This is a genomic window from Streptomyces sp. AK010 (assembly GCF_014207295.1).
GTDB classification, from domain to species: domain Bacteria; phylum Actinomycetota; class Actinomycetes; order Streptomycetales; family Streptomycetaceae; genus Streptomyces; species Streptomyces massasporeus.
Genome location: NZ_JACHCX010000004.1, coordinates 157298 through 212955 on the forward strand (window position 1 = coordinate 157298; position 55658 = coordinate 212955).

The following is a 55658-nucleotide window of genomic DNA, read 5'->3' on the forward strand; positions in this document are numbered from 1 at the left end:
TGGGGTGCCCACTTTCGGGACCCCCCGCGGGGCCCCCCGCGCCCGGGGGGGGGGGGGGGGGGCCGGGGGGGGGGGGGGGGGCCGGGGGCGGGGGGGGGGGGGCGGGGGGGGGGGGGGCGGGCCCCGCCCACCCCGGGACATGACTACTTCGCCTCGGAGTCGCCGTCGGTCTTCTTCGGCTCTGCGTCCGTCTTCGCCTCGGCGGCCTCGTCGGCCGGCTCGTCGGCCGCGTCCTTCTTGCCGAGGTCGACGGCCTTGTCGTCACCGGGGGCGTCGGCGGCGGACTCGTCGGTCGCGGTGAGGGAGGAGGCGTCGTCCGGGACGATGTCGGCGTCGGACTTCAGGTCGTGCTCGATGCCGTGAACGATGCGGTTGTACTCGTCGTCGGTGAGGACGGCGCCGATGGCGTTCTTGGCGAAGAGGAGATCGACGCCGGGGCCGGCGTCGACGAGGACGGTGTCCTCGTTCACTTCCTTGACCGTGGCGTACATGCCCCCGATGGTGCGGACACCGCTGCCGGGCTGCATCTGGTTCCGCATGTCGGCGGCCTGCTGCTGCTTCTTCTTGGCCGACCGGGTCATCAGGAACATGGCCCCGATGAGCACGATGAACGGGAGGAGGGTCAGGAGACTCACGGGTCGGTACTTCCTTCACACGACCGCGCTGTGAGCGGCCAGCTGGTTGGGGGTATGTACGCCGCCGACAAAGGCGGCATCGGCGGAGTCTAAGCGAGTCCGCGCGCATGGAACAACGCTCAGCATGGCACCGGGGTTCCCCTTGCGGCCACTGACCTCGCCGCCTCGCAGGCGTGACGGAGGCCTCACGCCCCGAACAGGTCCCCTTGTCCGTTTCCGGCGCTCTGGGAGCGTGGCGGGGTGAGGCCGAGATGCGCCCATGCGGCGGGTGTGGCGACCCGGCCGCGGGGGGTCCGGGCCAGCAGGCCCTCCCTGACGAGGAAGGGCTCGGCGACCTCCTCCACGGTCTCACGTTCCTCCCCCACCGCGACAGCGAGCGTGGAGAGGCCGACCGGACCGCCGCCGAACAGCTTGAGCAGGGCTTCCAGCACTCCCCGGTCGAGGCGGTCGAGGCCGCGCGCGTCCACCTCGTACACGGCGAGGGCCGCCGCGGCGATGTCCCTGGTGATCAGGCCGTCGGCCTTGACCTGCGCGTAGTCGCGGACGCGGCGCAGCAGGCGGTTGGCGATGCGGGGCGTGCCGCGGGAGCGCCCGGCGATCTCGGCGGCGCCCTCCGGCTCGATCTCGACTTCGAGGAGGTTCGCCGAGCGGTGGATGACCCGCTCCAGTTCGGCCGGTTCGTAGAACTCCATGTGCGCGGTGAAGCCGAAGCGGTCGCGCAGCGGGGGCGGCAGCAGGCCGGCCCGGGTGGTGGCGCCGACCAGGGTGAAGGGGGGCAGCTCCAGCGGGATGGCCGTGGCGCCCGGGCCCTTGCCGACGATGACGTCGACGCGGAAGTCCTCCATCGCCATGTACAGCATCTCCTCGGCGGGCCGGGACATGCGGTGGATCTCGTCGAGGAAGAGGACCTCGCCCTCCTGGAGGGAGGAGAGGATGGCGGCGAGGTCGCCGGCGTGCTGGATGGCGGGGCCCGAGGTGATGCGGATGGGGGCGCCCATCTCGGCCGCGATGATCATCGACAGGGTGGTCTTGCCGAGGCCGGGGGCGCCGGAGAGCAGCACGTGGTCGGCGGTGGCCCCACGCGCGCGTGCGGCGCGCAGCACGAGGTCGAGCTGCTCGCGGACCTTCTCCTGGCCGATGAACTCGTCCAGGTCCTTGGGGCGCAGGGCGGCCTCGACGGCCTGGTCCTCACGGTCGGCGACGGAGCCCACCAGCCGCTCGGCGGCGTCGGCGTCGGTGGTGTCGTCCCAGTTCATGGAGTGTGCCTCGGAATCTCGGTACGGGGGTGCGGACGGCTCGGACTAGCGGGCGCGGTTCAGCGTCTGCAGGGCCGCCTTCAGTAGCTGGCCCACCTGGGGTGTGCCCTCGGCGGCCTCGGCCTGCGGGGTCACGGCGGTCACGGCCTCGTCGGCCTCCCGGGTCGCGTACCCGAGGCCGATCAGGGCGGCGTGCAGCTGGTCACGCCAGCCGCTGCTGACCGGTGCGCCGACGGCGGGTGCACCGACCGGGGCGCCGAGGCGGTCCTTCAGCTCCAGGAGCAGTTTCTGCGCGCCCTTCTTGCCGATGCCGGGGACGGCGGTGAGGGCCTTCTCGTCCGCGGTCGCGACGGCCCGGCGCAGGGCGTCCGGGCTGTGCACGGCGAGCATGGCCTGGGCCAGCCGGGGGCCGACGCCGCTGGCCGTCTGGAGCAGCTCGAAGACCTGCCGTTCGTCGTCGTCCGCGAAGCCGTACAGGGTGAGGGAGTCCTCGCGGACGACGAGGGAGGTGTGCAGCTTGGCCGGCTGGCCCATGCGGAGCGTGGACAGCGTGTTCGGCGTGCACTGGACGGCCATGCCGACGCCGCCGACCTCGACGACGGCGGCGTCCGGAGCGAGTGCGGCCACTGTGCCGCTGACGAAGGCGATCATGCCGTCCGGCCTTTCGGTGCTTTGGCGGTGTGCAGGGCGACGGCCTGCTGGAGTCGGTTCTGCGCGGGGGCGCGCCAGATGTGGCAGATGGCGAGGGCGAGGGCGTCGGCCGCGTCGGCGGGCTTGGGCGGGGCGCTGAGCCGCAGCAGGCGGGTGACCATGGCGCCCACCTGGGCCTTGTCGGCCCGGCCGCTGCCGGTGACGGCGGCCTTGACCTCGCTCGGGGTGTGCAGCGCGACGGGGATGCCACGGCGGGCGGCACAGAGCATGGCCACGGCGCTGGCCTGGGCCGTGGCCATCACCGTACGGACGTTGTGCTGGCTGAAGACGCGCTCGACCGCGACGAACTCGGGCCGGTGCTCGTCGAGCCACTGCTCGATGCCCTGCTCGACGGCGATGAGGCGGTGGGCGAGGTCGGCGTCGGCGGGCGTGCGGACGACGCCGACGCCGATCATCGTGAGCGGCCGCCCGGCGACGCCCTCGACGACGCCGACACCGCACCGGGTCAGTCCCGGGTCCACCCCCAGTACGCGCACACGCCCTCCCTTTCGCTCACCTGTTTGTGCAGGCTATCGGGTGCCACCGACAACGCGACGGGCCGACGGGGTGTGTCCCGTCGGCCCGTTGACTCGGTGGAGTCCGGAATTACGCGTCGACCTTCTCCATGACCTCGTCGCTCACGTCGAAGTTGGCGAAGACGTTCTGCACGTCGTCGCTGTCCTCCAGCGCGTCGATCAGTTTGAAGATCTTCTTCGCGCCCTCCTCGTCCAGCTCGACCTGCATGGTCGGGACGAAGTTGGCGTCGGCGGAGTCGTAGTCGATGCCGGCGTCCTGCAGGGCGGTGCGGACCGCGACCAGGTCGGTGGCCTCGCTGAGGACCTCGAAGCTCTCACCGAGGTCGTTGACCTCTTCGGCGCCCGCGTCGAGCACGGCGGCCAGCACGTCGTCCTCGGACAGCTCGCCCTTGGGGACGATCACGACGCCCTTGCGGTTGAACAGGTACGATACCGAGCCCGGGTCGGCCATGGAGCCGCCGTTGCGGGTCATGGCGACGCGGACCTCGGAGGCGGCGCGGTTGCGGTTGTCGGTGAGGCACTCGATGAGCACCGCGACACCGTTGGGGCCGTAGCCCTCGTACATGATCGTCTCGTAGTCGGCGCCACCGGCCTCGAGGCCGCCGCCGCGCTTGACCGCGGAGTCGATGTTCTTGTTCGGGACCGACTGCTTCTTCGCCTTCTGGATGGCGTCGTAGAGGGTGGGGTTGCCCTCGATGTCGACGCCGCCCATCCGGGCAGCCACCTCGATGTTCTTGATCAGCTTCGCGAAGAGCTTGCCGCGCTTGGCGTCGATCACGGCCTTCTTGTGCTTCGTCGTAGCCCATTTAGAGTGGCCGGACATCTGCCTGTCTCCTTCGCGTAACCCATCTCAGCAACGAACGCAGGAATCCTACAAGGATCCGGCTGTCCGGTTCGCCCGCACCATGTCGACGAACAGGGCGTGGACGCGGTGGTCGCCGGTCAGTTCCGGGTGGAACGACGTGGCCAGCGCGGTGCCCTGGCGGACCGCGACGATGTGGCCGTCGTGCTCCGCGAGCACCTCGGCCCGGGCTCCGACCGACTCCACCCAGGGGGCGCGGATGAAGACGCCCTCCACCGGGTCGCCCTCGATGCCCTGGATGGCGACGGCCGCCTCGAAGGACTCGTTCTGCCGGCCGAAGGCGTTGCGGCGCACGATCATGTCGATGCCGCCGAGGGTCTCCTGGCCCGAGCGCGGGTCGAGGATCTTGTCGGCGAGCATGATCATGCCGGCGCAGGTGCCGTAGACGGGCATGCCGTCCCGCACGCGCGCGCGGAGGGGCTCCATCAGGCCGAACAGGACGGCCAGCTTGGAGATGGTGGTGGACTCGCCGCCGGGGATGACGAGGCCGTCGACCTCGGCGAGTTCTTCGGGGCGCCGCACCGGCCTGGCCACGGCATCGGCCGCGGCCAGGGCGACGAGGTGCTCCCGTACGTCGCCCTGGAGGGCCAGGACGCCTATGACGGGGGTGTCGCTCATGGATTCCTGTGCCTTACCAGCCGCGGTTGGCGTAGCGCTCGGCCTCGGGGAGGGTGTCGCAGTTGATGCCGACCATGGCCTCGCCCAGGTTGCGGGAGGCGTCCGCGATGATCTTCGGGTCGTCGTAGAAGGTGGTGGCCTTCACGATGGCGGCCGCGCGCTTGGCCGGGTCGCCGGACTTGAAGATGCCGGAGCCGACGAAGACGCCCTCGGCGCCGAGCTGGCGCATCAGGGCCGCGTCGGCCGGGGTGGCCACGCCGCCGGCGGAGAACAGCACGACGGGGAGCTTGCCGAGCTCGGAGACTTCCTTGACCAGCTCGTACGGGGCACGCAGCTCCTTGGCGGCGGCGTACAGCTCGTTGTTGTCGTAGCCGCGCAGGCGGGCGATCTCGTTCTTGATCTGGCGCAGGTGGCGGACGGCCTCGACGACATTGCCGGTGCCGGCCTCACCCTTGGAGCGGATCATGGCCGCGCCCTCGGCGATGCGGCGCAGGGCCTCGCCCAGGTTGGTGGCGCCGCAGACGAAGGGGGTGGTGAAGGCGAACTTGTCGCTGTGGTTGACCTCGTCGGCCGGGGTGAGGACCTCGGACTCGTCGATGTAGTCGACGCCGAGGGACTGCAGGACCTGGGCCTCGACGAAGTGGCCGATGCGGGACTTGGCCATGACCGGGATCGAGACGGCGTCGATGATGCCCTCGATCATGTCCGGGTCGGACATGCGGGCGACGCCGCCGTCCTTGCGGATGTCGGCGGGGACCCGCTCCAGGGCCATGACGGCGACGGCGCCCGCGTCCTCGGCGATCTTGGCCTGCTCCGGCGTGACGACGTCCATGATCACGCCGCCCTTGAGCTGCTCGGCCATGCCGCGCTTCACTCGGGCGGTGCCGGTCTCGGGAGCCTGGTTTTCGGAGATGGACACGGGTGACCTCGCTGATGGGAAAGAGGGTTTCTGCAGCACTGAGGAAACGTGAGAGAACCAGGCCACAGCAAGGGCCAATGGGAACGCTGTGGATCCTTTTGCGACGGACGGCCGGGAAACGACAGGTGAACGGGGCTCAGGCGGCCCGGTCCACCAGGGCCGCCGGCGGCTCGTCGTCCATTTCGAAGGCCATCGGGAAGGGCGCATGACCGGCCAGGCGGAACCAGCGCACCTTGCGGTGCCGGCGCAGGGCCCGGGCCGCGCGTACGGCGTCGTTGTGGAAGCGGCGGGCCATCGGCACCCTGCGGACCGCCTCGGTGAGTTCCCGGGCCGCCTCCTCTCCCCCGGGCGCCTCCCGCACCGCCTCCACCTGCGGGGCCTCCCCGAAGACGGCCCGCAGCGCCTGGCTCAGTTCGCTCTCGGCCACCTCCCGCTGCTCCTCCTCGGCCTGCCGGGCGGCGTGCGCGGCCTCGTACAGCACGATCGAGGCGGCCGGGTCGAGGACCCCGGACGTGGCGAGCTCCTGCGCCACCGAGGCGCGCCGCAGCAGCTGGGCGTCCAGGGCCGCGCGGGCGGCGTCGATCCGGGCGTGGAGGCGGTCGAGCCGGCCGGCGGTCCAGCTCAGGTAGAGCCCGATCGCGACCAGGGCGACGGCGATCCAGATGAGAGTGGTGGTCACGGGCGGCAAGGCTAGCGGCACGAGGGTCCCCGCCGTTCGCCCCGCCCCGCCCGTGATCAGCGGTTGCGGTCCTCCGCCAGGGGAGGGATGGAGATCAGTGTCTTGAAGTGCCCCTTGGGGTGGCCCTCGCCGACGAGTTGCCGCTCCGCCTCGACCCAGGCGTGGGCGGCGAAGGGGGGGTGCGCACCCCGGTGCACCAGGTGGGCCAGCACCGCGCATGCGGCAGAGCAGGGCGGTGAGAATGGAGCGCTGGAGGCAGCCCTGCCCGGCGCAGCGCAGGCTGACGGACACGACCTCCTCGCGGGCTCGGAGCGCCTGCGCGGCCGTCGCGGGTGCGGCGCCCCGGCGGGCGAACTCCAGGACGGTGCGCAGCCGGGCGGGTCTGACCTTGGCCGGCAACCGGGCGACGCCCACGGCCAGCAGGGGCAGGACCCGGCGGTGCACAGGGAGACGGCGCCGTTCGGCCAGCACGACCGGCATGCTCACGAGATCACCAGTTCCGAGCCTCGCAGTCGCTCGATCACGGCGCTCACGTCGCGTTCGGCCTGCTGGGAGTCGATCCCGTACCGGCTCGCGAGTGCGGTGGCGATGGCGGCGGGCTGGTGCCCGTCGAGCAGTTCGCGCAGCACGTGGGCGCCGGTGTTGTTCAACTGCCAGTATCGGCCGGTGCGTTCGTTGAGCAGGACCGTGCCGTCGTCGGTGTCGGTGGTGCTCACGTCAGGGTGCAGGCGCACGGGCGTCGAACCTCCGGCAGGGGTGGGGCGGGTGGCGGCGCGCAGCCAGATCTCGCAGCCGATCAAAGGTTCAAGGGCGATCCGCGTGGTTGTCCGGCTGGGGTGCGAGCAGTCGGGTGCGCAGTTCCGCGGGGTCGATCGGGCCTCGGGCGGCCAGGGCCGAGTCGTCGAGCATCTCCAGCATCGCGGGCAGGGTGCGGCGCAGCACGCTGTTGGCCTCGTCGCTGAACTCGCCCTTGGTGGAGCGGCCCGGCACGGGCTGCGGGACGATGCCGCGCATCGCGTCTGCCGGCAGGGGCTTGTAGCGCCACGGGACGAGCGACACGGAAAGATCACGGGTGATCTGCGCCATCGATCATTCGGCACCGTGGCACAGCACGCCGGACCTGCCCTTTTGAGGTGGCCTGAGAGGACCGGGCTGCCCGCCCGTCAGTCGCGGGCGAACCCCAGCCGCCCCCACAGCCCGGTCGTCCGCTCGTCCTCGGCCACCGCCGCCGCCCCGGCCGTCACCGTCTCGTAGACGGACAGGATGTCGGCGCCGACGGTCGACCAGTCGAAGCGCCGCACATGGGCGCTGCCCCGCTCGCGCAGCTCCGCCAGCCGCTCCGGGTCCGCCAGGAGCCTTACGGCCGCTTCGGCGAGGGCGTCGGCGTCCTCGTTGGGGAACAGTTCGCCGGCCGCTCCCCGGTCCAGGACCTGGGCGAACGCGTCCAGGTCGGAGGCGAGGACGGGGGCTCCCGCGGACATGGCCTCGACGAGGATGATGCCGAAGCTCTCGCCGCCGGTGTTGGGCGCGACGTACAGGTCGACGCTGCGCAGGAAGCGGGCCTTGTCCTCGTCGCTGACCATGCCGAGGAACTCGACGCGGGCGCGCAGTTCGACCGGCAGGGACTGGACGGCCTCCACCTCGTCACCGCGCCCGGCGACCAGCAGCCGAGTCTGCGGACGCGCGGCGAGGATCTTCGGCAGGGCCTTCATCAGCACCGGGAGTCCCTTGCGGGGCTCGTCGATACGCCCGATGAAGCCGATCGTGTCGCCCTGCCACTCGGCCTTGGGCTCGGCCTCGGCGAAGAAGTCGACGTCGACGCCGTTGGGGATCACGACCGCGTCGCCGCCGAGGTGCTCCACCAGCGTGCGGCGGGCGTACTCGCTCACCGCGATCCGGGCGCTGATCTTCTCCAGCGCGGCCTGGAGGATCGAGTAGGCGGCGATCATCGCGCGGGAGCGCGGGTTGGACGTGTGGAACGTCGCCACGATCGGCCCCTGGGCGGCCCAGCAGGTCAGCAGGCCCAGCGACGGGGAGGTCGGCTCGTGGATGTGGATCACGTCGAACGCGCCGTCGTGCAGCCAGCGGCGCACCCGGGCGGCGCTCAGGAAGCCGAAGTTCAGCCGGGCCACCGACCCGTTGTAGGGCACCGGCACCGCGCGCCCCGCCGAGACGACGTACGGCGGCAGCGGGGTGTCGTCGTCGGCGGGGGCCAGGACGGACACCTCGTGGCCGAGGCGGAGGAAGTACTCGGCGAGGTCACGGATGTGGAACTGGACGCCACCCGGTACGTCCCAGGAGTACGGGCAGACGATGCCGATCCTCACGTGGATCCCTTCGCTGGATCGAGGTCGGCGAGCCACAGGCGCTGCAGCATGTGCCAGTCCTCCGGATGGTCGGCGATCCCGGTGGCGAAGGCGTCGGCCAGCGCCTGTGTCATGACGGACGTCTTCTCGGCGCGCGTGCCCGACTCGGGGACCGCGACGGGCGGGTGGACGCGGCCCCGCATCAGGGGCGAGTCGTCGTACCAGAGGGTCACCGGCAGCAGCAGGGCGCCGGTCTGCTGGGCGAGCAGGGCCGGTCCGGCCGGCATCCGGGCCGTGTCGCCGAAGAAGTCCACCTCGACGCCCGACGCGGACAGGTCGCGGTCGGCGACCAGGCAGACCAGGCCGCCGTCGCGCAGCCGCCGGGCCAGGGTGCCGAAGGCGGTGCCGCCGCTGTGCGGCAGGACCTCCATGCCGAGGCCCTCGCGGTAGGCGACGAACCGGTCGTAGAGCGTCTCGGGCTTCAGCCGCTCGGCAACCGTGGTGAAGGGGATGCCGAGCTTCGTGGTGACCCAGGCGCCGGCCAGGTCCCAGTTGGCGAGGTGCGGCAGGGCGAGTACGACGCCCTTGCCGGCGGCCATGCCCTCGGTGAGGCGGTGCAGGTCCTTGATGGCGAGGCCGTCCCGGATCTCCTCCTTGGTCCAGGCCGGGAGGCGGAACGACTCCATCCAGTAGCGCAGGTAGGAGCGCATGCCCGCGCGGGACAGCTCGGCGAGGCGCTCGGGGCTCGCGCCGGGCACCACGCGCGCGTAGTTGCTCTCCAGGCGCTGGACGCCCTTGCCGCGCTGCTTCCAGGCCAGGTCGGCGATGGTCCGGCCGAGCCGTGCGGCGACCGGCTCGGGGAGCTTCTTGACGGCGCTCCAGCCCAGGCCGTACAGCGCGTCCGTCAGCCGGTCCTGTGCGCTCACGTGGCCGCCTCGCTCCCGTGAGAGGCGTTCTGCTGCTCGTCCCCATTGTCCTGCCCGGCCGGCGTGGCCTCTGCGGCCTCGGCCTCCGCGGACTCCCTACGGACCGTGACGACCCGCTGGATGAGCGTGACGAGGCTGCCCACGGCGACGATCCACAGGGCGACGGGCAGCAGGTACTGGATGCCGGGCACGCCGAACGTGTGCAGGCCCGCGAGACCGGCCGCCACCAGCGAGATCACCAGGCGCTCGGCCCGCTCGACGAGCCCGTTGACCGCGACCGGCAGGCCGATGGACTCGCCCCGGGCCTTGGTGTACGACACCACCTGGCCGCTGGCCAGGCAGAAGATCGAGACGGCGCACAGGACGAGGTCGTCGCCCCCGCCGGCGTACCAGAGGATGAAGCCGCCGAAGATCGCGCCGTCGGCGACCCGGTCGAGCGTGGAGTCCAGGAAGGCGCCCCAGCGGCTGGAGCGGCCGAGCTGACGGGCCATGTTGCCGTCGACGAGGTCGGAGAACACGAACAGCGTGATCACGACCGTGCCCCAGAAGAACTCGCCCATGGGGTAGAAGACCAGCGCGCCCGCTACCACACCGGCGGTGCCCAGGAGGGTGACCGTGTCGGGGCTGACGCCCCGGCGGATGAGAAACGCGGCGAACGGTGTGAGGACACGCGTGAAGAATGCACGCGCGTACTTGTTCAGCATGGCCTTCCCGAGGGTCGGTGTCGCCGTCTGGCCCCTGCTGGCCACCGGCTGGCCCATCGTAGTCACGCGCGCGCGTGGGCGAGGTGCGGGCACCCTGACCCCTTTCGGGGGAACCCGCGGGCCGCTGGTGGGCCGTGGGATCGCGTCGTTCGTATGGACGCACCGTGACGGGAGTGGGAAGGTCGAATGACCGCGGGCGTCGCCGGAGCCGCACCGCACGCGGATTCCGCGTGTCCGCGCCCACAGTGACCTCACCGTGCACGGGAGGCAGGATCATGGGCGACAAGGCACAGACACACCCTGGGGCCGCCGGCAGGGCACAAGCGGCCGACCACCCTCAGTCCGTACGGAATGTGGTGCTGGTCGGCCACTCCGGATCGGGAAAGACCACGTTGGTCGAAGCCCTCGCGCTCACGGCGGGGGCGGTGAACCGGGCGGGCCGCGTGGAGGACGGCAGCACCGTCTCCGACTACGACGACATCGAGCACCGGCAGCAGCGCTCGGTTCAGCTCTCCCTGGTGCCCGTCGAATGGGACGGCATCAAGGTCAATCTCCTCGACACCCCCGGATACGCCGACTTCGTCGGTGAACTCAGGGCCGGTCTGCGCGCGGCGGACGCGGCCCTCTTCGTCGTCTCGGCCTCGGACGGGGTGGACGGCTCGACCCGCACGGTGTGGGAGGAGTGCGCGGCCGTGGGCATGCCCCGGGCCATCGTGGTCACGCACCTGGAGTCGGCGCGCGCCGGCTTCGAGGAGATGACCCGCACCTGCGCCGAGGCCTTCGGCGCGGACGACCCCGACGCGGTCCTGCCGCTCTACCTGCCGCTGCACGGCCCCCAGGCGCCCGACGGGCACGCGCCCGTGACCGGGCTGATCGGGCTGCTGTCGCAGAAGCTGTTCGACTACTCCACCGGCGAGCGCAAGGAGTCCGAGCCGGGCGAGGACCAGCTGCCGCTGATCGAGGAGGCCCGCAACCGGCTCATCGAGGGGATCATCGCCGAGAGCGAGGACGAGACCCTCATGGACCGCTACCTCGGCGGGGAGCCCGTCGACGTCAAGACGCTCATCGAGGACCTGGAACGGGCCGTCGCACGCGGGGTCTTCTTCCCCGTCCTGGCCGCCGCCCCCGCGGGTGAGGGCGGCGGCCAGGGGCTCGGCACCCTGGAGCTGCTGGAGCTCATCACACGGGGCTTCCCGACGCCGCTGGAGCACGAGACGGTGCGGGTCACGACCATCGACGGCAAGCCGCGCGAGCTCAAGCCGTGCGACCCGGACGCCCCGCTGGTCGCGGAGGTCGTGAAGACCTCCTCGGACCCCTACGTGGGCCGGCTGTCGCTGATCCGCCTGTTCTCCGGCACCCTGCGCGCCGACCAGACGGTCCACGTCTCCGGGCACGGGCTGGCCGATCGCGGACACGAGGACCACGACGTCGACGAGCGGATCGGCGCCCTGTCCACGCCGTTCGGCAAGCAGCAGCGCCCGGTGTCGCACGTCATCGCGGGCGACCTGGCGTGCGTGGCGAAGCTGGGCCGCGCCGAGACCGGCGACACCCTGTCCGCCAAGGACGACCCGCTGCTCATGGAGCCGTGGCGGATGCCCGACCCGCTGCTGCCGCTGGCCATCCAGGCGCACAGCAAACCGGACGAGGACAAGCTGTCCCAGGGCCTGGCCCGGCTGGTGGCCGAGGACCCGACGATGCGGCTGGAGCAGAACCAGGACACCCACCAGGTGGTCCTGTGGTGTCTGGGCGAGGCGCACGCCGACGTGGCCCTGGAGCGACTGCGCAGCAGGTACGGCGTCCAGGTCGACGTCGTCCCCCACCGGGTGTCCCTGCGCGAGACGTTCGCGACCAAGTCGGCCGGCCGCGGCCGGCACGTCAAACAGTCCGGCGGGCACGGGCAGTTCGCGATCTGCGAGATCGAGGTCGAGCCGCTGCCCGGCGGGTCCGGCATCGAGTTCGTCGACAAGGTCGTGGGCGGAGCGGTGCCCCGGCAGTTCATCCCTTCGGTGGAGAAGGGCGTACGGGCCCAGGCGGCCAAGGGGGTCGCGGCCGGGTACCCGCTCATCGACGTACGGGTGACCCTTCTGGACGGCAAGGCACACTCGGTGGACTCCTCCGACGCCGCCTTCCAGACGGCCGGGGCGCTCGCGCTGCGGGAGGCCGCGGCCGACGCGAGGATCCATCTGCTGGAGCCCGTGGCCGAGGTGTCGGTGCTGGTCGGCGACGACTTCGTGGGCGCCGTGATGAGCGACCTGTCGGGGCGGCGCGGCCGGGTGCTCGGCACCGAGCAGACCCCGGGCGGGCGCACCCTGATCCGGGCCGAGGTGCCGGAGATCGAGATCGGCCGGTACGCCATCGATCTGCGGTCGATGGCGCACGGCACGGCGGGGTTCAGCCGCCGGTACGCGCGGCACGAACCGATGCCGCAGCAGGTCGCGGACCGGGTGCGTGAAGAGGAGCGCAAGGCCTCGTAGTTGGCGCCGGGCGCCACCAAGTGCCCTTGTGGGAGCTCCCCTCCGCGGGGGCGGGCGGCTTGACGGGCGGCCCGCCCCCGTCCGACGGTGCGGACGGATACGCTGATGACCTGATCAACAGGTGTGCGGAGCGCGGAAGTCGGGAAGGCCGCAGATGCGGATGCGGCAGCGATGGGGGCGGCAGTGACGGACGGATTCGACTTCAGCCCGGGAGCCCAGGTGCCCCTGGCGGGTGCGAGCGGCCAGACGGCGGCGACCTATGCGCTGGCCGCGGCGGCGTACCGGGACGACGAGGTCACCAAGATCCTGGCCGCCGACAACGAGTGGCACCAGTCGAAGGTGACTCCCCCGCGCTCCTGGGCGAAGATCTTCCGCCCCAGGTTCGGCGAGGCGTTCTCCCGCGCGGTGATCGACCGGATGCTGGGTGCCGGGCGCAAGCCGGTCATCCAGTCCTTCGGCATCGAACCGCAGGTCGTCGTGGAACACTGCCTGGCGGCCCACCGCATCCGCCGCGACCGCGACAACTGGCTCGCGGCGATCACGGTGATCTGCGGGGTGCTCTTCCTGCCCGGCTTCCTCGTGTGGCTGCTGGTGTTCACGCTGCGCACCACCATGGCCAAGCGCGAGGACAAGCGGGCCGGCGCCCTCGCCACGACGCTGCTGGTCGCGGTGGGCGCGCTGGCCGTGCTGTTCCTGATCCGCATGCCGTTCACGGGCTTCTGGGCCCTGTACGGACGCGCGGCGGTGATCATGCCGGTGGTCGGCTGGTTCTGGGCCAAGCAGATCTGCGAGCGGACGGCGCGCGACCTGCGGGAGCGCTGGTCGAGTCTGCTGTCGGGCGGTGGTGTCGGTGCCAAGATCCCCGAGGCCGTGCCCGGCAACCCCGGTGACGCGGCCGAGCAGGTCCGCAAGGAGCTGGCCCGTCTCGCCGCCGAGCAGCGATCCAACTCGGTCTTCTACGCGGGCCCCAAGGGCATACTCGGCATGGGCACGCGGTGGGGCAGCTGGCAGCTGGCCGAGGAGCTGGTCTCCGCCGAGCCGGGCAAGGAGTTCCACCCGTTCCGCAGCTGGGACGTCATCGTGGCGATCCAGGGCGGTCTCGGCATGCTGGAGCGCACGTCGATCAACACCGGCGGTTTCCCCAAGCCGTCGATCACCCACTGGGTGGTCACGCCGATCGGTGAGAAGGCGACAGAGGTGTCCCGGCCGAGCGGCACGGACGTCGACGCGTACACGGTCCGGACGCACGCCGTCCAGGAGATCTGCAACAAGCAGCAGTTCGGCAGCGGCGACCGGCACTACCTGGGCGTGCAGTGGACCCTGTGGGACGGCCACCTGGTGATCACGATGCTGATCACGGTGACCGTGCTGCACGACACCCTGCGCATCGAGGTCACAGGACACGCGCTGGGGCCGGTCAACCCCCTGTTCAACGAGAAGCCGGCGGCCAAGGAGAAGGCGGTGCAGAAGGCTCTCCGGTTCTGGGAGACCCGTACCGTGAAGCTGCCGCTGATCGACGCCGACGAAGTGGTCCGGCTGGCCGCGCGTGCCCCGCTGACCTGGTACCCGCCGCTGCTGAACTGGCTCGGCGGCAGTCTGACGCTGCCCGAGCCGTTCGGACTGCGGCACGCGTGGGCCGACCAGCCGTGGCGGCACCGGTTCATGGCCGACGACGCGCTGCGGGCGGCCACGCCGGTGCTGCGCGTGGTGCACACGGCGGCGCTGAAGGTGCTGCGGGAGAACGGGGTCGATGTGGAGAAGTTCGGGTCCCGTTCGGCTGCGCTCAGTGGGGCTGTGCAGGAGGCTTCGCCGAAGAAGGCCGACGTTTACGATGCCTAGTCGGTGAGGTGCCCGGCGTTGTTGCCGGGGCGCGGGTGGGTGCGCAGCCCGGCGCTGCGGGGTGCCGCCGCGCCCATCCGTGCCGCCCCGGGCGGCACGCATGCCCGCGGTTCATGACGGCCAGGCCTCCGCCAGCATCTTCCGCGTGTCCGCCAGCAGCTGCGGCAGCACCCGCGTGTGCCCCACCACCGGCATGAAGTTCGTGTCCCCGCCCCAGCGCGGCACGATGTGCTGGTGCAGGTGTGCGGCGATGCCCGCGCCGGCGACCGTGCCCTGGTTCATGCCGATGTTGAAGCCGTGTGCGCCGGAGGCCGTGCGCAGGGCCGTCATGGCCCGCTTGGTGAGTTCGCCGAGCTCGGCGGTCTCCCCCGCCGTGAGGTCGGTGTAGTCGGCGACGTGCCGGTAGGGCACGGTCATCAGGTGCCCGCCGTTGTACGGGTAGAGGTTGAGCACCGCGTAGACCTGTTCGCCGCGCCGGACGACGAGCCCGTCCTCGTCGGACTTGGCCGGGATCGAGCAGAAGGGGCAGCCGTCGCCGGCGCCCGGGCCGGTCGGCTTGTTCTCGCCCTGGATGTAGGCCATCCGATGGGGCGTCCACAGTCGCTGGAACGCGTCCTGCGTCCCTACTCCCAGCTGCTGCTCCGGCTCACTCGTCATGCTGTGCAGCATATGGCGTCGAGCTGGGGGTACGGCGAAGGCCCCCGGGATCACCCCGGGGGCCTTCGCACCGTGTGATCAGACCTGGGCGCGCTCCTCGACGACCTTCAGGATCTTCGCGATGGCCTCGTCGAAGGGGATGCCGTTCTCCTGCGAGCCGTCGCGGTAGCGGAAGGACACGGACTCGTGGGACATGTCCTCGTCGCCCGCGATGACCATGAAGGGCACCTTCTGCTTCTGGGCGTTGCGGATCTTCTTCTGCATGCGGTCGGAGGAGGAGTCGACCTCGACGCGCAGACCCTTCTTCTTGGCCGCGGCGGCGAACTTCTCCAGGTACTCCACGTGCGCGTCGCCGATCGGGATGCCGACCGCCTGGACTGGGGCCAGCCACGCCGGGAAGGCACCCGCGTAGTGCTCCAGGAGGACCGCGAAGAAGCGCTCGATGGAGCCGAACAGCGCGCGGTGGATCATGACGGGGCGCTGCTTGGACCCGTCCGCGGAGGTGTACTCCAGGTCGAAGCGCTCCGGCAGGTTGAAGTCGAGCTGGATCGTCGACATCTGCCAGGTGCGGCCGATGGCGTCCTTGGTCTGGACGGAGATCTTCGGGCCGTAGAAGGCGGCACCGCCCGGGTCGGGGACGAGGGGCAGGCCCTGCTTCTCGGCGACCTGGCGCAGCGTCTCCGTCGCCTCTTCCCAGGCCTCGTCCGAGCCGACGAACTTCTCCGGGTCCTTGGTGGACAGCTCCAGGTAGAAGTCGGTCAGGCCGTAGTCGCGCAGCAGGCCGAGGACGAAGGTGAGCGTCTTGTCGAGCTCCTCCGACATCTGCTCACGGGTGCAGTAGATGTGCGCGTCGTCCTGGGTGAAGCCGCGGGCGCGGGTCAGGCCGTGCACGACGCCGGACTTCTCGTACCGGTACACGGTCCCGAACTCGAAGAGGCGCAGCGGCAGTTCACGGTAGGAACGCCCGCGCGCGTCGAAGATCAGGTTGTGCATCGGGCAGTTCATGGGCTTGAGGTAGTAGTCCACGCCCTCGTCGAGCTGCATGGGCGGGTACATGCCGTCGGCGTACCAGTCCAGGTGACCCGAGGTCTCGAAGAGCTTCCCCTTGGTGGCGTGCGGGGTGTAGACGAACTCGTAGCCCTCTTCCTCGTGGCGGCGCCGCGAGTAGTCCTCCATGACCCGGCGGATGATGCCGCCCTTGGGGTGGAAGACGGCGAGGCCGGAGCCGATCTGCTCCGGGACGGAGAACAGGTCGAGCTCGCTGCCGAGCTTGCGGTGGTCGCGCTTCTCGGCCTCGGCGAGGAACTCCAGGTGCGCCTTGAGCTCGTCCTTGGTGGGCCAGGCGGTGCCGTAGATGCGCTGGAGCATGGGGTTCTTCTCGCTGCCGCGCCAGTAGGCGGCCGCGTTGCGCATCAGCTTGAACGCCGGGATGTTCCGGGTGGTGGGCAGGTGGGGACCGCGGCAGAGGTCCTTCCAGCACAGGTCACCGGTCTTGGCGTCCAGGTTGTCGTAGATCGTCAGCTCGCCGGCGCCGACCTCGACGTCCGCGCCGTCGTCGTGCGAGGCGGAGCCCTTGAGGCCGATCAGCTCCAGCTTGTACGGCTCGTCGGCCAGTTCCTCGCGGGCCTCGTCGTCGGTGACGACACGGCGGGAGAAGCGCTGGCCGCGCTTCTGGATCTCCTGCATCTTCTTCTCGATGGCCTTGAGGTCATCGGGGTGGAAGGGCTTCTCGACGTCGAAGTCGTAGTAGAAGCCGTCCTTGACGGGCGGGCCGATGCCGAGCTTGGCCTCGGGGAAGAGCTCCTGCACGGCCTGCGCCATGACGTGCGCGGTGGAGTGGCGCAGGATGTTCAGGCCGTCCTCGGAGGAGATCTCGACGCCCTCGACCTCGTCGCCCTCGGACAGGGTGTACGACAGGTCCCTGAGCTCGCCTGCCACGCGCGCGGCGATGATCGAGCGCTCGCCGGCGAAGAGCTCGGCGGCCGTAGTGCCCGTCGTCACCACGCGTTCTTCCCGCTCGGAATCGCGCTGGATGATCACACGGACGTCTGACACCGGTCTCTCCTGACTGAAGGGGGCTGCGGCGCCATACCCGAGCGCGCGCACGAGTAGGGATCGTACCGACCCGGGACCGCCCTACGCGAAATCAGTCCCCGCGGTCACCTCCGGAGGCGGCCGCAGTGCACTCCCCCACGCTGCTGCGATCCCCTCCCCCAGGCCGTTCAGTCCCCTCCGCAGGCCTCCTCGAAGAAGTCGAGGTTCTCGTGGAGCTCCTTCATCAGCCGGTCCCGTTCGGCGTCGTCGACCTGGACGGGGACGACCCCGGCGGCCCCGGTGAGGCGGCGGAATCCGCCCCTGCTCTCCAGCCTCCCCTGCACCCGTACCGGGAGTCCGACCAGGTGGGCGTGCCCGGCGATCCGGTAGGCCTCCTCGTCGAGGGTGATCCGGACGTTCGGCACGTCGGCCCCGGCCAGCACGCGCAGCCGCACCGTGCCGTCGCCGCGCGGCCCGGACCTGCGCAGCCGTACGACCGCTCCCGTGATCCGCACCGGGATGGCGGGTTCCTCGCGCAGGTAGCGGGCGCCCGCCTCGCGCAGCACGGCCAGGTCGCCGGGCGAGAACCCGACGGGCTCGGCGGAGGGCGCACAGCCCTCGGGCACACCGGCCGCGGGGGCCCACTCGACGGCGATCCGGGCGCCCTCCGTGCCCCGGACGAGGGCGACGAGGGCCTCGGTGAGCTCGTGGCTCACCCCTGCCTCGACGGCGGCGTCGAAGGCGTCCATGCCGCCGGTGGCCCGCTGGTAGTCGATGGCCTCCCGGGCGGCGAAGAGGGCCTGGTGGAGGCGGACGGAGAGGGGGCGGCCGCCGGCGACCGGGACGAAGGCCGTGAGCCGGCCGTCGGCGGCGGAGCCGACCAGGACGTTCTCCAGGGCCGCGGCGGCGGAGCGGCGGTGGCGGGCGCCGTGGTAGCCGGCCCGGGCGCGGGTGGCGAGGGCCGCGGCGAGCAGCATCCGGCGGGCGGCCCCGCGCAAACGGTCCTCGACGGTCCAGGAGGCCGCGCCGGCGGGTCCGGCGGGGACGTCGTGCCACCAGCGGATCTCGTCGCTGGGCACGGCGAGGGAGACGAGGACCTCGCGCGCGGAGGGCGAGCCGCTGCGGGACAGGGCGAGCAGGGCCTCGCCGAGCAGGTCGTCGCTGTCGGGGAAAGCGCGGCTCTCCGGCACCAGGAGACTCGTGCCGCTGCCGCCGGGGCCGGGCGGGGTCCAGCGGCCGTAGCGTCCGGGGGCGCCGCCGCGCCGCTGCCAGCCGTGCCGGCGCAGCAGGGCGCTCAGGACGGCCGGGTCGACGTCGACGGGCTCGGGCGGAGCGCCGCTGCGGGTGGTGTCGACGGGGTGCGGCCGGACCTGCCTCAGTGGCTCCTCGGTCGGGCGGTGCGTCACGGTTTCCCTCCCGTCCCGACCCGCGTCATGATCTCGCAGAGGGCCCGGTCGTCGAAGATGCGCGAGGTCGGTATCCGCACGGTGGTGCGGTGGCGGCCGGTGATCGGCTGTCCGGCGAGGTTGGTCCAGTAGCAGCAGTGCCTGAGGTCGAGCCGGTCGTGGCCGGCGCGCAGCCAGTCGTCCTGGGAGCGCGGCACCAGCATCACCACCAGGATCTTGTGCACGGACACGGGGGTGCGGGCGAGCTTCGCCAGGTGGTGGTTGTCGAGGGTGAAGGAGAAGCTGCGGCCCGGCGGGCTGGGCGGCACCTGGTAGGTGGCCTTGAGCTGCACCTTGATGGTGACCTCGTCGTCGACCGTGTGCCCGGGGGCGCTGTGGCTGACGTGCCAGTCGATGCCGTTGTCGGGAAAGGGCTGGGACAGCGAGCAGCCGGCGGCCGCCGCGACGGCGTGCAGATAGCCGACCTGCAGTGTCTCCATGCAGGCGGTGGTGGCGAGAGTGCCGCGAGAGGGAGCCGTGCGCTCGGGCAGCAGCCCGCCCCGTTCGGGCTGCGCAATGGCCATGGCCAACAGCCTTCCAGAACAAGTGATTCCCCGTTGCGGGCCGCTGAACTGCAACAACCCGTACTCCTGTTGTCTCCTTCCGGCGTACGGCGCAAACAGCCCGGGTATCACCGGATCGGGCAGCGGACGGTGCGTCAACTGCCGAAGGTGAACGAGGGGTTGTGTGGCTATGACGACGTGCTGGTACGAGGGGCCGCTGGCCGCCTTCGACACGGAGACGACGGGCGTCGACGTCGAGACCGACCGGATCGTGTCGGCCGCGGTGGTCGTCCAGGATGCGCCGGGTGTCCGGCCGCGGGTGAGCCGTTGGCTGGTGAACCCGGGGGTGCCGGTGCCCGCCGAGGCGACCGCGGTGCACGGACTGACGGAGGAGCACCTGCAGTGCAACGGCCGGTGGCCGGCGCCGGTGATGCACGAGATAGCGCAGGCGCTGGCCGAGCAGGCGCACGCCGGGCGCCCGGTCGTGGTGATGAACGCGCCGTTCGATCTGACCCTGCTGGACCGGGAGTTGCGCCGTCATCGCGCCTCGGCGCTCGGGCGCTGGTTCGAGTCGGCGCCGTTGTCCGTGCTGGACCCGCGGGTCCTGGACAAGCATCTGGACCGCTACCGCAAGGGCCGTCGCACCCTGACGGACCTCTGTGCGCACTACGGCGTCGCGCTGGAGGGCGCGCACGACGCGGCGGCCGACGCCGTGGCGGCGCTGGAGGTCACGCGGGCGGTGGGCCGCCGGTTCGCGTCCCGGCTGGAGCGTCTCGCCCCGGGTGAGCTGCACACCCTGCAGGCGGTGTGGCACGCGGCCCAGGCGCGGGGCCTGCAGGCGTGGTTCGCGCGCAGCGGGGTGGACGAGGCGGTCGACCCGGCGTGGCCGCTGCGTCCGGATCTGCCGGCGGCGGCTGCCTGAGCAGCCGGTGCGGGGCCCGCGGGGGCATGAAAAAACCGGTCCGTCTGTGACGGACCGGCTGTTTCCGGTGGGCGATACTGGGTTCGAACCAGTGACCTCTTCGGTGTGAACGAAGCGCTCTCCCACTGAGCTAATCGCCCGGGAACGCACTGAACCATACAGGTCCGGGCACGCTTCCTTCAAACCGCTTCGAGGTGCCTGCGGAGTCCGCGCCGCCCGGACCGCATCATCAGCGCGTGGTTGGCGCGGAAGACGGGCCGTCCCGGTACGGCGAGCCTCCGCAGCAGCGGCTTGGTCACGCTGACGACCTGGTCGTACCGCGCGAGACTGCCCGTCCCGTGCGGCGTGACCGTCCAGCGTGCCCAGCCCTCGATGTCCCCGGACAGTGCGGTCTCCAGCACACCGGCGGCGCGGTCGCGCCGTACCTCGCGCGCGGTGAAGGTCATGTCGTACGGCAGGACGGAGCGGATGCGGATCACGCCGGTGGTGTCGTCGAGCCGGGTCACCTCCCGGACCTGGCGCCACCAGCTCGGGTAGTCCTCGGGGCGTGCCAGCACGTCGTAGACGGTGGCGGGGGGTGCGGGCAGGGGCCACAGGCTGCGGAAGCGGTAATGGTTCCAGTCCATCCCGGCAGTCTGCCCACGCGGGGGGGGCGGACTGTCTGAGTACGCGCCTGAGTACCCGCACTCATGCCGTGCCGGGTGACGCGGACCACACTGCGAGCCATGACCCACCTTCCGCCCCCGGCCGAGGAACTGCGGCTCCTCGACGCCGAACTCCGGCAACTGGACGCCCGGCGTTCCCAGTTGCTGACCCGCCGCGCCTGGCTGATCGCGGCACTGCAGCAGACGCGGCAGCCACCGCGGCCTTGGGCCTCGGCGCAGCCCCCGGCCGCCGCACCGCCGCGTCCCGAGACGGCGGCGCCGAGCGTGCAGAACGTGCTGCTGGTCCTCGGCGGTGTCCTGCTCACGCTCGCGGCGGCGGTGTTCACACTGGTCAGCTGGGGGCAGATGGGGATCGCCGGGCGGGCCATGGTGCTCGGCGCGGTCACGCTGGCCACGCTCGCCGCGCCCGTGGCCCTGCTGAAGCGGGGGCTGCGGTCGACGGCCGAGTCCGTGGCGGGCCTCGGGCTCGCCCTGACCGTCCTGGACGCCTACGCGCTGTACGCGGCGGCCCTCTCCGCGACGGACGGGACCGGGTACGCGGCCGCCGCGTCGGCGGTGCTGGCGGCGACGTGGTCGGCGTACGGCCTGCTGCCGGTCACGTCCGCGCTGCGCCTGCCCCTGCCTTCCGCCCTGGCCGCGGCCCAGTTCCCGCTGCTGTTGTCGGCCCTGGCCGCCGACGCGAGTCCGTACACGATCACGGCCGCACTGCTGGTGACGGCCGGGCTCGACGCGGTCGCGGTGGCGCGGTTGGCGGGCGGGGCGGTGCGGATCACCGCCGTCGTCGGTGCCTACGGCATGGGCGGCTGGGGTGTTCTCGGTGCCGGCTGGCTGTCCTTGACGGCCGGCGGTCCGGGTGACGCCTCCCGTGCCGGGGCGCTGCTCCTGCTCGCGGCGGCGATCGCCCTGGGTGCGGCCTGGCGGGGCCCGGGCGTCGGGCACACTCTCGGCCTCGCGATCACGGCCGGTCTGCTCGTCGTGGCCGCGCTCGGTGGGGTGGCGCGTTCCGGGCTGCCGTCGGAGTGGGTGGTTCCGGCTCATCTGGCCGTCGGTGTGGCCCTGTTGGCGGCGGTGCGGGCCGGACGGCTGCCGGACGCGATGCGGACGGGCTCCGCCTGGGCCTCCGGTGCCGTGCAGGCGCTGGCGGTGCTGTGGACGCTGCCCGTCGTCGCCGTGGTGCTGCTGGGCCCGGCCGGATGGCTGGGCCGGGTGTGGAGCGGCGCGCCGCCGGACGCCCGTGCGGCGGCGGTCGTCGAGGCGCCCTGGCCGCCGGACGCGGTCGCGGCTCCGGTCGTGCTGGTGGGTGTGGCGGCGGTGCTCGCCCTGGCGGTCCGTGCGCAGATGTGGCGTCCGCAGGCCCGGCTCGGTGCTGTCGGCCTGCTGTGGGCCACGGTGCTGATACTCCCGGCTGTCCTGGAAATCCCGTACGCCGCGGGCCTGCTGGTCCTGGGCGTCATGACGGCTGCGGCGCTGTACGCGTGCCGGGTCACGGCGTCGGCCGCGCGGGTGACGGCTCTCGTTCTGGCCCTGGTCACGGCCGGCGGCCTGACCCTGGTCTCCCTCGCGTCCCGGTCCGCGACCCTCGTCGTGCTGTCCGGGCTGACGGTGCTGTTCGCCGCGGCCTCGTGGCGGGCGGCTGTCGCGCCCTTCGCGGCTCCGGCCGCTCTCGTCCACGCCGCCGCGCTGGCCTCGGCGTCCGGCGCCGCCGCGGACTGGCCCGCGGCCCGGACCGCCCTGCTGGTTCTGCTGGTTCCCGCTGCCGCCGCCCTGCTGGCGCCGCGTCTGGGCGCATCCCGGGCGACGGTGCCCGTCGAGGCCACGGGTGCCGCCGTCGGTCTGTTCGCTGTGGCGCTCGCCGTCACCGACCCGCCGATGCTCGCGCTGGTGCTGGCCCTGTGCGGGGTGATCGCCGCGGGCACGGCCCTGCGTGCCGAGCGGCGTGCCGTCGGCTACGCGGCCACGGCCCTGTTCGTCCTGGCCGCGTGGGTGCGCCTGGCCGCCTGGGACGTCGGCACGCCCGAGGCGTACACGCTCCCGGTGACCGTCCCCGCGCTGCTCGTCGGAGCGCTGCGCCGACGCCGTGACCCGCAGGCCTCCTCCTGGACGGCGTACGGCCCCGGACTCGCCGCCACCCTCCTGCCGAGCCTCGTCGCGGCCTGGGCCGATCCGCACTGGACGCGCCCGCTGCTGCTGGGCGTCGCGGCGCTGCTGGTCACCCTGCTGGGTGCCCGGCACCACCTCGGGGCGCCGCTGGTGCTCGGCGGCTCGGTGCTGGCCCTGGTCACGCTGCACGAACTCGCCCCGTACGTCGTGCAGGTGACGGGGGCGCTCCCCCGCTGGGCGCCTCCCGCCCTCGCCGGACTCCTGCTGCTCGCCCTCGGGGCGACCTACGAGCAGCGAATCCGGGACGTCCGGCGGGTGCGGGAGGTCCTGGGGAGGATGAACTAGCCCCCGCGTCTGCGGCGTGATCCGAACGACAGGCCCCGGGTGTGTCGAGGCCGTCTCGACTGCGGACAAGTCCCGTGATGTCATATGTTCTCCGATCGGCCGCCGCGACAGCGGCACGCTCGGGCGGAGGCGGGGGCATCATGTCGGACCTGGGGGAATCGTCAGGCCGGGGCGCGGGCGCCGGGGACGAAGGGACACTGGAGCGCCTGCTCTCGGTGGTGGGGGCGGGAGCCGTGGAGTTGCACACGGCCCCGGAGGGGCTGCGGACACAGGTCACCGGTGTGCATGTGCTGGACGCCCTGGAACCGGTCATGAGACCGCGGGAGTTACTGCTCGCGGTCGGCGTCGACCCTGGCTCGGCGCATGCGGTCGACGTCGTGCGCCGGGCCGGTGAGTCCGGTGCGGCGGGTGTGGTGTTCGGCCCGGGACGGCCTGAGCCCACCGCGAAGGCGTTACAGTCGGCCGCCGAGGAGAGCGGCACCGCGGTGCTCTTCCGCACCGCCTGGTGCACCTGGGCACAGCTCGTGGGGGTCCTGAGGGCCGGGCTGGCCGCGGCGGGTGCTCCCCCGATGCCCGCCACCAGCGGCGTGCCCCTGGGCGATCTGGACTCACTCGCCGATGCGGTGGCCGCCCTGGTGGGAGGCTCGGTGACGATCGAGGACACGGAGTCCCGGGTGCTGGCGTACTCGTCCACCGAGGAGAACGTGGACGAGATGCGCCGGCTGACCATCCTCGGCCGCCGGGTGCCGCCCTGGCGGGTAACGGCCATGCGGGAGGCGGGGTTCTTCCAGGCGCTGTGGGGTGCGGGCGATGTGCTGCACCGGCCCGCCCACGGGCAGGACCCGGAGCGTCTGGTGGGCGCCGTGCGGGCGGGCGGAGAGGCGCTCGGGTCCATCTGGGTGGCGGCGGTGGCCGGCCGCCCGCTGGCGCCGAACGCCGCGGAGACGTTGCGCGCGGCGGCCCGGACCGCCGCCGCCCACCTGCTCCACCACCGCACCCACAGCTCGGACGGCCGGCTGGTGGAGGATGCGGCCCGGGCGCTGCTGGAGGACCGTGGGTCCGTCGAGGTACTCGCGGAGCGGGCCTCGCTGCCGCCCCGGGAACCCTGTGCCGTCCTGGCGGTGGGCATCGGCTCAGGCCACCCCGCGGACGACGGTCCGTCGGGGCTGTACGGCCTGCTGACCCTGCACTGCGCGGCCCTGGGCCACCGCGTCGTGGTGGTCCCGGCGGGCGGCGGGGCCTGGGTGCTGGTCAGTGGGCTGGAGCGCGACGCCCGGCGGGCCGACGGCCAGGTGAGGCGGCTGGGGAGCGCACTGGCCGATCAGCTGTCGGCGACGACCGGCTCGTCGGTGAAGGCCGGGCTCGGCGACGTGGCCCCCGGCCTGGCGGGGGCGCCCGCATCACGCCGGTCGGCCGAGCGGGCCCTCCAGGCGCTCCTCGCGGCCGACGGACCGCACGCCGTCGCGCGGAGCGAGGACGTCGCGGACACCGTGGGCATCCTCCAGGTCGTCGAGGCGCTGCGCGCGGTGACACTGCCACCGCGGACCTCGGTGGCCCGGCTGAGGGAGTTCGACGCCGATCACGGCGGCAGTTGCCTGGTGGAGACCCTGCGCGCCTACCTCGACCACTTCGGTGACGTGTCCGCCGCCTCGCGTGCGCTGGGCGTGCACGCCAACAGTCTGCGCTACCGGCTGCGCCGGATCAGGCAGGTGTCGGGGCTGGACCTGGAGAGCCCCGATGCCCGGCTGCTCGCCCAGGTGCAGCTGCGCTTGGGCGGAGAGGCCGACCGCGCACGCCCCTGAGCGTCCGGCACCGAGAGACGAGCGGGGGCGGGCCGGCCACCGTTCGGCCGGGGCCACCATCGCAGGGCCTCCCTTTTGTCGTATCGCCCAACGCCTCGGTCAGGACGAGGAGTTGTTGCTCCCGACTGCCGTATGTGAGGCGTGGGTCTTTGACGACTCGACGAAGACGCCGTCCCGGTGCGGGCCTCAGCCTGGTGTTCCACCCGGGGCGGCCCCGGGCGCCTCGCCCACGACACCGGAAGGCTCACCATGACCGGACTGACCCCCGCCGCCGAGCGGCGGACACGGATCCTCCAGGAAGCGGTACGGCAGGGACTGCTGGACGCCGGGCGGTCCCAGCTGGCCGCCTTCGTCGACTTCGACGGCGTCGCCGCGACCGTCGCCCGTCTGCACCGCGCCTTCCCCTCCGCACCGCGTGTGCTGCACGCGTTCGCCGCCAAGGCGAACTGCCTGGTGCCGGTGCTGGCGGAGCTGCGGCGGCTCGGCATGGGGTGCGAGGTGGCCACCGCGGGTGAGCTGGCCCGCGCGCTGGCAGCGGGATTCGCGCCGGACCGGATCGTCTTCGACTCCCCCGCCAAGACGGAGGCCGAGCTGCGGCACGCCCTCGACCTGGGTGTGGCCGTCAACGCGGACAACTACCAGGAACTGGAGAGGATCGATGGGGTGCTGGGCGGCCGCCTCCCGGTCTCGCGGATCGGGGTGCGCGTCAACTCCCAGCTCGGTGGCGGCAGCATCGCCGCGATGAGCACGGCGACGAGCACCTCGAAGTTCGGCGTCCCCCTGGCGGACCCGGGGAGCCGGCAGCGGCTGCTGCGCGCCTACCACGATCACCCGTGGCTGACCTGGGTGCACACGCACGCCGGTTCGCAGGGCTGCCCGCTCGACCTCATGGCCGGCGGGGTCGGGCAGGCCGTGGCGTTCGCCGAGGAGGTCAACGCCTCGCTCGGGCGGCGCCAGGTCGTCGGCATCGACATCGGCGGCGGACTGCCCGTCAACTTCGCCGACGACGAGACCACTCCGACCTTCGAGATGTACGTCCGGCAGGTGCGCGCCCAGGCTCCCGCCCTGTTCTCCGGCGGGTACGAGATCGTCACCGAGTTCGGGCGGTCCGTCCTCGCCAAGAACGGGTTCACCGCCGCGTACGTCGAGTACACCAAGAGCATGGGCGGCCGGCCGATCGCGGTCACCCACGCCGGTGTGCAGGTGGCCACCCGGACGGTCTTCACCCCCGACGCCTGGCCGCTGCGGATCGAGGCGCACGACGGGAACGGCAGGGCCAAGCGGGGCGGGCAGGTCCGCCAGGACATCGCGGGACCCGCCTGCTTCGCCGGGGACCTGCTCGCGCGTGACCGTGCGCTGCCGCTCCTGGAACCGGGCGACCTCATCACCGTCCCGGACACCGGCGCCTACTACTTCTCGACCCCCTTCCACTACAACAGCCTGCCCGAACCCGCCGTGTACGGGGTCAGGACGAGTGGTGACGGCGGCGGTGTCCGCTTCGAACTCCTGCGTCCCGCGCAGGACCCATGGGACGTGCCGGGCCCGGACGGGCACGACGCCGGCCCGGGCCGGGCGGCCGGCAACCTCCCCGGCCGACACCGGGAGTACGAACCCGTTCACGGCGTCGGATAGGGGCACCGGGGTGGCACAGGCCAACCGCCGGCGGCCCGGCGGGGACGGACCGCTCCTCAGCCAGCGCACCGCGATCGTCTTCCTGCTGGCAGCCCTGGTCGGCGTCGGTGCCACGGTTCTGGCGGCGCTGGCCGGCAGCATGTGGCCGGTCGCGGTGAGCGTCGGCGGCGGGGTCGTGGCCCCGGCCGTCCTGTTCTTCAACCAGATCATCGACTAGGACGAGCGGTTCCCGCCGAGGCGTCGCCACGGGAACCGCCCGTTCGGCTTCCCGCTACGGCAACCTGCCGCCGAGCAGCGCCAGGTTCTCGATGGCGGCGAGGCCGTACAGCGCGGTGTCGTTCGTGGACACCCAGGTGGCCTCGCTGCCCGCCACGAGCGCCACCGGCCCGCTCAGCTTCTCCGTCTTCCAGGGCGCGGACTCCTTGTAGCCGTCGGAGTTGTAGAACTTCTCCCAGGCCCGCTTGGCGAGCTTCTCGTCGCCGGTCTTGACGGCCGCGTACGCGTCGAGGCGCGAGTGGCCCTGGAAGAGCAGCAGGTTGCCGAAGTTGGAGCCGTAGCGTGCCGCCTGTTCGGCCTTGGTGGCGTTGAAGTAGCGGCAGTAGTCGAAGTACGCCTCGTTGAACTTCGGCATGTCGACCAGGTCGATGAGCTCGGCGCACAGCTCGTTGAGGCCGAAGACGGCCGACAGGTGCGAGACCTCCACCTTGGGCGCCCCGGCGACGGCGAACTTGCCGGTGTCGAGGTCGTACAGGCCGCTGCCCTGGACGAAGCCGTTGGGCTGGGCGGCGATGGTCTCCATCGTGGACAGCACGCGGGCCCTGGCCTTCTCCCACTTGGGGCCCTTGCGCTCCCACTCCGTCAGCCAGGCCGACACCAGGCCGCTCCAGTCCGTGCCGAAGCCGATCGACAGGGCGTGCCGGTCCGGGGTGTACGGCTCGGTGCGGATCTTGCGGAGCGGGTCGAGGGCGAGGAACGTCTCGTCGGAGTCGACGTTGGCGTGCATGAGGTCGCCGACGCGTTCGTCCGCCGTGAGGAAGTAGTAGTAGCGCCGGTAGGTGGTGTTGGCGATGCGCTGCTGCTTGGCGCTGTCGGCGAAGTGCTGCACACCGTGGCGGGTGCCGAGGCCCGCCCATGTGCCCAGGTGGTAGACGTCGACCTCGCCGGTGTGCCGGGTCATCGCCTCGGCGAAGCGGAAGATGTCGGAGCGGCCGGAGCGCAGATAGGCGAACCAGAGCCACAGGTCCGGCGACAGCTCGGAGTTGTCCCAGGCGTAGCCGCCGATGTCGTACCGCCACTGGTGCCGGAACGTGTCGTAGGTGTGCATGATGTCGCCGTAGTCCCAGAAGCCGTACCAGCGGCGCTGCTCCACCTGGTCCTTGTAGTAGGTGAAGAGGAAGTCGAGGTGATCCTCGATCTTCGCCTTCGCCGGGGTGGAGCGGTCGGGCTCGGAGTACAGGCCCGGGCCGAAGACCTTGGCCTTGATGAGCTGCCTGGGCGGAGCGGCCAGCTGCGGCAGCACGCGGACGGCCTCGACCTGCTCGGCGAACCGGTCGGGGCTCGGGGTCGTCTCGTTGGCCCAGAAGAGGAGTTCGGAGGTGCGGGCGATGCCGTACGGGGTGCCGAACTCCGGCTCGTAGTCCTCGTAGGTGATGTTGAGGCCTTCGAGCTGCTCCGGGAAGGTGTCCTGGCCCATGCCGTCGTGGTAGAAGCGCATGTCCATCGGCTGTGCCTCGGGCGACCAGAGCCAGAGGGTCACCTCGGCCTCGTCGGTGTGGGCGTCCCGGATGTCGAGCTGGGCGGGGAACTTCTCCCAGAAGTCGCGCAGTCCGAAGGAGAACCCACCGCTCGCCCCGCCGACGTACCCGAAGCCGGAGGCGCGCCGGCCACCGCCCGCGGCGACCCAGCCGTGCCCCTTCTTGGTGCGCTTGCGCAGCGTGAAGCCGTCGGCGGACAGCTGCGAGAGGGTGTAGTCGCCCCACTCGGGGATGTACTGCAGCCGGGTCGTCACCCGCTGGTCCCAGGTGGCGGGGTCGGGCAGCTTCCTGCCCTCGAACTGGGCCGCCTGCACGGCCGCTCCGGGGTCCCGGCGCAGTCCGGTGATGCCCTTGACGGCCTCGCGCAGCAGCCCGGCGCCGTCGCCGCCGATGCGGATGTGACGGTCGTACGACTCGTCCCGCAGGGGCACGGTGAAACGGACGCCGAGGCCGCGGATGAAGTCGCCACCGGCCTTGCCCGGCTCCTGTCTGCCGTCGTAGGTGATGGTGTGCACCATGCGGAAGGAGTGGGCGCCCGCGTAGAAGTAGAGCCTGATCGAGAAGGGCAGCCAACTGCGGCCGCCCTTGCGGTGCTTGCCGTCGATGCGGACGACCGCGCGGACCGGGCCCGCCTGCTCGACCTCGACCTTGGAGATCGCGCCGTCGAAGCGCTCGGTCCTGACCGCGCCCTGGTCCTCGTCCTCGATCTCGGGCTGGCGGATCAGCACGAGCCGGCCGTTCTTCGCGATCTCCGTGGAGCCCCGGGTGACGGACTTGACGAGCGTGGAGCCGGACGTGCCGATCCTCGCGGTGATGACGCCGGTCGAGATGTCGATGGCACCGCCGCGCTTCTGCACGGTGACCTTCTTCTCCGGGGCGGCGGGCGTCCCGGCGGCGAGGGTGAGCTTGCCGTCGCCCGAGGCGACCGCGTGGGCGGTCCACTTGAGGGAGCCGTCGGGCCAGTAGGCGATCGGCCAGGACTGCACGGGCACGGCCTTGCCGCCTGCGTCCGTGAGCGCGAAGGTCTGGTCCTTCTGGTACGCGCCCTTGGGCCAGGGCACACCGACGGTGGAGCCGGGTGCGGCGCCGAGGCCGCCGTCCTCCAGCCAGTCCAGGGTCACCGGGTCGGCGTCGGCCGCCCCGGCTCCGGGCGCGGCCTGGGCGTCCTGCGCGCCCAGCGCCCAGCTGACCTGGGCGGCGGCTCCGGTGACGGCGGCCGCCTTGAGGAGGGACCTGCGGGGGATGGGAGACATGGCGATGCTGCCTTTCCTTGTCCGTGCGGGAAGGTCCGTGCGGAAAGCGAATCCATACGCTGGTCAGGGGCATGACAGAGAGAGGTGCGGCGCCGGAGCGCCGACCCGGAACAGGGGGGGGACCGCCGTTCAGCGGTGCCGGTACCGCTCCTCCACGGCGACGGCCGCCGCCGCCACGGCCCCGAGGACGGGGAGCGCCAGCGGTGCGGCGAACCAGGCGGACACGGCCACCACGGCCAGCCCGCCGACGATCAGGAAGGACCCGGCCGGGTCGAGCACCGTGCGGCGCCCGGCGTGCGCGAGGAGCGTCCGCCAGCGTGCGCCCGGCTCCCAGACCGCCGCCGCACGCAGCCCTGCCACGACGAGCCCGATGAGCGCGACCACGCCGACGGCCCCGACGAGCGGCCCACCGGGTATCCCCGCCCGGGCCGCCTGCACATCCACCCAGACCGCTGCCACCGCCGCCCACCCGGCGACCCCGGCGAGCCACCCGCCGCGCAGGGCGGTGCGGAAGTCGGCGACGAACTCCCGCCGGCCACCGCCCTCATGGGCGGTACTGCGCCGCAGATGCCGTGCCCCGGCGGCGAACGCGGCGGGGTAGGTGACGACTCCCAGCGAGGCCACCGCGATCCACACACCGGTCAGCAGACACTCGGCGAACACCGCGAACCTTCCCCACGCTCTCGACTCCGCTCGAGCAGGGGACGCCCCATGGGCGAGCACCGACTCGCCCCGTACCTTCACCCGTGTCCCGGCCATGCCGCCTCAGCCCTTCAAACCCGATGTGGCCATGCCGTCGATCAGATAGCGCTGGAAGGCCAGGAAGAAGGCGAGCACCGGCAGCAGCGCGACCAGTGACATGGCGATCATGCCGCCGTAGTTGGCCAGTCCCTCCTGGTCGACGAACATCTTCAGACCCAGCGAGACCGTGTACTTGTCGGGCTCGTTGAGGTAGATCAGCGGGCCCATGAAGTCGTTCCAGGAGTTGATGAAGGTGAAGATCGCGCTGGTGATCAGGGCCGGCCGGCTCAGCGGCAGCACAATGGACCAGTAGATCCGGAAGTGCCCGCAGCCGTCGAGCCGGGCCGCCTCGTCCAGTTCCTTGGGCATGTTGCGCATGAACTGCACCATCAGGAAGACGAAGAACGCCTCGGTGGCCAGGTACTTCCCGAGCAGCAGCGGCGTGTAGGTGTTGATCAGCTCCATGTTGCGGAACAGCACGTACTGCGGGATCAGCAGCACGTGGTACGGCAGCAGGAGCGTGCCGATCATCAGCGCGAAGAGCAGATTGCGCCCGGCGAACCTGATCCTGGCGAAGGCATAGGCCGTCAGCGAGCAGGACACCAGGATGCCGATGACGGAACCGACCGCGAGGAAGAGCGAGTTGAAGAAGAACGTGGAGATGGAGATGTCGGCGATGCCGTCGGTGAGGCTCGTGTAGTTGGCGATGACCGGGTCGCCCGGGAAGAGGTCCAGGCTGCCGACGATGTCCTCGCTCTTCTTGAAGGACCCGCCGACGACCCAGATCACCGGGTAGAGGATCACCGCGAGGATCAGCAGGGACCCGATGTGCCAGGCGAGGGAGCCGGGCAGCTTGTGCCGCAGCGCCCCGGGGCCGGGCGACGTGCTGTCGGTGGTGGCCTGCGCGCTCATCGGGCGCCCTCCTCGTAGTGCACCCAGCGCTTCTGGGACCAGAACAGCACCGCCGTCACCAGGGCGACCGCGATCAGCAGGAGCCAGGCCATCGCGGAGGCCAGACCCATGCGGCTGTTCTCGAAGCCCTGGACGTAGAGGTAGCAGGTGTAGACCATCGAGCCGTCGGCCGGACCGCAGGCATTGCCTCCGGCACCGCCGCCGACGATGTACGCCGAGCTGAAGATCTGGAACGAGTGGATCGTCTCCAGCAGGACGTTGAAGAAGAGGACCGGGGAGATCATCGGCAGCGTGATGTTCCAAAAGCGCCGCAGCTTGCCCGCCCCGTCGACCTCGGCCGCCTCGTACAGCTCGCGCGGGACCTGCTTGAGACCGGCCAGGAAGATGACCATGGGGGCGCCGAACTGCCAGACGGTGAGCGCCACCAGGCTGTAGATGATCATGTCCGGGTCGCCGGTCCAGCCGCCGACGTCGATACCGAGGATCTTCTGCGTACGGTCGACGATCGCGTCGTCCGAGAAGATCGCCTTCCAGACGATCGCAACGGAGACGCTCGCGCCGATGAGCGAGGGAGCGTAGAAGGCGGCCCGGTAGAAGGCCTGCCCGCGCCGGCTCTGGGCGAGCAGCAGTGCCACGCCGAGGGCGGCGATCAGCTTGAGCGGCGTACCGACGGCGACGTACCAGAGCGTCACCTGCACCGAGTGGCGCCAGCGCGGATCGCCGAACATCTCGGAGAAGTTGTCGAGACCGATCCACTTGGGCGCGTCGAACAGGTTGTAGTCGGTGAAGGCGAAGTAGAGCGAGGCGATCATCGGGCCCGCCGTGAGCAGCAGGAACCCGGCGATCCACGGGGACATGAAGAGATAGCCGGCCAGGTTCTCCCGGCGCCGTCGCCGCTTGAGGGCGGCGGGGCGCTCGGGCTGCACCGGACCGTGCCGCGGCTCGGAGTCCTGGGACAGGCCCTCCATCGCAGGGGCGTGTGTCACGGTGGTTCCCATCAGGTGCCGAGAGCCGTCTTCGACTCGGTGAAGAACTGCTTGACGGCTTCCGCCACGGACCTCTTGCCCAGGCCCATCTCCTCGGCGATGCGCAGGAACGCCGACTCGCAGATGTCCGCGCCGTTCGGGTGCGGGGTGATGGGCTCGAGGACGCCGGACGTGACGAGGGACTGCTCGTAGGCGGCGATCGCCTGGTTGACCGGGTCGGTCGGCTTGTACGCGTCGAACTGGGCCTGCGTCGCGGGCACACCCCGGTCGTAGCCCATGATCTTGGCGACCTCGGGGTCGTGCACCATGAAGTCGATGAACTGCGCGACTTCCTTGGGGTGCTGGGTGCGCTTGGAGGCGCTCAGCATGAGGGAGCCGAGGTACTGGCCGGTCTTCTTGCCGTCCGTCGTCGGGATCGGGGCCAGGCCGTACTCGCTCTTGCCCTCGGAGGTGTAGCGGACGGTGAAGTTGTCCCAGGTGAACTCGCCGCCGGAGAGCTCCGCGGCGAGCGCCGACTTGGGCTTGATCTGGGCGACCTTCTTGGGGTCGGAGAAGAGACCGTCCTCGACGCCCTTCCTGGCCTTCGTCCACCAGTCCGTCAGGTCCGCCTCGGTGAAGCCGAGTCCGTCCTCGGTGAAGAACGCCTTGCCGTTCTGGCGCAGGTAGAGGTCGTAGAGGTACATCGTGCCGTACATGCCGCTGTCACCGGCACGGCCCGTCTTGTCGCGGATCTTCTTCATCGCCGCGTCGAAGTCGTCCCACGTCCAGCCCTGCTCCGGCTTGACGCCGGCGCGCGTGTAGACGGGCTTGTCGATGACGAGCGCCATCGAGTTGGAACCGACCGGGACGCCGAGGAGCTTGCCGTCGATCTCGCCGAACTTCTCGAGGCCCGCGCGGAATCCCTCCATCCGGAGGCTGCCGGCCTCGGCCTGCTCGCTGAGATCGAGCAGGACGTTCTTCGCGTCGTATTTCCGGAGGAAGCCGATCGCATTCTGGAACACGTCCGGCGGATTCCCGCCGGAGGCCTGGGTGTTGAACTTCTTCCAGAAGTCGAGATAAGGCTGGAAGTCCGTTTTCACCTTGATCTTCGGGTACTTCTTGTGGAAGAGCTCGATCGTCTTGTTGATTCTCTCGGCGCGGTCCTCCGCACCCCACCACGCATAACGGATCGTCACCGTCCCGTCCGCGGCGGTCCCTCCGTCACCGCCGCACCCGGTCGTCGCGGCCAGCCCCAGCGTGGCTGCCGTGGCTCCGGCCGCCTTCAGGATCGTACGTCTCTCAACATTCCTGCCGTTCACCACGGTTGGACCTCCCCGCACGTCGTCCCGCTCGCATGAATCGTTTCAAGTAAGCGCTTGCTGGCACAAGCTACGGAGGGGCTGAGAGTGCGTCAATGATTCGGACAAGATTTTCTTACCGAAGCGGTGGGTGACGCAGCGGGCCGGGGAGGTGGGTCCCGGGGCGGGGTCCGGCGATGTCGCTGGTGGCGGCCGGGTGGGCGAGGCGCCGGACGAGGAGGGGCGAGCCGGGCCGATTCCGGGCGCGACCGGAAGTCGACGGTGGAGGTGGCGGGAGGGGCTGCGGGGGCGGGGGTTCGTTTCAGCCAGGTGGCGTCGGAGCGGGGGCGTCGCGGGTGGGGCGGCGGCGCGAACGGGTCCCGGAGCAGGGGCGGCGTTCCCAGGGTCCCGGCCGGCCCGGCCGGCGGATCCCGGCCTCCGCCTGATCGGCCCACGGGGCACCCCTTGACGCCCGGCTCCCCCGCACGGTCCCGCCACCTGCCGGTCCGATGCGGCCCCTCCCGCAGGCTCCCGGCACGGTCCGCTCGACAGGGGGCGCGGCAGCCCTCGTCGGCCGGAACTGTGCGTTACCGGGACGGGCGCGAGCGCCCGGCGGAAGACCAACGACGGACACCTCCAAGCCCCGGCCTGGACGGAGCCCGGCGCGCGGTGTCCTGGCACGCACAACGACGGTGGCCCACCTGCGCAATCGCAGGTGGGCCACTGGTCCGGGTGGGCGATACTGGGTTCGAACCAGTGACCTCTTCGGTGTGAACGAAGCGCTCTCCCACTGAGCTAATCGCCCGGACGCAGGAAGAACATTACCCCATGTCAGGGGGTACCTGTGACGCTCACTGGTCCTCGATCTTCCACGGCATCGTGATGCCGAACTTCCACAGGTAGAAGCCGACCAGCACGCCCACGATCACCAGCCCGATCGACGTCAGGATGATGTTGCGGCGCCGCACCGCGGGATCGAGGGCACGCTGGGCCGCCTCGGTGACCTTCCGCTTGGTCCAGCGGAGCACCAGCTGGGCCCAGACGAACTCCGTCGCCCAGATCGCCATGCCGCCGAAGATCACGACCCAGCCCGGCCCGGGAAGGGGCAGCATGATGATGCCGGCCACGACCACCGCGAGCCCGATGATGAAAACGCCGACCTGCCAGCTCACGTGCAGCGCCCGACGGGCCTTGATGAATTCCGGCGCCCGCGAGCCGAGCCCGCGGTCCTGCTCGCCGTGCACCTCGCCCGTCCCCGTCTCGTCCGACGCCACGGCCACCTCGCCCGGCTCGTTACTCCCCGTATTCATACGGGGAAACACTACCCGAGCGAAACCAGTCACCGGAATGGACGCGCGACGCGAACGATCTCTCGGCCGGAAGAGTTACGTAAAGGCACGCAAAACACTCAGAGGGGTTTACAACGGCACCGTAGGTGGCATGTCGATTTCGCCGACGTGCGAATCCCCGAGCGCACACTGAGCGAAAGGCCCTGGCGCTTATGAACACCACGGTCAGCTGCGAGCTGCACCTGCGCCTCGTTGTGTCGAGCGAGTCCTCCCTGCCTGTCCCCGCAGGCCTGCGGTACGACACGGCCGACCCCTACGCCGTGCACGCCACCTTCCACACCGGAGCCGAGGAAACCGTCGAGTGGGTGTTCGCCCGCGACCTCCTCGCCGAGGGGCTTCACCGTCCTACGGGCACCGGCGACGTCCGCGTCTGGCCGTCGCGCAGTCACGGTCAGGGCGTCGTGTGCATCGCCCTGAGCTCGCCGGAGGGCGAGGCCCTGCTCGAGGCCCCGGCGCGGGCCCTGGAGTCCTTCCTGAAGCGGACCGACGCCGCCGTGCCGCCCGGCACGGAACACCGGCACTTCGACCTCGACCAGGAGCTCTCGCACATCCTGGCGGAAAGCTAGGGCGAGGCCCCCACAAAGCCGCCCGGCGCCGTCGACTCGGGGAGACGGCTCGGGCCCGGACAACCGCACATGGGATGACACCGGCGCCGTTACCGCGGCTCAACGCGGTACGGCGCCGGTTCGCGTCCTGAGCCCCTCCCCCGCTGCCGCGGCGCGGGAACCCTGGCGGGCCCGGCGGCGTTGTATTCGAAGCCATGTGCGGGCATGAGGGCGGTCCGGCGGTGGTGGAGCCGTTACCATCGGCCAGCATCGGCGGGCGCCCGCCCGATCCTCAGGCCAGGGAGCAAATCGTGCTGATCACCCACGACACCCGGTGCGCCCTCGACACCGTGGTCGATCTGGTGAACACCGCACCGGAGGACGACACGGCGTCGGACGGGCTGCCGGACGTGGCGACCCTCATGGACTTCGTGCGGAACCACGAGATCAGCGATGTCGGGGTGCTCTCGGAGTTCGACCTCTCCGCGGTGCGCAAGATCCGCGAGCGCTTCGCCGCCGTCTTCGCCGCCCCGGACGCCCGGGCCGCGGCCGGCCAGATCAACGAACTGGTCGCGGCCGCCGGCACCACGCCCCGGCTCACGGACCACGACGGCTACGACTGGCATGTGCACTACTTCGCGCCCGGCGCCTCCGTCGCCGACCATCTGGCCGCCGACTGCGGCATGGCGCTGGCGTTCTTCGTGGTCGCGGGCGAGCAGGAGCGGCTGCGGCGCTGCGAGGCGCCCGACTGCCGGCGCGCCTTCGTCGACCTGTCCCGCAACCGCTCACGGCGCTACTGCGACAGCCGCACCTGCGGAAACCGGCTGCACGTGGCCGCGTACCGGGCGCGCCGCAAGGAGGCGGCGGGCTGACGCCGTCGCCGGGTCGCGGCGTCCCACAGGACGTCGATGCCGACGCGGCCCCGGCGGATGGCGCCGGGTACCGCGGGTACGGCTCACAGCAACAGCAGATCGTGCAACGAGGCCATGAGCAGCAGGCTCCCGATCACCGCCAGGAAGATCATCAACGGTGGCTGGGATAGGGCGAAGAGGCAACCACGCGGCTCGTCCCGCCGGGGACGTGGCTCGTCCTGCGGCGGTGCGGGGTCGCTCTGTTTCGTCGTGTCGAGCATCTCGCGGCGATGATGACGCAGTCGCCCCGCCTGACGCGATCAGCGCCCTCGTTCCGTGCGGGAGTGGGACGATTCCGTGAGGTCCGGGTCGGGTTGTGATCACTTCCGCGCGCCCGCGGACGCACTGTGACGATTCAGCCCCGGGCGGTGTGCCTCGTCATATGCCGTGCTTCTTGAGGATGGCCTCGATGTCGCTGAAGTCGTCGTCGCCGCGGGACGCCGGCGCGGGCCGGGTCGCCGGGCGGGTGCCCTGGCCCAGGGAGGGCGCCGCGGCGGCGGGGGCCACCGCATCGGACCGGCCGGCCTCGCGGGCCGCGGCCCGGCGCTCCTTGCGGGTGCCGCCGCCGCGGCGGCGCTCCACGGCCCGTGTGGTCATGAAGAGCACCCAGGCGAGGCCGAGCACCCCGAAGCCGGCCCAGGCCGTCGGGCTGAACGCGGTGTCGGCCAGCCACTCGACGACTCCCGTCATCACCAGGCCGATCGGAACGAGGGAGTAGGCCGCGACACGCACCGCCGCGAGGTAGCGCTTGCGGTACGCCGTGACGATCGCAATGCCCAGGCCTGCCGCGGACACGGCGGAGCATACGGTCTCGGCAATCATCCGGTCCTCCAGGCGTGGCGGGGTCGGGTCGGGGCACTTCGTCCCTTCCATCCTGCACCCGCCGTACCCCGGGGGGCCATGCCACGGCCCGACATCAGGGACATCTCCGGGTCACCTCCTCCGCAGGTGCCGGTGCGGGCTGCGCCCCCGGTCCGCACTGCTGGGAGACTGTCGGCATGAGCGACTCCTCCTCCGACCGTTCCACCGCCCCCGTCCTCGAGGTCTGGTGCGACCTCCAGTGCCCGGACTGCCGCACCGCGCTGGACGATCTCCATGCCCTGCGCGCCCGCTACGGCGACCGTCTGGAGCTGCGGCTGCGGCACTTCCCGCTGGAGAAGAACAAGCACGCCTTCGCCGCCGCCCAGGCCGCGGAGGAGGCGTGGGCGCAGGGCCGCGGATGGCCGTACGCGGAAGCCCTGCTGGGGCGGGTGGAGGAGCTGTCCCGTAAGGGGGAACCCTTCCTGGTCGAGGTGGCCCGCGAACTGGACCTGGACGCCGAGGAGTTCGACACCGCGCTGGTCGACGGCCGGCACATCCTGATCGTGGACGCCGACCAGGCCGAGGGCAAGGCGATCGGCGTGACCGGCACCCCGACATACGTCATCGGCGGTGAGCGGCTCGACGGCGGCAAGAGCCAGGAGGGTCTGTGCGAGCGCGTCGAGGAGATCGCGGACCGGCTGCTGGCCGGGCAGGAGCACTGACCGCCCTCGCCCGGCTCCCGGGCATCTACAGCAGCGGCTTGTACATGGCGTACTGCTCGGTCTCGTAGCCGAGGGAGGCGTAGAGCCGTTCGGCCGGGGCGTTGCCGGCGAAGACGTTGAGGCCGAGGGTCCGCCTGCCCTCGGCGATCGTCTGGGCCTCGGCGAGCAGCATCAGCGTGCGGCCGTGGCCCTTCCCCCGGTGGGCGGCGTCGGCTTCGACGTCGAAGACGAACGCGCTGCTCTCGCGCACCGCCAGCCACAGGGTGCCCACCGGTGTTCCCAGGTGCTCGACGACGCTGATGAGCATGCCGGGGGTGGTGAGGCCCTCGGGCAGCAGGGTGGCGTGGTCGCGCTCCGACTTGGCCCGGGCCTCGGCCTCCGGGACGCCCCGTTCGATCCAGCTGCGCGCGTAGTCCTCCATGCCTTTCTCCAGCCAGGGCCCGAACTCCGCCTCGGTCATGGGCCGGGCGCGACTGCCCTCCGGCAGGTCGGGCGGGGTGTCGCCGAGCCGCTTCTCCATGCCGCGGTTGCGGACGACGTAGCCGAGCGCCGTGGCGAGCCGGAGTCCACCCTCGGATGCCGCGGGGACCGTCGCCTCGACGCGGCGGCACCCCCAGCCGCGCACCACCTCCTCCGCGGCGAGTGCGGCGACCGTGCCCCGGCCCCGCCTGCGGTCCGGTTCGTCGATGTGCAGCTTCGTGATCCGGGCCACCCCGGTGCCGAAGACGGGGTGCGTGCCGAGGTGTATCGCCCCCACGGGACGGCTGTTCACACACACCTGGAAGCGGCGCGAGCGCGTCCCGTCGGCATTCTGCTGAAGCGGCTCGATCGGCCGCAGGGTCGTGGTCATCAGGGGTGTTCTACCCGCAACCACGGCCCTGGTCAGCCGGATGTCCGGGCCTTTCAGGGGTCGAGGTCGTTCCCGGCCCGCTCGCCGAAGATCCGCATGGCCTTGGCGGTCACCGGGCCCGGCGCGCCGGGCAGCTCACGGCCGTCGACGCGGTGCACGGCCTGTACGTCCCGCAGGGTGGACGTCAGGAAGATCTCGTCGGCCCGCTCCAGGACGTCCAGCGGCAGGTCGGTCTCCCTGGCGCCGGTCCATTCGACCGTCAGCGCGCGGGTGATGCCCGCGAGGCAGCCCGAGGCGAGCGGCGGCGTGTGGATCTCGCCGCCGAGGACGACGAAGACGTTCGACCCGGTGCCCTCGCACAGCTGCCCCACCGTGTTGCCGAACAGGGCCTCGGACGCGCCCTGTTCACGAGCTCGGGCGAGGGCGACGACGTTCTCGGCGTACGAGGTGGTCTTCAGGCCGGTGAGCGCGCCGCGCTCGTTGCGGGTCCAGGGCACCGTGATCACGGCGGTGGAGTCGGGGCGGCGGGTGGTCTCGGCGAGGGCGACGACCAGGGTCGGGCCGTGCTCGCCGCGGTCGGAACCGAGGGGGCCGTGGCCTGCGGTGTAGGTGATGCGGAGGCGGCCGAGCGGCACGGGGTCGGCGTCGAGGACGGCGGCGCAGGCGCGGCGCACCTCGTCGTGGTCCGGGTCCGGCAGGCCGAGGCCGCGCGCGGACCGGGTCAGCCGGTCGAGGTGCCGGGTGAGCGCGAACAGCCGGCCGTCCACGGCCTTCACCGTCTCGAAGATGCCGTCGCCCACGGTCAGCCCGTGGTCGAAGACGGAGACGCGGGCGGACTCGGTGTCCTGCAGACCGCCGTCGAGCCAGATCTTCACGTCAGGTCCTCTCCACTCACCTCATACACTCCCGACGCTATCGCGAGCAGCCGGGACGCCTTCAGCTCGGTCTCCCGCCACTCCCCCTCGGGGTCGGAGCCCCAGGTGATGCCGGCGCCGGTGCCGAAGCGCAGCACGCCGTCGGCCCGGTCGATCCAGAAGGTACGGATGCCGACGGCCAGCTCTCCGACCTCCCGGTCGGCGTCGACCCAGCCGATGCCGCCGCAGTACGGCCCCCTGGGCGCCGTCTCCAGCGCGTCGATGATCCGCAGCGCGCTGGACTTGGGCGCGCCCGTGACCGAGCCGGGCGGGAAGGCCGCGCCGAGCAGCTCGGCCCAGCCGGCCCCCTCCCCCAGCTCGCCGCGGACCGTCGACACGAGGTGGACCAGGCCGGGGTGCTTCTCGACGGCACACAGGTCGGGCACCGTGACACTGCCCGTGGCGCACACCCGCCCGATGTCGTTGCGGACGAGGTCCACGATCATCACGTTCTCGGCGTAGTCCTTCTCCAGCAGGTCCGCCTCGGTGCGGCCGGTGCCCTTGATCGGGCCGGACTCCACGGTCCGGCCGTCGCGCCGCAGGAACAGCTCGGGGGACGCGGTGGCGATCTCCACACCGTGCCCGGGCAGGCGGATCGTTCCTGCGTACGGTGCCGGGTTGCCGCGGGCCAGCAGCGCGGTGAGTGCGTCCACGTCGGCGCCGGGCGGGACGGGCGCGGACAGCACCCGGCACAGGTTCGCCTGGTAGACCTCGCCCGCCGCGATGTGCTCGCGGATCCGCCGCACCCCGGCCGTGTACGCGGCGCGGTCGAGCGAGGACGTCCAGTCACCGGCAGCGGGCCCGCGCCATGCGCCGGGCACGGGGACGGGCACGTCCGTCGTCCGGACCTCCGCGAAGCGGGCGCAGGTCAGACGGCCCTCGAAGTCGGCGCAGACGGCCCAGAAGCCGCTGGACTCCAGGGCTTCGGGATCGTCGGTGACGTCGAGGAGCCCGGTGGCGACACGGTCACCGAAGCGGGCGAGAGGAGGGAGGTCGAGCACGTCGTCGAGTCTAGGGCGGGTGTCCTGCGGGTGGCCGGGGGATGTCCCGTCGGGCGGCCCTGTGACCTCGCTGAGCAGGGGAAGCGCAGCACGCTGCACAAACGCGTTTTTGTGCTGGCCCCGGAATCCGCTAGAGTTCAACACGTCGCCGGGCCGCGAGAGGGGTCCGAAACGACAGGCGGACGTAGCTCAGTTGGTAGAGCGCAACCTTGCCAAGGTTGAGGTCGCGAGTTCGAACCTCGTCGTCCGCTCGAAGGAAGAGGGGGCTTCCCGGCCCCCTACACTCCTGGTGGAGTGGCCGAGAGGCGAGGCAACGGCCTGCAAAGCCGTCTACACGGGTTCAAATCCCGTCTCCACCTCCAAGGACGATTAGCTCAGCGGGAGAGCGCTTCCCTGACACGGAAGAGGTCACTGGTTCAATCCCAGTATCGTCCACTGGATCTTTCAAGATCCCGACCCGCGCGATTAGCTCAGCGGGAGAGCGCTTCCCTGACACGGAAGAGGTCACTGGTTCAATCCCAGTATCGCGCACGCAGTGCCCATGATCCGATGCACTCGGTGCTCATGGTCCCGAGGACGATTAGCTCAGCGGGAGAGCGCTTCCCTGACACGGAAGAGGTCACTGGTTCAATCCCAGTATCGTCCACATCACACAGGAGCCCCCAGCCGTTCGCGGCCGGGGGCTCCTGTGGTGTCACGTCTTCACGTCACGACGAGAACAGCATGTGGCCGAAGCTCTTGTTGCGGTGGTGACCGTGATGGCCGTGGTGCCCGTGGCCACCGTGCGGGGCGCCCCAGGCGGGGGCCGGTGGGGCCGGGTAGGCCTGCGGGGCGGGCGGGGGCGGCGGGGCGGTCTGGGACCACTGGGATTCCAGCCGGGTCAGCGACTCCAGCTCGCCGTAGTCGAGGAAGATCCCGCGGCAGCCGCTGCACTGCTCGATCTGGACACCGTTGCGGTTGTACGTGTGCATCGGCGCACGGCACTTCGGACACTGCATGGTCGTTCAACTCCTCGCCGGTCGGTCCTGCTTCACATCTCGCCAGGACAGACTCCGTCCCGCTGCAGTCGGTTGCACCCTACTTCGCGTGGTCCTGCGCCAACTGCGGCGGGACGGTAGCCATTCGGTCACAGGCGTCCACGACCGACTGCTCCACCTCGTCCAGCGGGCGGCCGGCCGCGAGCGCCTTGGTGACGGCCCGGGCCGCGGTCTGGGCGGTGAGGGCCCGGGCGGGGACGTCGAGGGCGGGCCAGGGGTCGCCCTCGACGGGGACGGCGGGGCCGCCGGCCTCCCGGTAGGCGGTGAGGAACCGGGTCCACTCGTCGGGCGGGAGCAGGCCGCAGGCGTACCAGGCGGCGGGGCGGGCGAGGTCCCAGGCGGGGATGCCGACGCCGAGGTCGTCCACGTCTATGAGGAGCCAGGGGCCGTCGGGGGCGGGGTGACGGATGAGCTGCCCCAGGTGGAGGTCGCCGTGGCAGAGGGTGCCGGTGGTGGGCATCGGGGCCTCGGCGCGGGCCCAGGGCGGGAGGGTGGCCCAGGCGCGCAGGACAGGGGCGGCCGCCGGGTGCGGACCGGCCTCGCGGAGTCGGCCGATGGCCTGGGCCGCCTTGCGGGGGCCGCGCATGGCGGGCAGGTCCACCGGGGCCGGGGTGCGGTGGAGGCGGGCGAGGAGGGTGGCGGCTGCTTCCCAGGGGGCGGCGTCCGGGTCGTCGGGGTCCACGGGGGTGCCGTACGGCCAGAACGTCGTGGGGCGGCCCTGCAGGTCGGCCGGGGCCCGGTCCAGCGGCGGCAGGAGGATGTCGGGGTGGTGGGTGGCGAGGGTGAGGCGGCCGGCCAGTTCGGCCGGGTCGGTGCCCGGGGCGTGGGCCTTCGCGACGGTGTCCGCGTGCCGCACCACCAAGCCGTCGGGGCGGTCGGCGAGCGTGGCCGCGCCGCAGGGGCAGGCCGACGAGCGTGCGTGGGCGGTGGCGCGGGCCTGGGCGGTGAGGTCGGCCAGGAGTGGAACGGCGGCGGAGGTCACCGGCTGAGAGTACGTGCCGACGGGACCCGGCCGTAGGGAACGGTTCGTTCCTGGTGCTCGGCGCTTGCGGGGCAAAAGCAATGCCGGCGCAGCTCCCCAGCTGCGCCGGCATTTTTTGCCGTCCGCCGCACCCCCGTCCCCACGGGGTTTCATGGGTGTGATGTCCCCGCCCGGACCGCTCTTCCGGGCCTGGGGGTCGCCGCTCAGCGCCCCAGCATCTCTCCCACGGACGACGCCTGTGTGGCCACTGTCTCCCACCCGTCGAAGACGAGGAGGAGCAGGACCGCCAGGGGAAGGGCCATCAGCGTCGCCACCACCGGGTGGCGACGGCCCTGGCGGCGGCGGAACGCGGCGGCGTACACCTTGCGTCCCTCTTCGCGGAGCAGCGTCCGCGGAGCCGTCTGGGCCATGGTCCCTCTTCTGACCGTTATCGGTTGTCGTTGGCAGCGGCGGGCGTCTGACCTCGGGGGACGAGTGCTGCCACCCGCCGCTTGACCTCAAATCTAGGCGTCCGGCCCTCCCCCGGCGTCATGCCCTCGTACCGATTCCCGGGCCTCCCGGAGGATGAGCCGCCACCTGCGATGTACTCCCCTGGGTGGAGACGAGGACGCGGGTCTCGGGGTCTTCCCCGACGGGACGACCGGATCATCCCTCTTTGTCCGAGCTCTCCTCTCGCGGAACCGGCTGTTCCACCAGAGCCAGCACCCGATTCGCCATGAAGCGGGCGGTACGCACGACCGCCCCTCCCCCACTGCCTAAGGGGTCCTTTCACTATGCCCGTCCGGGTCGCGCGGCCTGGCACCGCACCTCGCCGCGTTGCCGAAAAGCCCTAGTAGCTCCGCTACGAGGGCTTCCCGGCGCCTTGCGACGCACGGCACCAGACCACGCGCCCTGATCGGACGCTCATAGTGAAAGGACCCCTAAACGGCATGGGGCCCCACCGGGTGACTTCGCTCACTTCCACGACACCTAGGCGTACCGCCGTCGCCACCCTGCGGCCCGCCCTGCTCGCCACCACCTCATAGGTGCGCGTCGTGTTCCCCGCATCCACGACTGTCTCCACGCGATCACCCTTCACAGGACCAATCCCCCTTCTGTGACGGGTGGTTGGGATCACCAGCAGCGCGAAGTCCGCCTCCTCGCGCCCTCCCTGACCACCTTTCAAGTCTCCCACCCACCACTGACAATCCATCACGCCGAGAGGGCGCGGCCTCTGCGCGCGGGCGGCCGTGGAAACGTAAGCTGTGGCTCGTCACAGGACCGGGCAGCGGGGATGAACATGGCGATGATGCGCCTGAGGCGCGAGGACCCGCGCGTCGTCGGCTCGTTCAGGCTTCACAGACGGCTCGGCGCAGGCGGGATGGGCGTGGTCTACCTGGGCTCCGACAAGAAGGGGCAGCGGGTCGCGCTCAAGGTCATCCGTCCCGACCTGGCGGAGGATCAGGAGTTCCGCTCCCGGTTCGCCCGTGAGGTCTCGGCGGCCCGGCGGATCCGCGGCGGCTGCACGGCCCGGCTGGTGGCCGCCGACCTCGACGCGGACCGGCCCTGGTTCGCCACCCAGTACGTGCCCGGCCCGTCCCTGCACGACAAGGTCGCGGCCGAGGGACCGCTCGGCGCGGCCGATGTCGCCGCCGTGGGTGCCGCCCTGTCGGAGGGCCTGGTCGCGGTGCACGAGGCCGGGGTGGTGCACCGGGACCTGAAGCCGTCCAACATCCTGCTGTCCCCGAAGGGACCGCGGATCATCGACTTCGGCATCGCCTGGGCCACCGGCGCCTCGACGCTCACCCATGTCGGCACGGCGGTCGGCTCGCCCGGCTTCCTCGCACCGGAGCAGGTGCGCGGGGCAGCCGTCACCCCGGCCACGGACGTGTTCTCGCTCGGTGCCACCCTCGCGTACTCCTCGATGGGCGACTCGCCCTTCGGGCACGGCAGTTCCGAGGTGATGCTGTACCGCGTGGTGCACGAGGAGCCGCAGCTGCACGGCGTGCCCGACGCGCTGGCCCCGCTGGTCCGTGCGTGTCTGGCGAAGGACCCCGAGGAGCGGCCCAGCACGCTCCAACTGTCGCTGCGGCTCAAGGAGATCGCGGCCCGGGAGTCGCAGGACCTCTCCGGCGTCCGGCCGCCCGCGCCACGCGGCGCCGAGAGCGACCGGCCCGTCGACACCTACCCCGAGCGCACCCGGCGTTCGCAGGGACAGCAGGGCGGCGGGGTCTCCGGGGCGCAGCGGGGCCGGGGCACTCCCCCGCCGCGGGGTTCCACCCCGTCCCGGGACGGCCATCCGTCGCCGGACGGTCCGGCTTCGCAGAGCGGGACCGGTGGGCGCGGCGGAGCCCGGGCGACCGGGGGCGGGAACCGCAGCAGGACTCCGGTGCGCGGGGCGGGCACCTCGCGGGGCGGCACCCCGTCGCGGTCCGGGTCGCGGCCGACGCCCACCGGGCGCAACGGCACGCGGTCGGGCAGCGGCAGCCGCCCCGCCCCGCACAGCGGCGCCGGGCGCCCGTCGAGGAACACGGGGACGAAACTGCGGCCCGCCAATCCGCGGTTGCTGCGGCAGCGGCTGTTCGTGTTCGTCGTGGTGACGCTGCTGGTGGCGGTCGGCATCGCCCTGGTGCAGGGCTGCCAGGGCCCGGCGCGGGGACTCGGCGGCGACGGGAGCGGGGTACGGCAGGAGCGCGTCCAGCCGGACGTTCACCCTCGGGACTTCTAGCCGGAGGGCGACGGTCCGCCGTCCGGCGCGGCGTCAGAGCCCCGGCAGGACCCGCTCGACAAACTCCCGGCGCGGGGTCAAAGCCCCGGCAGGACCCGCTCGACGAACTCCCGGCGCGGGGTCAAAGCCCCGGCAGGACCCGCTCGACGAACTCCCGGCGCGGCGTCAGAGCTCAGGCTGGACCCGTTCGACAAACTCCCGGCGCGGCGTCAGAGCCCCGGCAGGACCCGCTCGACGAACTCCCGGCGCGGGGTCAAAGCCCCGGCAGGACCCGCTCGACGAACTCCCGGTCTCCGTCGAAGACCGGGTCCAGCGCCAGGAACTCCCGCGGGGTGACCCAGCGCGTCTCGGCGACCTCGCGGGGGTCGGGGACCACCACGCCCGTGTCGGCGCGGGCGGTCCACCAGTGGAGGCGGAAGCGGTGGTCGTCGGTCTCCGACTCCCAGACCTTCGCCTCCGGTACGGCGATGAGGCCGACCTCCTCGCGCACCTCCCGGACGACCGCCTGCTCCTGGGTCTCGCCCGGTTCGACCTTGCCGCTGAGCGGCTGCCAGAAACCGGGGCGGACGACGGCCGGGCCGCGCCGGACGGCGAGGAGGCGATCGCCGCGCAGAAGGACGGCGACGACGGCCTCGCGCTGCTCCACGTGACGTCCTCAGACCGGGGGCCGGCCGGTGGCCACGGCGTAGAAGGCCACGGCCGCCGCCGCGCCCACGTTGAGGGAGTCGACGCCGTGGGACATGGGGATGCGGACCCACTCGTCGGCGGCGACCAGGGCCTGGGTGGACAGGCCGTCGCCCTCGGCGCCGAGCATCAGGGCCACGCGGTCCATGGTGTGCGGGGCGGCCTCGTCGAGGGGCCGGGCCTTCTCGTCGGGGGTGAGGGCGAGCAGGGTGAAGCCCGCCTCGCGCACCGACTCCAGGCCCTTGGGCCAGGTGTCCAGTCGGGCGTACGGGACGGAGAAGACCGCGCCCATGGAGACCTTCACGCTGCGGCGGTAGAGGGGGTCGGCGCAGTCCGGGGAGAGCAGGACCGCGTCCATGCCGAGGGCGGCGGCCGAGCGGAAGATCGCGCCGATGTTGGTGTGGTCGTTGACCGACTCCATGACGACGACGCGGCGGGCGCTGCGCAGCAGGTCGGCGGCCGTGGGCAGGGGCTTGCGCTGCATGGATGCGAGGGCGCCGCGGTGCACGTGGTAGCCGGTGACCTGCTCGGCGAGCTCCGGGCTGACGGCGTAGACCGGGGCGGGGAGTTCGTCGATGACGTCGCGCATGACGTCGACCCACTTGGCCGAGAGCAGCATGGACCGCATCTCGTAGCCGGCTTCCTTGGCCCTTCTGATGACCTTCTCGCCTTCGGCGATGAACAGGCCCTCGGCGGGTTCGCGCTTGCGGCGCAGCTCCACGTCGGTCAGGCCGGTGTAGTCGCGCAGACGCGGGTCGTCGGGATCCTCGACGGTGATGAGATCGGCCACAGGGTGATACTGCCTTGTCCTGGGTGTGGTGCCAACGGCTCGGTACGGGTTGTGTTACCCCGGGTTACTTTCGGGGCGCGGGGGCCGCGGGGCCGACCTGGACGACGTCGCCGATGACGATGACCGCCGGGGGCTTCACGTCCTCGGTCCGCACGGTCTCCGCGACCGAGGCGAGCGTGGCGTCGACGCGGCGCTGAGCGGCGGTCGTGCCCTCCTGGACGAGGGCGACGGGGGTGTCGGCCGGCTTTCCGTGGGCGACGAGCGTCTCGGCGATCTTCCCGATCTTGTCGACGCCCATGAGGATCACGAGGGTGCCGGTCAGCCGGGCCAGGGACGGCCAGTCCACCAGGGAGCGCTCGTCGTCGGGCGCGACATGCCCGCTGACCACGGTGAACTCATGGGCGACGCCGCGATGGGTGACGGGGATGCCGGCCGCGCCGGGGACCGAGATCGAGCTGGAGATCCCGGGAACGACCGTGCAGGGGATGCCGACCTCGGCGAGGGCCTGGAGCTCCTCCATGCCGCGGCCGAAGACGTACGGGTCGCCGCCCTTCAGCCGGACGACCGACTTGCCCTGCTTGGCGTGCTCGATCAGCGCGTTGTTGATGGCCTCCTGGGCCATGAAGCGGCCGTACGGGATCTTCGCCGCGTCGATCACCTCGACGTGCGGCGGGAGTTCGGCGAGCAGGTCACGCGGGCCGAGGCGGTCCGCGATGACCACGTCCGCCTCGGCGAGCAGGCGGCGGCCGCGCACCGTGATCAGGTCCGGGTCGCCGGGGCCGCCGCCGACCAGGGCCACTCCGGGTGTGCGGGTGCGGTGGTGCGGGGCGACGAGCGTGCCGTCACGCAGGCCCTCGACGACCGCGTCGCGGATGGCGGCGGTGTGGCGGGGGTCGCGCCCCTTGGCGTCGGTGGTGAGGACGGCGACCGTGACGCCCTCGCTGTGGCCGGTGGCCGGGGTCCACGCCGTCGCCCGGTCGGCGTCGTCGGAGCGGACGCACCAGACGCGGTGTCGCTCGGCCTCCGCCGAGGCGGCGGCGTTGGCCTCGGGGTCGCTGGTGGCGATGAGGGCGTACCAGGCTTCCGCGAGGTCGCCCTCCGCGTACGGGCGCCGCTGCCAGGTGATCTCGCCGGTGTCCGCCATGGCCTCTACCGAGGGGGTGGCCTCGGGCGACACGAGGAGGACGTCCGCGCCCGCCGCGATCAGTGCCGGAAGGCGGCGCTGGGCGACCTGGCCGCCGCCGAGGACGACCACGCGACGGCCGGTGAGGCGGAGGCCTACGGGGTAGGCGGGGTGTTCGGCCATGAGGTGCGGCTCCTGTTGCGGCGGTGTTCACTGCCCTGACGTGCGGATTTTAATGGGCAGGAGGAAGGACGGCTCGGGTGGTCCAGTGGCTGGGCATACGGCCGCCCGTCGGCGACATGGCTCCGAGGGCGGGTGTCCCGGCCTGCGGAACGCCCGCCCTCGGAGCCATGTCGCCGACAGCAGCCCTACTTCTCCGTCACTCCTGCGGAGTCGAACGTCGCGACCTCGTGCATCGCCCGGGCCGTGCTCTGGACCAGCGGGAGGGCGAGCAGGGCGCCGGTGCCCTCGCCGAGGCGGAGGTCGAGGTCGACCAGGGGGCGCAGGCCCAGCTTGTTGAGGGCGGCGACATGGCCCGGCTCGGCGCTGCGGTGGCCCGCGATGCACGCGGCCAGGACCTCCGGGGCGATCGCGCGGGCGACCAGGGCGGCGGCGCCGGCGCTGACGCCGTCCAGGATCACCGGCGTCCGCAGGGAGGCGCCGCCGAGGAGGAGGCCGACGATGGCGGCGTGCTCGAAGCCACCGATCGCGGCGAGCACGCCGATCGGATCGGCCGGGTCCGGCTGGTGCAGTTCCAGGGCGCGGCGCACGACCTCGGTCTTGCGGGCGAGGGTCTCGTCGTTGATGCCGGTGCCCCGGCCCGTGACCTCGGCCGGGTCGGCGCCGGTGAAGACGGAGATGAGCGCGGCGGACGCGGTGGTGTTCGCGATGCCCATCTCGCCGGTGAGCAGCGCCTTGTTTCCGGCCGCCACCAGGTCGCGGGCCGTCTCGATACCGACCTCGACGGCCTGCCTGGCCTCCTCGCGGGTCATCGCGGGGCCGGTCGTCATGTCGGACGTGCCGGCACGGATCTTGCGGGGCAGCAGACCCGGGGTGGCCGGCAGGTCGGCGGCGACGCCCACGTCCACGATGCACACCTCGGCACCGACCTGGGTGGCGAAGGCGTTGCACACGGCACCGCCGCCGAGGAAGTTGGCCACCATCTGGGCCGTGACCTCCTGCGGCCAGGGGGTGACGCCCTGGGCGTGCACACCGTGGTCGCCCGCGAAGATCGCGACGGCCGCGGGCTCCGGGATGGGCGGCGGGCACTGGCGGGACAGGCCGGACAGCTGCGCGGAGATGATTTCCAGCATGCCCAGCGCACCGGCCGGCTTGGTCATACGCTTCTGGCGCTCCCACGCCTCGCCGAGCGCCTTGGCGTCCAGCGGGCGAATCTGCGCGACGGTCTCGGCGAGCAGGTCGTGGGGTTCCTCTCCGGGCAGGGCACGGCGGCCGTATGTCTCTTCGTGCACGACCCAGGACAGCGGGCGGCGCTTGGACCAGCCGGCCTGCAACAGCTCGGGCTCGTCCGGGAATTCGTCGACGTAGCCGACGCACAGGTAGGCGATGATCTCCAGGTGCTCGGGCAGGCCGAGGGCGCGGCACATCTCGCGCTCGTCGAAGAAGCTGACCCAGCCGACACCGAGGCCTTCGGCGCGGGCGGCGAGCCAGAGGTTCTCCACGGCCAGGGCTGCCGAGTAGGGGGCCATCTGGGGCTGGGTGTGGCGGCCGAGGGTGTGGCGGCCGCCGCGGGTCGGGTCGGCGGTGACGACGATGTTCACCGGTGTGTCGAGGATGGCCTCGATCTTCAGTTCCTTGAACTGCTTGGCCCGGCCCTTGGGGAGGGACTTGGCGTAGGCGTCGCGCTGGCGCATGGCCAGTTCGTGCATCGCGCGCCGGGTGTCGGCGGAGCGGATGACGACGAAGTCCCACGGCTGCGAGTGGCCGACGGACGGGGCGTGGTGGGCGGCCTCCAGGACGCGCAGCAGCACCTCGTGCGGGATCGGGTCGCTGCGGAAGCCGTTGCGGATGTCGCGGCGTTCGCGCATGACCTTCAGGACGGCCTCGCGCTCGGCGGGGTCGTAGCCGGGGGCCGCGGGGCCGGTGGACTGTCGGGCGTCTGCCACTGCGGCCGCACTCTCTTCTCGGCGTTCCTGGTCGGCCAGATCTTCCTGCTCGGCGGCCCGGGTGTCCAGGTCGTCGGCGTTCTGAGCGAGTTCGGCGTCGCCGTCGCGGGGTGCCGGGACGGTGACCGCGGGGGCGGGGGGCTCCAGCGTCTCGGGCGGCGCCGGCTGGGACTGCTGGGGGCCCTGCATGTGCTGCTCGGGCTGCTCGTCCGTGGCAGGGGTGGGGAGTACGACGGTGACGTCCTCGGTGGGTGCCGGGGTGTCCGGGGCCCGGCCGGGCTCGACGGCTTCGGGAGCGGGGGTGGGTGTGACCGCCTCGGGGGCCGGGGCCGGCGCCTCGGAGGTCTCGGGTACGTCGAGCGCCTGAGGTACTTCCGGTGCCTCGGGTGCCTCGGGTGCTTCGAGTGCCTGAGCGGCGGGGGCGGGGGCCTCGGTGGGTGCCGTTGCCGCGGGGGGCTGGGCCGGGGCGGTCGCTTCCGGGGTTTCCGGGACTTCCGGAGCTTCCGGCGCGGCGGGTGCGGGTGCGTCGGCAGGTAGCGCGGCGGCCTGGGCCGCCGGCTCAGGGGCTGCGGGAGTGGCGACGGCCTCGGGCGCCGGGGCAGGCTCGGGGGTGGCGACAGCTTCGGCGGCGGGCGCGACCGCTTCCGGGCCGACCGCTTCCGGGCCGACCGCTTCAGGGCCGACCGCTTCAGGGCCGACCGGTTCGGCGGCCGGGGCAACGGCGGCCTGGCCGGGGGCTTCGGGGCCAGGTGTGGTGGGTTGCGGAACCGTCGCCTCGGGCTCCTGCGCGACTGGCGCGGCGTCAGTTGCCGCCGGAGGCTGGGGGTGAGGCTGGGGCGCTGCTTCTTGGGCGGCGATGTCCTGCGGCGCCGGTGCGGCGGCCTCGGCGGGAGCGGGAGCGACGTCGGCCTCGGGTTCCGCTGCCTCGGGAGCGTGGGCCGCAGCGTCCGGAACCTGGGCGGGAGTCTCCGCGCCGGGGGCCTCGGGCGGCACGACGGCGGCCTGTTGCGGGGCAACGGCTGCCTCGGGGAACGGAACCGCTTCAGGGGCCTGAACGGCCTCCGGCGCAGGGGCCGGTGCCACGGCCTGCTCGGGAGCGACCGCCGGGACCTGTTCGGCGGGGGCGTCCGGGACCTGTGCGACGGGGGCGTCCGGGACCTGCGCGGCGGGGGCGTCCGGGACCTGTGCGACGGGGGCGTCCGGGACCTGCGCGGCGGGGGCGTCCGGGACCTGCGCGGCGGGGGTGTCCGGTGCGGATACATGCGGAGGGGTGGCGGCGGGCTCACCGCCCTGGACAGGGCTGCCCACGACCGGCTCCGGCGCCGAAGCCGGCTGCGCAACGGCCTCCGGAGCGGCTACGGCCCCGGCGGGGTCCCCCGCTACGGCCACGTCCTGTTCCGGAACCGCGTACCCGCCCTCGGTCACCTGGGCCTCGATCGCCCCGGCAGCGGCGTCACCGGCAGCGGCCAGACCGGCCTGGGCGGCGGCCACCTGGCCCGCCACCGCGTCCACGCCCAGCTCCGCGGGGTCGACCTGCGCGGGCATGACCTGCTCCGCGGCGGTGACTTGGGCACTCTCCGGGCCGACGCCCGCACCAGCGGGGTCACCCGCCGGGGGCTGAGCGGCCTCGCCCATGGCCGTCGGCCCTCCGCCCACGAGGACCTGACCGGCCTCGGCGGTGGCCGCCGGCTCGCTCACGGGCTGCTCGGCGGGGACGGCCTGCTCTGCCTCGGCCGGGACCGGTACCGGCGTAGGTGCCGGTACGGGCGGGGTGGTGTGGCTCGTCTCCGCCGTCGCGACCTGGGTCCCGTGCGCCGACGCGGCCTGGGTCCCGTCCGCCGTCACACCCGTCGCCACGTCCGCCGTGACGCCGGTCGCGACCGCCTGGGCCGTGCCCATCGGGTCCGTTGCCGGAACAACCGTTTCCGCAGGCGCCACCCCGGCGCTCACCGGCGCCGGATTCGTGACCGGTGCGCCCCACGGCGCGGCGGGCGGTGAGGCCGCCGTCTCGGAGGCGCGGGGGCCGTCGAGGTACTCCGGGCCCGCCGAGGCGGGCACCGGCTGACGGACGGGCGCGTCAGCGGGGCCGCGGTCGGCGAGGGAGCGGACCGGGCTGGCGGAGCTGTCGGGCAGCGGCGGGCCGAGGTGCAGGGGCCGGCGCGGGGTGATGGGCGGAATCGGCGGCGGGTCGGGCAGACGGACCGCGCTGAGGTCGACCGAGCCGCTGTCGCGGCCGGAGATCTCGTGCGGGCCCGGCTGGTGCACGGTCTCCAGGACCGGCTCCGGCGCGGGCGGAGGGACCTCGTTGCCCCAGGCGCCCCGGGCGCCCGGCAGCAGCAGGTCTTCGTCCTCGGTATCGGCGGTGGTCTCGGAGAGGTAGGTGTACGCACCGGGCGCGGAGGTGCCCGGCTGCTCCACCATGCCTGCGCTCTCCGGCAGTCCCTCGCCCGGGATCTGGCCGGTGTCGGTCATGCGTTCCCCTCGCCCATCGGATAGTGCTCCTACGACCTGCTCGCCCGGAACGGCGCACCGACCGCCCCGCGGTGAAGAACGAGCGTGCGTCCCCAGCGGCACGAACGGTCCGCCCGAAAAGGCGACAAAGCCATTCACTGGCATTGTTGCGGCCGTAGCACCCTCACGGCAGCTTGATCCGCGACGGTTCCGCTGTGGACTGCGCCACGTTGCGCGTCCTCCGGTTCTGCCGTACCACACACACCCCAAAACGGGCGGGTTTTCCGGACATTGACCGACGAAGCGCCGGGCGTCCTTCTGCGGTGCAGCGATCGGCCAGCCTACCGCGCGCAGTACGACAACCCGATCACGGGGACGGCGGCGGGATCAGGCACCGCGCCGCGGCAGCACGCCGCTGAGCAGGAACGCGACGCTCCGCTCCTTCTCCGCCCAAGCCCTGGTGTCGAGTTCGACGGACTGCAGCAGGGCGCATTCGACGCCGTAGCCGTGCTCGGTCAGGTCGCGGCCGATGAGTTCGGCGGCGTCGCGGGTGGCGGCGTGCGTGACGATGCGCTGCGGGCGGCGGTCGGCGACCGCCGAGACGACGGCCGCTCCCCCGCCGCCGACCCGGACGACGTCCGGTTCGGGGAGGTTCTCCAGGATGTGCGGGGCGGTGCCGTGCACGATCTGGAGGTGGACACCGCGGCGGCGGGCGGCTGCGTCGGTGCGGGCACAGGCGTTCAGGTCGCTGTCGACGGCGAGGACGGCGGCACCGGCGCGGGCGGCCTCGATGGCGAAGGCGCCGCTGCCGCAGCCGATGTCCCACACGAGGTCGCCGACGCGGGGCCCGAGGTGGGCGAGTTGGGAGGCGCGCAGCACCTGGGTCTCGCCCTCGCCGAGGTCCGCGCCGTACGCCTCGGCGGGCAGGGTCCAGCCGCGCGGCCCGGTGGACGGGTCGCGGCCGGAGATCCAGCCCCCGGTCTCCCCCGCGGTGCCGGGGCCGGCGGGGCCGCCGAGGACGATGACGACGTTGGGGTCGCGCCAGGTGTGGTCGGCGGCCTTGTCGGAGGTGACGACGGAGACGCGTTCGCGGGCGGTGCCGAGTTCCTCGCAGATGACGAAGGAGCGGTGGACTCCTTCGAGGAGCAGGCCGAGTTCGGCGGGGCCGGCGCCGGGTGAGGTGAGGACCGCGACCTTGGTGTGGGCGCGGCATACGTTGACCGCGCGGCGCAGGGTGCGGGGGTGTGCGACGACCACCTGTGCGTCGTCCCAGGGCATGCCGGCGCGGGCGAATGCGGCGGCGACTGAGGAGACGGCGGGGACGACCTCCACCTCGAGGCCGAACTCGGGGGCGCGCAGGGCGCGTACGACGCCGAAGAAGCCGGGGTCGCCGTCGGCGAGCACGACGGCCGTGCCGCGGTGGGCGGCGATGCGGCGGGCGGCCAGGGCGACACTGCCGAGGCGGATGCGCTCGGCCCCGTCGGGTACCTCGGCGAGCGCCAGGTGATGGGCGGCACCGGCCACGAGCGTGGAGGCGCCCAGGGCGGCGCTCGCCGCGGCGGTCAGCGGCGAACCGTCCCAGCCGATCACCGTGACCCGGTCGGCCATCGTCGTCAGTCTCCAGGGGTTTTCGCAGGTCGTCTGCGTGGCGTGGTGGGGAGCAGCCCGGGGGCGGGCTCCGTGAGGGTACCCGGTGGAGGTGTCGGAGGGAGCTTCGGTGTCGTCGTCACCGTCGTCCTCCGGGTGGTTCCGGTCAGTTCCAGTCGCCGAAGGACGTGAAGCCGTCGCGGAGCTGTTCGCCGACGCCTTCCAGGTCCTCGGGGAGCAGGCTCCAGACGATGAAGTCGGTGCGTACGTCGGTCCATGTGCCGTCCTCGGCACGGGCCCGGGCTATACAGGCGTTGCGCAGTACGCCCTCGCTGATGCAGCCGATCTTCTGGGCGACCTGCTGGGAGGCGGTGTTGTCGGCCGCCGTGCGCAGTTCTATGCGCTCGAACTTCTGGTCCGTGAAGAGCCACTGGGCGGTGACGAGGGCGGCCTCGGAGGCGTAGCCCTCACCGCGGGCCCAGGGGGCGATGATGTACGACAGCTCGGTGGAGCGTACGTGCCAGTTGGTCTTGGAGAGCTGGATGACGCCGACCAGGCGCTGGGTGAGGAACTCGGTGACCGCGAAGTCGAGCCCGCGTCCCCCGGTGCGCTCGGTGGGGGCGTACTCGGTGATCCAGGTGCGGGCGCCGTCCTCCGTGAAGGGCTGGGGGACGGAGGTCCAGGCCGCCACCTGTTCGTCGTTCATCATCGCGGCCAGGGAGGCGACGTCGTCTTCGTCGAGGGGACGCAGCACCAACCGCTCCGTGCTGATGGAGATGTTGGGGAAGGTGCTCGTCATGCGCCGCTCCGTAACCTTCGGTGAACCTTCAGGGCATGCTGAACTGCCCAGCATGCAGCATGAAAGCACTGATCCGCACCACGGGGTCCTTCCCACCGGGTGGGGGGAAGGACCCCGTGTGCGCGGGTGCCGGGCATGGGCTCAGAAGGAGGCGAGCACCGAGCCGGCGTACTTGTCCTGGATGAACTTCTTGACCTCGGGCGAGGTGAGGAGCTTCGCGAGCTTCTTCACGCGCGGGTCGTTCTCGTTGCCCTTCTTCACGGCGAGGAAGTTGCCGTAGGGGGTGTTCTTCGGGGACTCCAGGACGAGGGCGTCCTTGGAAGGCTTGAGGTCGGATTCGATGGCGTAGTTGCCGTTGACCACGGCGGCGTCCACGTCGTCGAGGGAGCGCGGGGTCTGCGCCGCCTCCAGCTCCTTGAACGTGAGGTTCTTCGGGTTCTTGGTGATGTCGGAGGGCGTCGCCTCGTTGCCGACGCCGGCCTTGAGGGTGATGAGCCCGTCGGCGGCGAGGAGCTTGAGGGCGCGGGCCTCGTTGACCGTGTCGTTGGGGATGGCGACGGTCGCACCGCTCTTCAGGTCGCCGGCCTTCTTGACCTTGTGGGAGTAGAGGCCGAGCGGCTCCAGGTGAACCGTGACGACGGGCACGATGTCGGTGCCGTTCTTCTTGTTGAAGTCGTCGAGGTACGGCTTGTTCTGGAAGTAGTTGGCGCCGACGGAGCCGTCCTGCGTCGCCGTGTTCGGCGTGACGTAGTCGGTGAACTCCTTGACCTGCAGGTCGAGGCCCTCCTTCTTCGCCAGGTTGTCCTT

At 72.1% G+C, this 55658-nt stretch carries 52 protein-coding genes, 7 tRNA genes and 1 pseudogene (1 of these 60 cut by a window edge); 16 read left to right on the forward strand and 44 right to left on the reverse strand.

Going from position 1 to position 55658, the window contains the following annotated elements:
* Window positions 1–143 precede the first annotated feature (143 nt).
* The 15 genes and pseudogenes from yajC to pgsA all read right to left on the reverse strand — a co-directional run bounded on the left by yajC (window position 144) and on the right by pgsA (window position 10188).
* Window positions 144–635 carry a preprotein translocase subunit YajC gene (gene yajC / locus HDC93_RS09480; protein WP_185009139.1) on the reverse strand — a complete coding sequence of 164 codons (492 nt, stop codon included), beginning with the start codon at window positions 633–635 and terminating at the stop codon, window positions 144–146.
* Between the two features lie 185 nt (window positions 636–820).
* Complete coding sequence (gene ruvB, locus HDC93_RS09485) at window positions 821–1891, reverse strand: Holliday junction branch migration DNA helicase RuvB (RefSeq protein ID WP_185009141.1); 1071 nt, start codon at window positions 1889–1891, stop codon at window positions 821–823.
* A gap of 45 nt (window positions 1892–1936) precedes the next feature.
* The gene (gene ruvA, locus HDC93_RS09490; RefSeq protein ID WP_185009143.1) at window positions 1937–2542 is read right to left on the reverse strand and encodes a Holliday junction branch migration protein RuvA; all 606 of its coding nucleotides are present in this window, start codon (window positions 2540–2542) and stop codon (window positions 1937–1939) included.
* Window positions 2539–3078: a crossover junction endodeoxyribonuclease RuvC gene (ruvC, locus tag HDC93_RS09495; RefSeq protein ID WP_185009145.1), complete on the reverse strand. Its 540-nt coding sequence runs from the start codon at window positions 3076–3078 to the stop codon at window positions 2539–2541. The genes ruvA and ruvC overlap by 4 nt, the downstream gene beginning before the upstream one ends.
* Window positions 3079–3187: 109 nt before the next feature.
* Entirely contained in the window at window positions 3188–3940 is a 753-nt protein-coding gene (locus tag HDC93_RS09500) for a YebC/PmpR family DNA-binding transcriptional regulator (protein WP_097215555.1), read from the reverse strand.
* A gap of 48 nt (window positions 3941–3988) precedes the next feature.
* A complete protein-coding gene (pdxT, locus tag HDC93_RS09505; protein WP_185009147.1) occupies window positions 3989–4597 on the reverse strand; it encodes a pyridoxal 5'-phosphate synthase glutaminase subunit PdxT in 609 nt (202 codons plus the stop codon).
* A gap of 13 nt (window positions 4598–4610) precedes the next feature.
* The gene (gene pdxS, locus HDC93_RS09510) at window positions 4611–5516 is read right to left on the reverse strand and encodes a pyridoxal 5'-phosphate synthase lyase subunit PdxS (protein ID WP_030843057.1); all 906 of its coding nucleotides are present in this window, start codon (window positions 5514–5516) and stop codon (window positions 4611–4613) included.
* A 136-nt stretch (window positions 5517–5652) separates the two neighbouring features.
* Window positions 5653–6195 (reverse strand): hypothetical protein, encoded by a 543-nt coding sequence (locus HDC93_RS09515; protein ID WP_185009149.1) that lies wholly within the window; start codon window positions 6193–6195, stop codon window positions 5653–5655.
* A gap of 56 nt (window positions 6196–6251) precedes the next feature.
* Window positions 6252–6407 (reverse strand): hypothetical protein, encoded by a 156-nt coding sequence (locus tag HDC93_RS39270; protein WP_311774533.1) that lies wholly within the window; start codon window positions 6405–6407, stop codon window positions 6252–6254.
* A 55-nt stretch (window positions 6408–6462) separates the two neighbouring features.
* A pseudogene (locus HDC93_RS39275) lies at window positions 6463–6675 on the reverse strand (hypothetical protein); the annotation flags it as partial.
* A 2-nt stretch (window positions 6676–6677) separates the two neighbouring features.
* Window positions 6678–6911: a lasso peptide biosynthesis PqqD family chaperone gene (locus HDC93_RS09525; protein WP_229828957.1), complete on the reverse strand. Its 234-nt coding sequence runs from the start codon at window positions 6909–6911 to the stop codon at window positions 6678–6680.
* 88 nt (window positions 6912–6999) lie between these two features.
* On the reverse strand, window positions 7000–7281 hold the full coding sequence (locus tag HDC93_RS09530; protein ID WP_398984406.1) for a hypothetical protein: 282 nt from the start codon (window positions 7279–7281) through the stop codon (window positions 7000–7002).
* A gap of 77 nt (window positions 7282–7358) precedes the next feature.
* Window positions 7359–8522: a glycosyltransferase family 4 protein gene (locus HDC93_RS09535; RefSeq protein WP_185009151.1), complete on the reverse strand. Its 1164-nt coding sequence runs from the start codon at window positions 8520–8522 to the stop codon at window positions 7359–7361.
* Complete coding sequence (locus HDC93_RS09540) at window positions 8519–9427, reverse strand: phosphatidylinositol mannoside acyltransferase (RefSeq protein WP_185009153.1); 909 nt, start codon at window positions 9425–9427, stop codon at window positions 8519–8521. Before HDC93_RS09540 ends, HDC93_RS09535 begins: the two co-directional genes overlap by 4 nt.
* Complete coding sequence (pgsA, locus tag HDC93_RS09545) at window positions 9424–10188, reverse strand: phosphatidylinositol phosphate synthase (RefSeq protein ID WP_221516498.1); 765 nt, start codon at window positions 10186–10188, stop codon at window positions 9424–9426. The genes HDC93_RS09540 and pgsA overlap by 4 nt, the downstream gene beginning before the upstream one ends.
* Window positions 10189–10406: 218 nt before the next feature.
* On the opposite strand from pgsA, the gene HDC93_RS09550 reads away from it, so the two are divergent.
* Both HDC93_RS09550 and HDC93_RS09555 read left to right on the forward strand, forming a co-directional pair.
* Window positions 10407–12605: an elongation factor G-like protein EF-G2 gene (locus HDC93_RS09550; RefSeq protein WP_185009155.1), complete on the forward strand. Its 2199-nt coding sequence runs from the start codon at window positions 10407–10409 to the stop codon at window positions 12603–12605.
* Window positions 12606–12776: 171 nt separating this feature from the next.
* Complete coding sequence (locus tag HDC93_RS09555) at window positions 12777–14444, forward strand: hypothetical protein (RefSeq protein WP_185009157.1); 1668 nt, start codon at window positions 12777–12779, stop codon at window positions 14442–14444.
* Between the two features lie 111 nt (window positions 14445–14555).
* On the opposite strand, the gene HDC93_RS09560 is transcribed toward HDC93_RS09555, so the two are convergent.
* The 4 genes from HDC93_RS09560 to HDC93_RS09575 form a co-directional block, all read right to left on the reverse strand.
* Entirely contained in the window at window positions 14556–15113 is a 558-nt protein-coding gene (locus HDC93_RS09560) for an HIT domain-containing protein (protein ID WP_185009159.1), read from the reverse strand.
* A 66-nt stretch (window positions 15114–15179) separates the two neighbouring features.
* Complete coding sequence (gene thrS / locus HDC93_RS09565; RefSeq protein ID WP_185009161.1) at window positions 15180–17156, reverse strand: threonine--tRNA ligase; 1977 nt, start codon at window positions 17154–17156, stop codon at window positions 15180–15182.
* A 167-nt stretch (window positions 17157–17323) separates the two neighbouring features.
* Window positions 17324–18541 carry a hypothetical protein gene (locus HDC93_RS09570; RefSeq protein ID WP_185009163.1) on the reverse strand — a complete coding sequence of 406 codons (1218 nt, stop codon included), beginning with the start codon at window positions 18539–18541 and terminating at the stop codon, window positions 17324–17326.
* Entirely contained in the window at window positions 18538–19104 is a 567-nt protein-coding gene (locus HDC93_RS09575; RefSeq protein ID WP_185009166.1) for a DUF4365 domain-containing protein, read from the reverse strand. The genes HDC93_RS09570 and HDC93_RS09575 overlap by 4 nt, the downstream gene beginning before the upstream one ends.
* Before the next feature lie 169 nt (window positions 19105–19273).
* On the opposite strand from HDC93_RS09575, the gene HDC93_RS09580 reads away from it, so the two are divergent.
* Complete coding sequence (locus tag HDC93_RS09580; protein ID WP_185009641.1) at window positions 19274–20005, forward strand: 3'-5' exonuclease; 732 nt, start codon at window positions 19274–19276, stop codon at window positions 20003–20005.
* Between the two features lie 68 nt (window positions 20006–20073).
* On the opposite strand, the gene HDC93_RS09585 is transcribed toward HDC93_RS09580, so the two are convergent.
* Both HDC93_RS09585 and HDC93_RS09590 read right to left on the reverse strand, forming a co-directional pair.
* Window positions 20074–20145 (reverse strand) — tRNA-Val (locus tag HDC93_RS09585).
* A 39-nt stretch (window positions 20146–20184) separates the two neighbouring features.
* On the reverse strand, window positions 20185–20631 hold the full coding sequence (locus HDC93_RS09590) for an SRPBCC family protein (RefSeq protein ID WP_185009168.1): 447 nt from the start codon (window positions 20629–20631) through the stop codon (window positions 20185–20187).
* A gap of 63 nt (window positions 20632–20694) precedes the next feature.
* Here HDC93_RS09590 and HDC93_RS09595 point away from each other — a divergent pair, with 63 nt between their 5' ends.
* The 4 genes from HDC93_RS09595 to HDC93_RS09610 all read left to right on the forward strand — a co-directional run bounded on the left by HDC93_RS09595 (window position 20695) and on the right by HDC93_RS09610 (window position 26766).
* A complete protein-coding gene (locus tag HDC93_RS09595) occupies window positions 20695–23115 on the forward strand; it encodes an SCO7613 C-terminal domain-containing membrane protein (RefSeq protein WP_185009170.1) in 2421 nt (806 codons plus the stop codon).
* Between the two features lie 140 nt (window positions 23116–23255).
* A complete protein-coding gene (locus HDC93_RS09600) occupies window positions 23256–24917 on the forward strand; it encodes a helix-turn-helix domain-containing protein (protein ID WP_185009172.1) in 1662 nt (553 codons plus the stop codon).
* Between the two features lie 249 nt (window positions 24918–25166).
* The gene (locus HDC93_RS09605) at window positions 25167–26549 is read left to right on the forward strand and encodes a diaminopimelate decarboxylase (RefSeq protein ID WP_260419508.1); all 1383 of its coding nucleotides are present in this window, start codon (window positions 25167–25169) and stop codon (window positions 26547–26549) included.
* A gap of 10 nt (window positions 26550–26559) precedes the next feature.
* Window positions 26560–26766, forward strand: coding sequence for a hypothetical protein (locus tag HDC93_RS09610; protein WP_185009174.1), 207 nt, complete (start codon window positions 26560–26562; stop codon window positions 26764–26766).
* Window positions 26767–26820: 54 nt separating this feature from the next.
* On the opposite strand, the gene HDC93_RS09615 is transcribed toward HDC93_RS09610, so the two are convergent.
* From HDC93_RS09615 to HDC93_RS09645, 7 genes are all read right to left on the reverse strand, one after another.
* Window positions 26821–29556 (reverse strand): Tat pathway signal sequence domain protein, encoded by a 2736-nt coding sequence (locus tag HDC93_RS09615; protein ID WP_185009176.1) that lies wholly within the window; start codon window positions 29554–29556, stop codon window positions 26821–26823.
* Window positions 29557–29685: 129 nt separating this feature from the next.
* Complete coding sequence (locus HDC93_RS09620; protein WP_185009178.1) at window positions 29686–30315, reverse strand: hypothetical protein; 630 nt, start codon at window positions 30313–30315, stop codon at window positions 29686–29688.
* A 6-nt stretch (window positions 30316–30321) separates the two neighbouring features.
* A complete protein-coding gene (locus HDC93_RS09625; RefSeq protein WP_185009180.1) occupies window positions 30322–31209 on the reverse strand; it encodes a carbohydrate ABC transporter permease in 888 nt (295 codons plus the stop codon).
* Window positions 31206–32207 carry a carbohydrate ABC transporter permease gene (locus tag HDC93_RS09630; RefSeq protein WP_185009182.1) on the reverse strand — a complete coding sequence of 334 codons (1002 nt, stop codon included), beginning with the start codon at window positions 32205–32207 and terminating at the stop codon, window positions 31206–31208. Before HDC93_RS09630 ends, HDC93_RS09625 begins: the two co-directional genes overlap by 4 nt.
* On the reverse strand, window positions 32207–33496 hold the full coding sequence (locus HDC93_RS09635; RefSeq protein ID WP_185009184.1) for an ABC transporter substrate-binding protein: 1290 nt from the start codon (window positions 33494–33496) through the stop codon (window positions 32207–32209). Before HDC93_RS09635 ends, HDC93_RS09630 begins: the two co-directional genes overlap by 1 nt.
* Before the next feature lie 709 nt (window positions 33497–34205).
* Window positions 34206–34277 (reverse strand) — tRNA-Val (locus HDC93_RS09640).
* A 46-nt stretch (window positions 34278–34323) separates the two neighbouring features.
* Window positions 34324–34782 (reverse strand): TIGR02611 family protein, encoded by a 459-nt coding sequence (locus tag HDC93_RS09645; RefSeq protein ID WP_185009186.1) that lies wholly within the window; start codon window positions 34780–34782, stop codon window positions 34324–34326.
* Between the two features lie 191 nt (window positions 34783–34973).
* On the opposite strand from HDC93_RS09645, the gene HDC93_RS09650 reads away from it, so the two are divergent.
* Both HDC93_RS09650 and HDC93_RS09655 read left to right on the forward strand, forming a co-directional pair.
* Window positions 34974–35387 carry an SsgA family sporulation/cell division regulator gene (locus HDC93_RS09650; protein WP_004002642.1) on the forward strand — a complete coding sequence of 138 codons (414 nt, stop codon included), beginning with the start codon at window positions 34974–34976 and terminating at the stop codon, window positions 35385–35387.
* A gap of 290 nt (window positions 35388–35677) precedes the next feature.
* A complete protein-coding gene (locus tag HDC93_RS09655) occupies window positions 35678–36238 on the forward strand; it encodes a CGNR zinc finger domain-containing protein (RefSeq protein ID WP_185009188.1) in 561 nt (186 codons plus the stop codon).
* 83 nt (window positions 36239–36321) lie between these two features.
* Here the strand turns inward: HDC93_RS09655 and HDC93_RS09660 are convergent, their stop codons facing one another.
* Together HDC93_RS09660 and HDC93_RS09665 are read right to left on the reverse strand one after the other, a co-directional pair.
* The gene (locus tag HDC93_RS09660; RefSeq protein ID WP_185009190.1) at window positions 36322–36498 is read right to left on the reverse strand and encodes a hypothetical protein; all 177 of its coding nucleotides are present in this window, start codon (window positions 36496–36498) and stop codon (window positions 36322–36324) included.
* Window positions 36499–36655: 157 nt separating this feature from the next.
* A complete protein-coding gene (locus HDC93_RS09665; RefSeq protein WP_185009192.1) occupies window positions 36656–37099 on the reverse strand; it encodes a hypothetical protein in 444 nt (147 codons plus the stop codon).
* 176 nt (window positions 37100–37275) lie between these two features.
* Here HDC93_RS09665 and HDC93_RS09670 point away from each other — a divergent pair, with 176 nt between their 5' ends.
* Complete coding sequence (locus HDC93_RS09670; RefSeq protein ID WP_185009194.1) at window positions 37276–37800, forward strand: DsbA family protein; 525 nt, start codon at window positions 37276–37278, stop codon at window positions 37798–37800.
* A gap of 25 nt (window positions 37801–37825) precedes the next feature.
* Here the strand turns inward: HDC93_RS09670 and HDC93_RS09675 are convergent, their stop codons facing one another.
* The 3 genes from HDC93_RS09675 to HDC93_RS09685 are packed head-to-tail and all read right to left on the reverse strand — an operon-like array spanning window position 37826 to window position 40565.
* A complete protein-coding gene (locus HDC93_RS09675) occupies window positions 37826–38650 on the reverse strand; it encodes a GNAT family N-acetyltransferase (protein ID WP_185009196.1) in 825 nt (274 codons plus the stop codon).
* A 53-nt stretch (window positions 38651–38703) separates the two neighbouring features.
* Window positions 38704–39525 (reverse strand): aminotransferase class IV, encoded by an 822-nt coding sequence (locus tag HDC93_RS09680; protein ID WP_185009198.1) that lies wholly within the window; start codon window positions 39523–39525, stop codon window positions 38704–38706.
* Window positions 39522–40565: a chorismate-binding protein gene (locus tag HDC93_RS09685; protein WP_185009200.1), complete on the reverse strand. Its 1044-nt coding sequence runs from the start codon at window positions 40563–40565 to the stop codon at window positions 39522–39524. Before HDC93_RS09685 ends, HDC93_RS09680 begins: the two co-directional genes overlap by 4 nt.
* 178 nt (window positions 40566–40743) lie before the next feature.
* On the opposite strand from HDC93_RS09685, the gene HDC93_RS09690 reads away from it, so the two are divergent.
* From HDC93_RS09690 to HDC93_RS09710, 5 genes are all read left to right on the forward strand, one after another.
* Window positions 40744–40816: transfer RNA gene (locus HDC93_RS09690), tRNA-Gly, on the forward strand.
* A gap of 37 nt (window positions 40817–40853) precedes the next feature.
* Window positions 40854–40927 (forward strand) — tRNA-Cys (locus HDC93_RS09695).
* Between the two features lies 1 nt (window position 40928).
* A tRNA-Val gene (locus HDC93_RS09700) sits at window positions 40929–41000 on the forward strand.
* A 24-nt stretch (window positions 41001–41024) separates the two neighbouring features.
* Window positions 41025–41096: transfer RNA gene (locus HDC93_RS09705), tRNA-Val, on the forward strand.
* Window positions 41097–41139: 43 nt separating this feature from the next.
* Window positions 41140–41211, forward strand: a tRNA-Val gene (locus HDC93_RS09710).
* A 61-nt stretch (window positions 41212–41272) separates the two neighbouring features.
* Here the strand turns inward: HDC93_RS09710 and HDC93_RS09715 are convergent.
* From HDC93_RS09715 to HDC93_RS39600, 4 genes are all read right to left on the reverse strand, one after another.
* Entirely contained in the window at window positions 41273–41563 is a 291-nt protein-coding gene (locus HDC93_RS09715) for a zf-TFIIB domain-containing protein (protein WP_185009202.1), read from the reverse strand.
* A 79-nt stretch (window positions 41564–41642) separates the two neighbouring features.
* On the reverse strand, window positions 41643–42584 hold the full coding sequence (locus HDC93_RS09720) for an aminoglycoside phosphotransferase family protein (protein WP_311774526.1): 942 nt from the start codon (window positions 42582–42584) through the stop codon (window positions 41643–41645).
* A gap of 203 nt (window positions 42585–42787) precedes the next feature.
* The gene (locus tag HDC93_RS09725) at window positions 42788–42994 is read right to left on the reverse strand and encodes a hypothetical protein (protein WP_030842984.1); all 207 of its coding nucleotides are present in this window, start codon (window positions 42992–42994) and stop codon (window positions 42788–42790) included.
* 431 nt (window positions 42995–43425) lie between these two features.
* Window positions 43426–43662, reverse strand: coding sequence for a hypothetical protein (locus tag HDC93_RS39600; protein WP_398984600.1), 237 nt, complete (start codon window positions 43660–43662; stop codon window positions 43426–43428).
* A 195-nt stretch (window positions 43663–43857) separates the two neighbouring features.
* Here HDC93_RS39600 and HDC93_RS09730 point away from each other — a divergent pair, with 195 nt between their 5' ends.
* Window positions 43858–45291 carry a serine/threonine-protein kinase gene (locus HDC93_RS09730; protein ID WP_185009206.1) on the forward strand — a complete coding sequence of 478 codons (1434 nt, stop codon included), beginning with the start codon at window positions 43858–43860 and terminating at the stop codon, window positions 45289–45291.
* Between the two features lie 253 nt (window positions 45292–45544).
* On the opposite strand, the gene HDC93_RS09735 is transcribed toward HDC93_RS09730, so the two are convergent.
* The 7 genes from HDC93_RS09735 to HDC93_RS09765 all read right to left on the reverse strand — a co-directional run.
* On the reverse strand, window positions 45545–45937 hold the full coding sequence (locus tag HDC93_RS09735) for an NUDIX domain-containing protein (protein WP_185009208.1): 393 nt from the start codon (window positions 45935–45937) through the stop codon (window positions 45545–45547).
* A 9-nt stretch (window positions 45938–45946) separates the two neighbouring features.
* Complete coding sequence (locus HDC93_RS09740; RefSeq protein ID WP_185009210.1) at window positions 45947–46765, reverse strand: RNA methyltransferase; 819 nt, start codon at window positions 46763–46765, stop codon at window positions 45947–45949.
* A gap of 64 nt (window positions 46766–46829) precedes the next feature.
* Entirely contained in the window at window positions 46830–48071 is a 1242-nt protein-coding gene (gene cobA, locus HDC93_RS09745; RefSeq protein ID WP_185009212.1) for a uroporphyrinogen-III C-methyltransferase, read from the reverse strand.
* A 185-nt stretch (window positions 48072–48256) separates the two neighbouring features.
* Window positions 48257–52486 carry a nicotinate-nucleotide--dimethylbenzimidazole phosphoribosyltransferase gene (cobT, locus tag HDC93_RS09750; RefSeq protein WP_185009214.1) on the reverse strand — a complete coding sequence of 1410 codons (4230 nt, stop codon included), beginning with the start codon at window positions 52484–52486 and terminating at the stop codon, window positions 48257–48259.
* 366 nt (window positions 52487–52852) lie between these two features.
* Window positions 52853–54073 carry a precorrin-6y C5,15-methyltransferase (decarboxylating) subunit CbiE gene (gene cbiE, locus HDC93_RS09755; protein ID WP_185009216.1) on the reverse strand — a complete coding sequence of 407 codons (1221 nt, stop codon included), beginning with the start codon at window positions 54071–54073 and terminating at the stop codon, window positions 52853–52855.
* Window positions 54074–54218: 145 nt separating this feature from the next.
* A complete protein-coding gene (locus HDC93_RS09760) occupies window positions 54219–54851 on the reverse strand; it encodes a GNAT family N-acetyltransferase (protein WP_185009218.1) in 633 nt (210 codons plus the stop codon).
* 141 nt (window positions 54852–54992) lie between these two features.
* Window positions 54993–55658 carry the 3' portion of a MetQ/NlpA family ABC transporter substrate-binding protein gene (locus HDC93_RS09765; RefSeq protein ID WP_185009220.1) on the reverse strand. The gene runs 153 nt beyond the window's last position, so the window shows 666 of its 819 coding nt (coding positions 154–819); the start codon falls outside the window, past its right edge; the stop codon is at window positions 54993–54995.

Coding starts and splice junctions, on each gene's coding strand:
- cobT (WP_185009214.1), bottom strand. CDS start 52,486: ATGACCGACACCGGCCAGATCCCGGGCGAGGGACTGCCGGAGAGCGCA.
- HDC93_RS09560 (WP_185009159.1), bottom strand. CDS start 15,113: ATGCTGCACAGCATGACGAGTGAGCCGGAGCAGCAGCTGGGAGTAGGG.
- HDC93_RS09605 (WP_260419508.1), top strand. CDS start 25,167: ATGACCGGACTGACCCCCGCCGCCGAGCGGCGGACACGGATCCTCCAG.
- HDC93_RS09620 (WP_185009178.1), bottom strand. CDS start 30,315: ATGGCCGGGACACGGGTGAAGGTACGGGGCGAGTCGGTGCTCGCCCAT.
- HDC93_RS09600 (WP_185009172.1), top strand. CDS start 23,256: ATGTCGGACCTGGGGGAATCGTCAGGCCGGGGCGCGGGCGCCGGGGAC.
- HDC93_RS09615 (WP_185009176.1), bottom strand. CDS start 29,556: ATGTCTCCCATCCCCCGCAGGTCCCTCCTCAAGGCGGCCGCCGTCACC.
- HDC93_RS09675 (WP_185009196.1), bottom strand. CDS start 38,650: ATGACCACGACCCTGCGGCCGATCGAGCCGCTTCAGCAGAATGCCGAC.
- HDC93_RS09760 (WP_185009218.1), bottom strand. CDS start 54,851: ATGACGAGCACCTTCCCCAACATCTCCATCAGCACGGAGCGGTTGGTG.
- HDC93_RS09500 (WP_097215555.1), bottom strand. CDS start 3,940: ATGTCCGGCCACTCTAAATGGGCTACGACGAAGCACAAGAAGGCCGTG.
- HDC93_RS09550 (WP_185009155.1), top strand. CDS start 10,407: ATGGGCGACAAGGCACAGACACACCCTGGGGCCGCCGGCAGGGCACAA.
- HDC93_RS09670 (WP_185009194.1), top strand. CDS start 37,276: ATGAGCGACTCCTCCTCCGACCGTTCCACCGCCCCCGTCCTCGAGGTC.
- cbiE (WP_185009216.1), bottom strand. CDS start 54,073: ATGGCCGACCGGGTCACGGTGATCGGCTGGGACGGTTCGCCGCTGACC.
- HDC93_RS09725 (WP_030842984.1), bottom strand. CDS start 42,994: ATGGCCCAGACGGCTCCGCGGACGCTGCTCCGCGAAGAGGGACGCAAG.
- HDC93_RS09630 (WP_185009182.1), bottom strand. CDS start 32,207: ATGGGAACCACCGTGACACACGCCCCTGCGATGGAGGGCCTGTCCCAG.
- ruvB (WP_185009141.1), bottom strand. CDS start 1,891: ATGAACTGGGACGACACCACCGACGCCGACGCCGCCGAGCGGCTGGTG.
- HDC93_RS09660 (WP_185009190.1), bottom strand. CDS start 36,498: ATGCTCGACACGACGAAACAGAGCGACCCCGCACCGCCGCAGGACGAG.
- pgsA (WP_221516498.1), bottom strand. CDS start 10,188: ATGGGCCAGCCGGTGGCCAGCAGGGGCCAGACGGCGACACCGACCCTC.
- HDC93_RS09595 (WP_185009170.1), top strand. CDS start 20,695: ATGCCGTGCCGGGTGACGCGGACCACACTGCGAGCCATGACCCACCTT.
- HDC93_RS09625 (WP_185009180.1), bottom strand. CDS start 31,209: ATGAGCGCGCAGGCCACCACCGACAGCACGTCGCCCGGCCCCGGGGCG.
- HDC93_RS09730 (WP_185009206.1), top strand. CDS start 43,858: ATGAACATGGCGATGATGCGCCTGAGGCGCGAGGACCCGCGCGTCGTC.
- HDC93_RS09645 (WP_185009186.1), bottom strand. CDS start 34,782: ATGAATACGGGGAGTAACGAGCCGGGCGAGGTGGCCGTGGCGTCGGAC.
- HDC93_RS09650 (WP_004002642.1), top strand. CDS start 34,974: ATGAACACCACGGTCAGCTGCGAGCTGCACCTGCGCCTCGTTGTGTCG.
- HDC93_RS09580 (WP_185009641.1), top strand. CDS start 19,274: ATGACGACGTGCTGGTACGAGGGGCCGCTGGCCGCCTTCGACACGGAG.
- HDC93_RS09530 (WP_398984406.1), bottom strand. CDS start 7,281: ATGGCGCAGATCACCCGTGATCTTTCCGTGTCGCTCGTCCCGTGGCGC.
- cobA (WP_185009212.1), bottom strand. CDS start 48,071: ATGGCCGAACACCCCGCCTACCCCGTAGGCCTCCGCCTCACCGGCCGT.
- pdxT (WP_185009147.1), bottom strand. CDS start 4,597: ATGAGCGACACCCCCGTCATAGGCGTCCTGGCCCTCCAGGGCGACGTA.
- HDC93_RS09590 (WP_185009168.1), bottom strand. CDS start 20,631: ATGGACTGGAACCATTACCGCTTCCGCAGCCTGTGGCCCCTGCCCGCA.
- HDC93_RS09665 (WP_185009192.1), bottom strand. CDS start 37,099: ATGATTGCCGAGACCGTATGCTCCGCCGTGTCCGCGGCAGGCCTGGGC.
- ruvA (WP_185009143.1), bottom strand. CDS start 2,542: ATGATCGCCTTCGTCAGCGGCACAGTGGCCGCACTCGCTCCGGACGCC.
- HDC93_RS09715 (WP_185009202.1), bottom strand. CDS start 41,563: ATGCAGTGTCCGAAGTGCCGTGCGCCGATGCACACGTACAACCGCAAC.
- HDC93_RS09555 (WP_185009157.1), top strand. CDS start 12,777: ATGGGGGCGGCAGTGACGGACGGATTCGACTTCAGCCCGGGAGCCCAG.
- HDC93_RS09575 (WP_185009166.1), bottom strand. CDS start 19,104: ATGGCCATTGCGCAGCCCGAACGGGGCGGGCTGCTGCCCGAGCGCACG.